At 69.9% G+C, this 55,622-nt stretch carries 53 protein-coding genes and 1 pseudogene (2 of these 54 cut by a window edge); 28 read left to right on the top strand and 26 right to left on the bottom strand.

What is annotated here, in order from left to right; all coding sequences use genetic code 11:
* Both ACTWQO_RS23030 and ACTWQO_RS23025 read right to left on the bottom strand, forming a co-directional pair.
* Positions 1-779, bottom strand: partial view of a carbohydrate ABC transporter permease gene (locus ACTWQO_RS23030; protein WP_443239229.1) — the 5' portion only. The gene continues 109 nt to the left of window position 1, outside the view; the window shows 779 of its 888 coding nt (coding positions 1-779); its start codon is at positions 777-779; its stop codon lies beyond the left edge, outside the window.
* Positions 780-882: 103 nt separating this feature from the next.
* Positions 883-2,148, bottom strand: coding sequence for an ABC transporter substrate-binding protein (locus ACTWQO_RS23025; RefSeq protein WP_443239228.1), 1,266 nt, complete (start codon positions 2,146-2,148; stop codon positions 883-885).
* A 145-nt stretch (positions 2,149-2,293) separates the two neighbouring features.
* Here ACTWQO_RS23025 and ACTWQO_RS23020 point away from each other — a divergent pair, with 145 nt between their 5' ends.
* A complete protein-coding gene (locus ACTWQO_RS23020) occupies positions 2,294-3,064 on the top strand; it encodes a FadR/GntR family transcriptional regulator (RefSeq protein WP_443239227.1) in 771 nt (256 codons plus the stop codon).
* A gap of 28 nt (positions 3,065-3,092) precedes the next feature.
* Here the strand turns inward: ACTWQO_RS23020 and ACTWQO_RS23015 are convergent, their stop codons facing one another.
* Positions 3,093-3,515, bottom strand: coding sequence for a secondary thiamine-phosphate synthase enzyme YjbQ (locus ACTWQO_RS23015; protein ID WP_443239226.1), 423 nt, complete (start codon positions 3,513-3,515; stop codon positions 3,093-3,095).
* Between the two features lie 124 nt (positions 3,516-3,639).
* On the opposite strand from ACTWQO_RS23015, the gene ACTWQO_RS23010 reads away from it, so the two are divergent.
* The 5 genes from ACTWQO_RS23010 (at position 3,640) to ACTWQO_RS22990 (ending at position 7,664) form a co-directional block, all read left to right on the top strand.
* Entirely contained in the window at positions 3,640-3,723 is an 84-nt protein-coding gene (locus ACTWQO_RS23010) for a putative leader peptide (protein ID WP_349817350.1), read from the top strand.
* Positions 3,724-3,866: 143 nt separating this feature from the next.
* Positions 3,867-4,757 (top strand): ABC transporter permease, encoded by an 891-nt coding sequence (locus ACTWQO_RS23005; protein WP_443239225.1) that lies wholly within the window; start codon positions 3,867-3,869, stop codon positions 4,755-4,757.
* Positions 4,730-5,488: an ABC transporter ATP-binding protein gene (locus ACTWQO_RS23000; protein WP_443239224.1), complete on the top strand. Its 759-nt coding sequence runs from the start codon at positions 4,730-4,732 to the stop codon at positions 5,486-5,488. Before ACTWQO_RS23005 ends, ACTWQO_RS23000 begins: the two co-directional genes overlap by 28 nt.
* A 29-nt stretch (positions 5,489-5,517) precedes the next feature.
* Entirely contained in the window at positions 5,518-6,543 is a 1,026-nt protein-coding gene (locus tag ACTWQO_RS22995; protein ID WP_443239223.1) for an ABC transporter substrate-binding protein, read from the top strand.
* 53 nt (positions 6,544-6,596) lie between these two features.
* A complete protein-coding gene (locus ACTWQO_RS22990) occupies positions 6,597-7,664 on the top strand; it encodes an NAD(P)-binding domain-containing protein (protein WP_443239222.1) in 1,068 nt (355 codons plus the stop codon).
* Positions 7,665-7,676: 12 nt separating this feature from the next.
* On the opposite strand, the gene mltG is transcribed toward ACTWQO_RS22990, so the two are convergent.
* On the bottom strand, positions 7,677-8,516 hold the full coding sequence (gene mltG, locus ACTWQO_RS22985; RefSeq protein ID WP_443239221.1) for an endolytic transglycosylase MltG: 840 nt from the start codon (positions 8,514-8,516) through the stop codon (positions 7,677-7,679).
* Between the two features lie 43 nt (positions 8,517-8,559).
* A complete protein-coding gene (locus tag ACTWQO_RS22980) occupies positions 8,560-10,362 on the bottom strand; it encodes an ABC transporter ATP-binding protein (protein ID WP_443239220.1) in 1,803 nt (600 codons plus the stop codon).
* Positions 10,363-10,456: 94 nt separating this feature from the next.
* Between ACTWQO_RS22980 and ACTWQO_RS22975 the strand changes: the two genes are divergently transcribed.
* Positions 10,457-10,900, top strand: a complete 444-nt coding sequence (locus ACTWQO_RS22975) for a MarR family winged helix-turn-helix transcriptional regulator (RefSeq protein ID WP_443239219.1) — start codon at positions 10,457-10,459, stop codon at positions 10,898-10,900.
* A gap of 58 nt (positions 10,901-10,958) precedes the next feature.
* Here ACTWQO_RS22975 and ACTWQO_RS22970 read toward each other — a convergent pair whose 3' ends face one another.
* On the bottom strand, positions 10,959-12,368 hold the full coding sequence (locus ACTWQO_RS22970) for a cation:dicarboxylate symporter family transporter (RefSeq protein WP_443239218.1): 1,410 nt from the start codon (positions 12,366-12,368) through the stop codon (positions 10,959-10,961).
* A gap of 171 nt (positions 12,369-12,539) precedes the next feature.
* Positions 12,540-14,135 carry a peptide-N4-asparagine amidase gene (locus ACTWQO_RS22965; protein ID WP_443239217.1) on the bottom strand — a complete coding sequence of 532 codons (1,596 nt, stop codon included), beginning with the start codon at positions 14,133-14,135 and terminating at the stop codon, positions 12,540-12,542.
* A gap of 160 nt (positions 14,136-14,295) precedes the next feature.
* Here ACTWQO_RS22965 and ACTWQO_RS22960 point away from each other — a divergent pair, with 160 nt between their 5' ends.
* From ACTWQO_RS22960 to ACTWQO_RS22945, 4 genes are all read left to right on the top strand, one after another.
* Entirely contained in the window at positions 14,296-16,083 is a 1,788-nt protein-coding gene (locus ACTWQO_RS22960; protein ID WP_443239216.1) for an ABC transporter transmembrane domain-containing protein, read from the top strand.
* A complete protein-coding gene (locus ACTWQO_RS22955; protein WP_443239215.1) occupies positions 16,080-17,861 on the top strand; it encodes an ABC transporter ATP-binding protein in 1,782 nt (593 codons plus the stop codon). The genes ACTWQO_RS22960 and ACTWQO_RS22955 overlap by 4 nt, the downstream gene beginning before the upstream one ends.
* A gap of 446 nt (positions 17,862-18,307) precedes the next feature.
* Entirely contained in the window at positions 18,308-18,778 is a 471-nt protein-coding gene (locus ACTWQO_RS22950; protein ID WP_443239214.1) for a DUF5709 domain-containing protein, read from the top strand.
* A gap of 48 nt (positions 18,779-18,826) precedes the next feature.
* Positions 18,827-19,084, top strand: coding sequence for a type B 50S ribosomal protein L31 (locus ACTWQO_RS22945; protein ID WP_362952003.1), 258 nt, complete (start codon positions 18,827-18,829; stop codon positions 19,082-19,084).
* Positions 19,085-19,146: 62 nt separating this feature from the next.
* Here the strand turns inward: ACTWQO_RS22945 and ACTWQO_RS22940 are convergent, their stop codons facing one another.
* Positions 19,147-19,941: a metal-dependent hydrolase gene (locus tag ACTWQO_RS22940; RefSeq protein ID WP_301977942.1), complete on the bottom strand. Its 795-nt coding sequence runs from the start codon at positions 19,939-19,941 to the stop codon at positions 19,147-19,149.
* A gap of 145 nt (positions 19,942-20,086) precedes the next feature.
* Here ACTWQO_RS22940 and ACTWQO_RS22935 point away from each other — a divergent pair, with 145 nt between their 5' ends.
* Positions 20,087-22,600: a DUF3516 domain-containing protein gene (locus tag ACTWQO_RS22935; RefSeq protein ID WP_443239213.1), complete on the top strand. Its 2,514-nt coding sequence runs from the start codon at positions 20,087-20,089 to the stop codon at positions 22,598-22,600.
* A 19-nt stretch (positions 22,601-22,619) separates the two neighbouring features.
* A complete protein-coding gene (locus ACTWQO_RS22930) occupies positions 22,620-23,486 on the top strand; it encodes an acyl-CoA thioesterase (RefSeq protein ID WP_443239212.1) in 867 nt (288 codons plus the stop codon).
* A gap of 1 nt (position 23,487) precedes the next feature.
* Here ACTWQO_RS22930 and ACTWQO_RS22925 read toward each other — a convergent pair whose 3' ends face one another.
* The gene (locus ACTWQO_RS22925) at positions 23,488-24,381 is read right to left on the bottom strand and encodes a DUF6397 family protein (protein ID WP_443239211.1); all 894 of its coding nucleotides are present in this window, start codon (positions 24,379-24,381) and stop codon (positions 23,488-23,490) included.
* Between the two features lie 121 nt (positions 24,382-24,502).
* Entirely contained in the window at positions 24,503-24,916 is a 414-nt protein-coding gene (locus ACTWQO_RS22920; protein ID WP_443239210.1) for a roadblock/LC7 domain-containing protein, read from the bottom strand.
* Between the two features lie 94 nt (positions 24,917-25,010).
* Here ACTWQO_RS22920 and ACTWQO_RS22915 point away from each other — a divergent pair, with 94 nt between their 5' ends.
* A complete protein-coding gene (locus ACTWQO_RS22915) occupies positions 25,011-25,439 on the top strand; it encodes a PPOX class F420-dependent oxidoreductase (protein ID WP_443239209.1) in 429 nt (142 codons plus the stop codon).
* Positions 25,440-25,453: 14 nt separating this feature from the next.
* Here the strand turns inward: ACTWQO_RS22915 and ACTWQO_RS22910 are convergent, their stop codons facing one another.
* The 5 genes from ACTWQO_RS22910 to ACTWQO_RS22890 all read right to left on the bottom strand — a co-directional run bounded on the left by ACTWQO_RS22910 (position 25,454) and on the right by ACTWQO_RS22890 (position 30,492).
* On the bottom strand, positions 25,454-26,059 hold the full coding sequence (locus ACTWQO_RS22910) for a GTP-binding protein (RefSeq protein WP_443239208.1): 606 nt from the start codon (positions 26,057-26,059) through the stop codon (positions 25,454-25,456).
* Positions 26,060-26,173: 114 nt separating this feature from the next.
* Entirely contained in the window at positions 26,174-26,584 is a 411-nt protein-coding gene (locus tag ACTWQO_RS22905) for a DUF742 domain-containing protein (RefSeq protein ID WP_443239207.1), read from the bottom strand.
* Positions 26,585-26,606: 22 nt separating this feature from the next.
* The gene (locus ACTWQO_RS22900; protein ID WP_443239206.1) at positions 26,607-27,044 is read right to left on the bottom strand and encodes a roadblock/LC7 domain-containing protein; all 438 of its coding nucleotides are present in this window, start codon (positions 27,042-27,044) and stop codon (positions 26,607-26,609) included.
* Positions 27,041-29,554 (bottom strand): sensor histidine kinase, encoded by a 2,514-nt coding sequence (locus ACTWQO_RS22895; RefSeq protein WP_443239205.1) that lies wholly within the window; start codon positions 29,552-29,554, stop codon positions 27,041-27,043. The genes ACTWQO_RS22900 and ACTWQO_RS22895 overlap by 4 nt, the downstream gene beginning before the upstream one ends.
* 164 nt (positions 29,555-29,718) lie before the next feature.
* Positions 29,719-30,492 (bottom strand): MHYT domain-containing protein, encoded by a 774-nt coding sequence (locus ACTWQO_RS22890; protein WP_443239204.1) that lies wholly within the window; start codon positions 30,490-30,492, stop codon positions 29,719-29,721.
* A gap of 151 nt (positions 30,493-30,643) precedes the next feature.
* Here ACTWQO_RS22890 and ACTWQO_RS22885 point away from each other — a divergent pair, with 151 nt between their 5' ends.
* Positions 30,644-31,243 carry a class I SAM-dependent methyltransferase gene (locus tag ACTWQO_RS22885; protein ID WP_443239203.1) on the top strand — a complete coding sequence of 200 codons (600 nt, stop codon included), beginning with the start codon at positions 30,644-30,646 and terminating at the stop codon, positions 31,241-31,243.
* A gap of 140 nt (positions 31,244-31,383) precedes the next feature.
* On the opposite strand, the gene ACTWQO_RS22880 is transcribed toward ACTWQO_RS22885, so the two are convergent.
* Positions 31,384-32,286, bottom strand: a complete 903-nt coding sequence (locus ACTWQO_RS22880; RefSeq protein WP_443239202.1) for an oxygenase MpaB family protein — start codon at positions 32,284-32,286, stop codon at positions 31,384-31,386.
* Between the two features lie 99 nt (positions 32,287-32,385).
* Here ACTWQO_RS22880 and ACTWQO_RS22875 point away from each other — a divergent pair, with 99 nt between their 5' ends.
* Complete coding sequence (locus ACTWQO_RS22875) at positions 32,386-32,682, top strand: hypothetical protein (protein ID WP_443239201.1); 297 nt, start codon at positions 32,386-32,388, stop codon at positions 32,680-32,682.
* A gap of 134 nt (positions 32,683-32,816) precedes the next feature.
* A complete protein-coding gene (locus ACTWQO_RS22870; protein WP_443239200.1) occupies positions 32,817-33,707 on the top strand; it encodes a hypothetical protein in 891 nt (296 codons plus the stop codon).
* Positions 33,708-33,852: 145 nt separating this feature from the next.
* On the opposite strand, the gene ACTWQO_RS22865 is transcribed toward ACTWQO_RS22870, so the two are convergent.
* Positions 33,853-34,035, bottom strand: coding sequence for a hypothetical protein (locus tag ACTWQO_RS22865; protein WP_443239199.1), 183 nt, complete (start codon positions 34,033-34,035; stop codon positions 33,853-33,855).
* Positions 34,036-34,401: 366 nt separating this feature from the next.
* On the opposite strand from ACTWQO_RS22865, the gene ACTWQO_RS22860 reads away from it, so the two are divergent.
* On the top strand, positions 34,402-36,435 hold the full coding sequence (locus tag ACTWQO_RS22860) for an AAA family ATPase (protein ID WP_443239198.1): 2,034 nt from the start codon (positions 34,402-34,404) through the stop codon (positions 36,433-36,435).
* 425 nt (positions 36,436-36,860) lie between these two features.
* A complete protein-coding gene (locus ACTWQO_RS22855; RefSeq protein ID WP_443239197.1) occupies positions 36,861-38,204 on the top strand; it encodes an esterase-like activity of phytase family protein in 1,344 nt (447 codons plus the stop codon).
* 53 nt (positions 38,205-38,257) lie between these two features.
* On the opposite strand, the gene ACTWQO_RS22850 is transcribed toward ACTWQO_RS22855, so the two are convergent.
* Together ACTWQO_RS22850 and xylA are read right to left on the bottom strand one after the other, a co-directional pair.
* Positions 38,258-38,680: a hypothetical protein gene (locus tag ACTWQO_RS22850; RefSeq protein ID WP_443239196.1), complete on the bottom strand. Its 423-nt coding sequence runs from the start codon at positions 38,678-38,680 to the stop codon at positions 38,258-38,260.
* A 143-nt stretch (positions 38,681-38,823) separates the two neighbouring features.
* Positions 38,824-39,990, bottom strand: a complete 1,167-nt coding sequence (gene xylA / locus ACTWQO_RS22845; RefSeq protein WP_443239195.1) for a xylose isomerase — start codon at positions 39,988-39,990, stop codon at positions 38,824-38,826.
* Positions 39,991-40,141: 151 nt separating this feature from the next.
* Here xylA and xylB point away from each other — a divergent pair, with 151 nt between their 5' ends.
* The 4 genes from xylB to ACTWQO_RS22825 all read left to right on the top strand — a co-directional run bounded on the left by xylB (position 40,142) and on the right by ACTWQO_RS22825 (position 44,724).
* Positions 40,142-41,587: a xylulokinase gene (xylB, locus tag ACTWQO_RS22840; protein ID WP_443239194.1), complete on the top strand. Its 1,446-nt coding sequence runs from the start codon at positions 40,142-40,144 to the stop codon at positions 41,585-41,587.
* Between the two features lie 13 nt (positions 41,588-41,600).
* A complete protein-coding gene (locus ACTWQO_RS22835; RefSeq protein ID WP_443239193.1) occupies positions 41,601-42,809 on the top strand; it encodes an ROK family protein in 1,209 nt (402 codons plus the stop codon).
* A 266-nt stretch (positions 42,810-43,075) separates the two neighbouring features.
* Complete coding sequence (locus tag ACTWQO_RS22830; protein WP_443239192.1) at positions 43,076-44,089, top strand: acetamidase/formamidase family protein; 1,014 nt, start codon at positions 43,076-43,078, stop codon at positions 44,087-44,089.
* Between the two features lie 35 nt (positions 44,090-44,124).
* A complete protein-coding gene (locus tag ACTWQO_RS22825) occupies positions 44,125-44,724 on the top strand; it encodes an N-acetylmuramoyl-L-alanine amidase (protein WP_443239191.1) in 600 nt (199 codons plus the stop codon).
* A 35-nt stretch (positions 44,725-44,759) separates the two neighbouring features.
* Here the strand turns inward: ACTWQO_RS22825 and ACTWQO_RS22820 are convergent, their stop codons facing one another.
* On the bottom strand, positions 44,760-44,930 hold the full coding sequence (locus ACTWQO_RS22820; protein WP_443239256.1) for a hypothetical protein: 171 nt from the start codon (positions 44,928-44,930) through the stop codon (positions 44,760-44,762).
* On the opposite strand from ACTWQO_RS22820, the gene ACTWQO_RS22815 reads away from it, so the two are divergent.
* The gene (locus ACTWQO_RS22815) at positions 44,856-46,133 is read left to right on the top strand and encodes a GAF domain-containing protein (RefSeq protein WP_443239190.1); all 1,278 of its coding nucleotides are present in this window, start codon (positions 44,856-44,858) and stop codon (positions 46,131-46,133) included. The genes ACTWQO_RS22820 and ACTWQO_RS22815 overlap by 75 nt on opposite strands.
* A gap of 127 nt (positions 46,134-46,260) precedes the next feature.
* Positions 46,261-47,784, top strand: a complete 1,524-nt coding sequence (exaC, locus tag ACTWQO_RS22810; protein ID WP_443239189.1) for an acetaldehyde dehydrogenase ExaC — start codon at positions 46,261-46,263, stop codon at positions 47,782-47,784.
* A gap of 116 nt (positions 47,785-47,900) precedes the next feature.
* Here exaC and ACTWQO_RS22805 read toward each other — a convergent pair whose 3' ends face one another.
* Positions 47,901-48,653: an SDR family NAD(P)-dependent oxidoreductase gene (locus ACTWQO_RS22805; RefSeq protein ID WP_443239188.1), complete on the bottom strand. Its 753-nt coding sequence runs from the start codon at positions 48,651-48,653 to the stop codon at positions 47,901-47,903.
* Here ACTWQO_RS22805 and ACTWQO_RS22800 point away from each other — a divergent pair, their 5' ends adjacent.
* Positions 48,654-49,724, top strand: coding sequence for an AraC family transcriptional regulator (locus tag ACTWQO_RS22800; protein ID WP_443239187.1), 1,071 nt, complete (start codon positions 48,654-48,656; stop codon positions 49,722-49,724). It begins immediately after the preceding gene.
* Between the two features lie 143 nt (positions 49,725-49,867).
* Here the strand turns inward: ACTWQO_RS22800 and ACTWQO_RS22795 are convergent, their stop codons facing one another.
* From ACTWQO_RS22795 to ACTWQO_RS22780, 4 genes are all read right to left on the bottom strand, one after another.
* A complete protein-coding gene (locus ACTWQO_RS22795; protein ID WP_443239186.1) occupies positions 49,868-50,119 on the bottom strand; it encodes a hypothetical protein in 252 nt (83 codons plus the stop codon).
* A 296-nt stretch (positions 50,120-50,415) separates the two neighbouring features.
* Entirely contained in the window at positions 50,416-52,155 is a 1,740-nt protein-coding gene (locus tag ACTWQO_RS22790; RefSeq protein WP_443239185.1) for a pyruvate dehydrogenase, read from the bottom strand.
* A 115-nt stretch (positions 52,156-52,270) separates the two neighbouring features.
* The gene (locus ACTWQO_RS22785; protein WP_443239184.1) at positions 52,271-52,609 is read right to left on the bottom strand and encodes a GNAT family N-acetyltransferase; all 339 of its coding nucleotides are present in this window, start codon (positions 52,607-52,609) and stop codon (positions 52,271-52,273) included.
* 23 nt (positions 52,610-52,632) lie between these two features.
* Positions 52,633-53,622 (bottom strand): pirin family protein, encoded by a 990-nt coding sequence (locus tag ACTWQO_RS22780; RefSeq protein ID WP_443239183.1) that lies wholly within the window; start codon positions 53,620-53,622, stop codon positions 52,633-52,635.
* 118 nt (positions 53,623-53,740) lie between these two features.
* Here ACTWQO_RS22780 and ACTWQO_RS22775 point away from each other — a divergent pair, with 118 nt between their 5' ends.
* Positions 53,741-54,229: a carboxymuconolactone decarboxylase family protein gene (locus ACTWQO_RS22775; protein WP_443239182.1), complete on the top strand. Its 489-nt coding sequence runs from the start codon at positions 53,741-53,743 to the stop codon at positions 54,227-54,229.
* A gap of 383 nt (positions 54,230-54,612) precedes the next feature.
* Here the strand turns inward: ACTWQO_RS22775 and ACTWQO_RS22770 are convergent.
* Positions 54,613-55,414: pseudogene (locus ACTWQO_RS22770) on the bottom strand (IS701 family transposase); the annotation flags it as partial.
* Between the two features lie 109 nt (positions 55,415-55,523).
* Between ACTWQO_RS22770 and ACTWQO_RS22765 the strand changes: the two are divergent.
* Positions 55,524-55,622, top strand: the beginning of a protein-coding gene (locus tag ACTWQO_RS22765) for a type II toxin-antitoxin system PemK/MazF family toxin (RefSeq protein ID WP_443239181.1). 300 nt of this gene lie beyond the right edge of the window; only the first 99 of its 399 coding nucleotides appear in the window; the start codon lies at positions 55,524-55,526; its stop codon lies off the right edge, out of view.

Genomic DNA, 55,622 nt, shown 5'->3' with positions numbered 1-55,622 from the left:
ATCTCCCCCTGCTGGACCCAGATGTAGTACTCGGGCAGATAGGTGGACCCCTCCGGACCGCCGCTGGTCATCACGTAGAGCAGGCCGAACATGGACGTCAGCATCCCGATCATGGTGGTGACGAAGACGAACTGAAGGGTGCGGGACAGGCCCGGGACGATCACGTGCCAGATGACCTGGGGCAGCGACGCGCCGTCCACCCGGGCGGCGTCGAGGAGTGTGGCGTCCAGGGTGGAGAACCCGGCGAGGAAGACCACCAGGGCCATCCCGAACGTCGCCCAGACGTGAACGCCGACAACCGTGAACATGGCGATGTCCGGATCGCCGAGCCAGTCGACGGGGTCGATACCGATGTTCCCGAGAGCCGCGTTGAGCGGGCCGTCGAAGGCCAGCAGCAGGTTGAAGATCGCGCCGACGAGCACCGGAGAGAGCACGGCCGGAAAGAAGTAGACGCTGCGGTGGATCCGGTGCCCGGGCACGCGCAGATAGATGAACGTCGCGAGCAGGCCGGGAATCGCCACCGCCACCGGAAGCAGCAGCACGAGCAGGCCGACGTTCTGTAGGGCTGTGCGAAAGAGCGGGTCCCGGAACAGTTCCGCGTAGTTGTCCAGGCCGACCGCGGTCCCGTCGCGCTCGCCGTCGCCGGTGAAGGAGAAGTTGACGCCCATGAGCAGCGGGACCAGGCGGAACGCCACGATGACCACAATGGCCGGGAGCACCAGGACGTAGGGCGCGAGGCGTTCGGCACGCCGCCCACTGACGCGCCGCGGGGCATGCACCCCGGAATCCGTACGGCGCGTGCGCTGCCCGGCCTGTGTCTCGTCGGTCCGCCCGGTATCAGCCGGGCGGACCGACGAGGGCGAACCCCGGAGCGGCACGGGCTCAGCCCTTCTGGTCGGAGTCGGCCAGTTTCTGCAAGGCGTCGTCGACGCTGGTCGATCCGCTCAGGATCTGCTGGGACAGCCTCCCCATCAGATCCAGCGTCTTCGAGGACAGCGCGACGTGCAGTGCGGGCTTGCCGGTTTCGATCTCCGACACGATCGTGGTGAGGGCCTGGCCGCCGCCCGACACATCAAGGGTCGAGTCGGATGCGACCGCGCCGGCGTCGGCGTAGAACGCCTTGAGAGCGTCCTTCGACGTCAGGGAGCGCACCAGGTCTGCGGCCAGTTTCGGCTTCTTCGTCCACTCGGCGACCCCGTAGCCGATACCGCCGTCGTACGGAAGGCCGGGGTCGGCTTCGGAGTTGACGAGCGGAGCCCGCATCACGCCGATGTCGTCCGGGTCCAGGAACTCGCTGAAGTCCTTCCAGTGGCCCACGTCCGACATCAGCCCCACGATGTGGGCGGCCTCACCGGACTGGAAGCGGGCGAAGGCGTCGTTGAACAGCGCGGTCGAGTTGGCCCCGTCGTTGTTCAGGCCGGCGTCCTCGGCCTCCTTCCAGAGCTCGAAGATCTGTCGCACATGGGGTGAGTTCCAGTCCCGGTTCCCGGCGATCCAGTCGTCGTACTCCTGCGGTGTGAGGACGCCTGGCCCCAGTCCCGAGAGGAAGAACTGGATGCCGATGCCCTCCTTGTTTCCGAGGGAGAGACAACTGGCCTTGGTCTTCTCGGCGATGGCCTTGCAGTCGTCGCGGAACTCCTGCCACGTCGTCGCCGGGCGTTCGGGGTCGAGACCGGCGTCGTCGTAGAGCGCCTTGTTGTAGTAGACCGGATGCCCCTGCAACGTCACCGGCGCGGCATAGACCTTGCCCTGCGCGGTGAAGGCCTCCCAACCCGCCAGCCGTTTCCTGTCCTCGGCCACGTAGTCGTCCAGGGGCAGGAGGGCGTCCGTACGGTCGCGTATCTCACCGCCGCCGTTGAAGAGCATGACGTCGGGGCCCTTGCCGGACTGAATGGCCGTGCCCAGCAACGTGTAGTACTGGTCGAACGGCTGGGCGACGAACTCCACCTTCACGTCGGGGTGCTTCTCGGCGAAGTCGGCTTTCGCCTGCTTGATGTAGGAGGCGGCCGACTCCTCGCCGGACTTCCAGTCCCAGACCACGAGCTTGTCGTCCGCGTTGTCGGAAGAGGAGCCGGATCCCGCGCTGCCGCAGCCGGGCAGCGTCATCGCCGCGACCAGGACGGCCGCCCACAGTGCTCGCCGCTTCATGCCGATCACTCTCCGTTACCTTGCGGGGACCCTCCGCCCGCCGATGACCCGGAAACGTAACTCGTATGACGTATGACGTCAATGGCTGTCGCGTATGATGGCGCCTCGAGTCGCCCGCGTGGTCGCGGGACCACCGGAGGAAGCCATGACGGCAACGCAGCCAGCAGCCGAGAGCAGTTCGGCGCCTCCCGCCTGGGCACGACGGCCGACCAACCTCGCGAAGGCGGTCACGGCCGAGTTGGTGGGGCGCATCGTTCGCGGGGAGCACCAGCCGGGGACGCCGCTCCCGCCCGAGCCCGCTCTGTGCGAGGCCTTCGCGGTGAGCCGGACCGTCATCCGGGAAGCCGTGAAGATCCTGCAGGAGAAGGGACTGGTGCAGGTCCGCCAGGGTGCCGGCACCATGGTGACCGAGCCGGCGAAGTGGAACATGCTCGACGAGCACGTCCTGGCGGCGAGCATCGACCAGGACGAGAGTCTGCAGCTCCTCGACGACCTCGTGGTCACACGGCGGCTGCTGGAGTCCGACATGGCGCACGTCGCCGCCCGGTTGGCCACTCAGGACGTCGTTGATCGACTGCGCACACTGGTGGACCGGATGGACGAACTCGTGGACGACCACGTCACGTACGCGGAGCACGACCGCGCCTTCCACGACGTCATCATGCAGGCGTCGGGAAACCGCATCGCCCGTGGGGTGGTACGCGCCCTGGAGAGCCAGGTCGTCAACACCGCGCGGTACATGGGCCGGCCCGAGCGCGCCATGTGCATCGCGTCCAACCGCGGCCATCGCCGGGTGTACGAGCGCATCGCCGCCCACGACCCGAGCGGTGCGGCCGAGGCGATGTTCACCCACATCACCGAAGCCTGGCTCGTCCGCCGCAGCGCACCGGGCGACCCGGTGCGGCTGGACCGTTAGCGGGCGCCACCGCCGGTGGCGCCAGGCCTCAGCCGAGGAACGACAACCGAACCCGCCTGTTCGAGTTGTCCCGATTCGTGTCCACCAGGCACACCGACTGCCACGTCCCCAACTCCAGCCGCCCACCCAGCACCGGCAGCGTCGCGTGCGGTGGCACGAGGGCCGGGAGGACGTGGTCGCGGCCATGGCCGGGGCTGCCGTGGCGGTGCTGCCAGCGGTCGTCGGCCGGGAGGAGGGTGTGCAGGGCGGCGAGGAGGTCGTCGTCGCTGCCCGCGCCTGTCTCGATGATCGCGATGCCGGCGGTGGCGTGGGGGACGAAGACGTTGAGCAGGCCGTCGCGGTCGGCGGCCGTCTCCCGCAGGAAGGCCTCGCAGTCGTGGGTGAGGTCGACGACCCGCTCCGTGGAACCGGAGCTCACGTTCAGCACGCGGGTGGTGAAGGCATCTGACATGCGTCCCATCCTCGCGCACACGACCCGCTGCGCATGTCATCGGACCGGCCGGGTCCGGCACGAGGGGTCCACACCGCGAGACGGGCGTTGACCGCGAGCATGTCATCTGGCTACTTTCGGCCGCATGTTGCGTTCAGCCCTGCTCACCACGCGCGGTCACATCGACCTGCTGCGGGTGGCCTCCGCCGCGTGTCGCCGCGGCTGCTGACGCCCTTCTCTCGCCTTCATCGCGCCTGCGCGCCCTCCTGCCCGCACGCCTGATGCGCTGATTCGCTGATCCGCATCGGGCACTGCGGTGCTCGGGCGCGCTTCATCACCGGTCGCTCCCCCTCATGAACCCATGGAGCATCCATGAGCATCAGCCATGCCCCGCCCGGCCCGCACGAACCCGATATTTCGCCTATAGGAGAGAAAGGCAGTCCCGCTCCAGCCCCCACGCCCGACCTCGTCCCCCTCGTCCCCGCCTCCTCCCGCCGCACCCGCGTCCCCCGCTGGCTGCGCCGCACCACCGGCCCGCTCCTGCTGCTGGCGCTCTGGCAACTGCTCAGTGCCACTGGCCTGTTGACCGCCGATGTGCTCGCCTCGCCCGGCCGTATCGCGCAGGTCGGGAGTGATCTGATCGCCGACGGTTCGCTGCCGTCCGCCATGGGGACCTCGCTGCAGCGGGTCGCGTTCGGGCTGCTGCTGGGCACGGTCGTCGGCACCGGACTGGCCCTGGTGTCCGGGCTGTTCCGGATCGGGGAGGATCTCGTCGACGCTCCGGTGCAGATGCTCCGGACCGTGCCCTTCGTGGGGCTCATCCCGCTGTTCATCATCTGGTTCGGTATCGGTGAGGCTCCCAAGGTCGCCATCATCACGCTCGGCGTCACCTTCCCGCTGTACCTCAACGTCTACGCCGGGATCCGGGGCGTGGACGCCCAGTTGATCGAGGCCGGGGAGTCCCTGGGGCTGTCGCGGTGGGGGCTGGTGCGGCATGTCGTGCTGCCGGGTGCGCTGCCCGGCGCGATGACCGGGCTGCGCTACTCGCTCGGCATCGCCTGGCTCGCGCTCGTCTTCGCCGAGCAGGTCAACGCGGATTCCGGCATCGGGTTCCTCATGGTGCAGGCGCGGGACTTCCTGCGGACCGACGTGATCGTGGTCTGCCTGGTCGTCTATGCCTTCCTCGGCCTGCTGGCCGACTTCGTCGTCCGCTCCCTCGAAAGGCTGCTGCTGCAATGGCGACCGACGTTCACCGGCCGGTGAACCCCAACGTGAACCCCCAGTCCACTCAGGCCGTGCACGTCGAGGGGCTGACCCGCTCCTTCGACGGGCGGCCCGTCATCGACCGGCTCCGACTCGACGTCCGCCCGGGCGAATTCGTCGCCCTCCTCGGCCGCAGCGGCTGCGGCAAGTCCACCCTGCTGCGCATCCTCGCCGGGCTCGACCGGGACATCGAGGGCACCGTCCTGGTGCCGCGCCGCAAGGCCGTCGCCTTCCAGGCGCCGCGGCTCATGCCATGGAAGAAGGTGTGGCGCAACGTGCTGCTCGGCCTTCCGGGCAAGCCCGGCCGAGCCGTCGCCGAGCAGGCGCTCAAGGAGGTCGGCCTGGACCACCGTACGGACGCCTGGCCCAAGACGCTCTCCGGCGGCGAGGCCCAACGCGCCTCCCTCGCACGAGCGTTGGTGCGCGAGCCCGATCTGCTGCTGCTCGACGAGCCGTTCGGGGCGCTGGACGCGCTCACCCGCATCAAGGCCCAGCGTCTGGTGGGTGAGTTGTGGCAGCGCCGCGGGTGCGCGGTGCTGCTCGTCACGCACGACGTCGAGGAGGCGGTCCTGCTCGCCGACCGCGTTCTCGTGATGGACGACGGTGTCATCGCGCACGAGCAGGAGATCGACCTCGACCGGCCCCGTGACATCACCGACCCCCGGTTCGCGGAGCTGCGCGCCGGACTGCTGGAACGGCTCGGCGTCGACACGGCCGCCGAAGCCGCCTGAACTCCCTCACCCCGAAGAACGGATCCATCATGCGACGACGCCTCGTCCCCGCCGCGCTGCTCCTCCCCCTCGCCCTGCTGCTCACGGCCTGCGGCGGGAGTTCGTCCGCCAGTACGGGGTCCGACACCGACGGCAAGGGCTCGCTCACCCTCAACGTCGGTGACCAGAAAGGCGGTTCCGAAGCCATCCTGCGCGCCGCCGGAGAGCTCAAGGACCTCAACTACAAGATCAAGTGGTCCACGTTCACCTCCGGCCCGCCACTCCTCGAAGCCGTCAACGCCAAAGCCGTCGACATCGGCGGCGTCGGCAACACCCCGCCGGTCTTCGCGGCCGGGGCCGGCTCCAAGATCAAGGTGGTGGCCGCCTGGCACGGCACGTCCCGGGGCGACGCCATCCTCGTGCCCAACGGGTCGAAGCTGAGGAGCACCGGGGACCTGAAGGGCAGGTCCGTCGCCGTCGCGCAGGGGTCCTCCGCGCACTACCAACTCGTCGCCTCCCTCAAGGCGGCCGGGCTGACCCTCGGCGATGTGCACGTCAAGTACCTCCAGCCGGCCGACGCTCTCGCCGCGTTCACGTCCGGCAAGGTCGACGCATGGGCGGTCTGGGACCCGTACACCTCGCAGGTGCTCCAGGCCAAGCAGGGGACGGTTCTCACGACCGGCGAAGGCGTGACCAACGGTCTCCTGTTCCAGGTGGCGGCGCCCTCCGCGCTTCAGGACAGCAAGAAGACGGCGGCCATCGAGGACTACCTCGGCCGGCTCCGCCGTGCCTACGACTGGGTGTACGACCACCCGGAGGCGTGGGCGAAGGTGTGGGCCAAGGAGACCGGGCTGCCGTACGAGGTGGCGCTGGCCTCGGTGAAGCGGACCAACGCCTCCCGGGTCGCGGTCGCCGTCGACAAGCCGCTCATCGCCTCCGAGCAGGAGATCGCCGACGCGTTCGCCGAACTGAAGTTGATCCCGCAGCGGGTCGACTTCGCCAAGTTCACCGACGCCCGCTTCAACGGCGCCCTGCCGCCGTCCACAGCGAAGCCCCGTGTCTACAAGGACTCCTGATGAGGGCGTGATCCCGCGGGAAGATCCCCGCACCCCACGCGGTTAGTAGAAGCGTGAACAACACCGAGGTAGTCGTCATAGGCGCCGGCCAGGCGGGTCTGGCCGGCGCCTATCACCTGCGGCGCACCGGATTCGAGCCGGAGCGGGACTTCGTGGTGCTCGACCACTCCCCCGGGCCGGGCGGCGCCTGGCAGTTCCGGTGGGCTTCGCTGACATACGGCAGGGTGCACGGGATGCATGCGCTGCCCGGCATGGAGCTCACGAGCGCCGACCCGGCGCGGCCGTCCTCCGAGGTCATTACCGAGTACTTCGACCGGTACGAGCGCACCTTCGATCTGCGGGTACGGCGCCCCGTCGATGTCCATGCCGTGCGCGAGGGCGAGGCGGGGCGGCTGCTCGTGGAGACCTCGGACGGTGTGTGGTCGACCCGGGCGCTGATCAACGCGACCGGGACCTGGGACCGGCCGTTCTGGCCGCGCTATCGCGGTCAGGAGACCTTCCGGGGGCGGCAGTTGCACACCGCGCAGTATCCGGGGCCTGAGGAGTTCGCCAGGCTGCGGGTCGTCGTGGTGGGCGGGGGTGCGTCCGGTACGCAGCATCTGCTGGAGATCGCCCCGTACGCGGCGGCCACGACCTGGGTCACCCGCCGGCCGCCGGTCTTCCGCGAGGGGCCCTTCGACGAGGACGCCGGTCGTGCCGCGGTCGCGCTGGTGGAGGAGCGGGTGCGGCAGGGGCTGCCGCCGCGGAGTGTGGTCTCCGTCACCGGGCTGCCGTTGAACGACGCGATTCGGCAGGGGCTCGCGGACGGGGTCCTGGACCGGCAGCCGATGTTCGACCGGATCACCCCGGACGGGGTGGCGTGGAACGACGGGCGGCACGTGCCCGCCGACGTCATTCTGTGGGCGACCGGATTCCGGCCCGCCATCGACCATCTGACACCGCTGAGGCTGCGTGAGCCGGGCGGCGGGATCCGGCTCGACGGGACCCGCGCGGCCGCCGATCCGCGGGTCCATCTGGTCGGCTACGGTCCGTCGGCGAGCACGATCGGCGCCAACCGGGCGGGCCGTGCGGCCGTGCGGGACATCAGGCGGCTGCTCGCCGAGGAGCCCGTCGCCGCGTGATCTCCCTGCCGGTCACGTCTTCGCCTGCGGGCTCTTCTGGAGGGAGTTGAACTCCGCCACGTTGCGCTGGTGCTCGGCGTAGTCGGCCGTGAAGCGGGTGTCGCCCTGCTTGACCGTGACGAAGTACAGCCAGTCGCCCGGCGTCGGAGTGACCGCCGCACGCAGTGCCTCCTCGCCGGGGTTGGCGATGGGCGTGGGCGGCAGCCCCATGCGCTGGTACGAGTTGTAGGGGCTCTCGATCCGCAGGTCGTCGAGGGTCGTCTGCACGGTGGAACGGTTCAGGGCGTAGTTGATGGTGGAGTCCATCTGGAGCGGCATACCGCGTTCGAGCCGGTTGTAGATGACCCGGGCCACCTTGCCCATCTCCGCCTTGGTGGAGGCCTCGGCCTGCACGATGCTCGCGATGGTGACCGCCTGATAGACGTTCATCGCGTTGCGCTGCGCGCCGGCGGCGATCGGGACGCCGTTGAACCTCTGGTTGGCGGTGTCGACCATCGACGACAGCAGCGCCTCCGGCGTCGCCTTCTCGTCGATCGGATACGTCGCCGGGAAGAGATAGCCCTCCGGGTTGCCCTCGGCGTGGACCGGCAGCTTCAGGTTGGCCTTGCCCAGGGACTTCTTGGTGGTGCCCGGCGGCAGCTCGAGGGCCTTGTCGACGGCGTCGTAGACCTGGCCCGCGCGCCAGCCCTCCGGGATCACCAGGGACACCGGCTTGGCTTCTTCCTCGCCGCCCAGGGTGAGCAGCGGCACCGCCACGGCGGTGCCGGCCAGGACGGCCCCGGTCGCGATGAGGGCGATACGGCCCCGGCGCGTCAGTCGCATGGTGCTTCGTGGCGGAGTGTTGAAGTGCATGCGCAAACCGTAACCCGCATATCGTCACAAACTCCGCATATCTTCAGCTTGTCGGCTCCAGTTGGGCGTCCCTGCGGACCAGCGCCGCGTACCGGCCCTCGCGACCCAACAGCTCCTCGTGCGTGCCGCGTTCGACCGCGCGCCCGGCGTCCAGGACCACGATCTGGTCGGCACCCCGAATGGTGGACAGGCGGTGCGCGATGGTGAGCGTGGTGCGGTTGGCCGACAGCGCGTCGATCGCTTCCTGGACGGCGTGTTCGGTGCGGGTGTCCAGGGCGCTGGTCGCCTCGTCGAGGATGAGCACGGGTGGGTCGCGCAGGATGGTGCGCGCGATGGCCAGGCGCTGCTTCTCGCCGCCGGAGAAGCGGTGCCCGCGCTCGCCGACGACGGTGTCGTATCCGTCGGGAAGCGCGGCGATGTGGTCGTGGATCTGGGCCGCCTTCGCCGCCTGCTCGAGTTCCTCGTCGGTGGCGTCCGGCTTCGCGAAGCGCAGGTTCTCGGCGATCGAGGCGTGGAAGAGGTACGTCTCCTGGGAGACGACGCCGACCGCGCGGGCGAGGGTGTCGAAATCGAGGTCGCGGACATCGACGCCGTCGAGGGTGACCCGGCCGCCCGTGACGTCGTACAGCCGCGGCACCAGATAGCCGAGCGTGGACTTGCCCGCGCCGGTCGGGCCGACGATGGCGAGGCTGCCGCCGGCCGGGACGGTGACGTCGATGCTGTCGAGGATCGGCCCGCTCTTGTCGTCGTACCGGAACTCGACGTTCTCGAAGCGGACCTCGCCCTTCACGCGGTCCAAGTGGACGGGGTCCTCGCGCTCGGTGATGTCTATGGGCAGGTCGAGGTACTCGAAGATGCGCTGGAACAGCGCGAGTGAGGCCTGGATCTGGACGCCGGTGCCGAGGAGGCTCACGGCCGGGCGGAACAGGCCCTGCTGGAGCGAGACGAAGGCGACGATCGTGCCGATCGAGACCGCGGGGCCGCCGAGTTGGAGGGCCATGCCCGCGGCCCAGTAGATGACGGCGGGCATCGCGGCCATGACGATCGTGATGACGGCCATCCGCCAGCGCCCGGCCATGCTCGACCGCACTTCGAGGTCGACCAGTTCCTCGGACTCCTCCCCGAACGACTTCGTCAGCGAGTCGGAGCGGCCCATCGTGCGGCCGAGCAGGATGCCGCTGACCGAGAGCGACTCGGTGACCGTGGCGGCCATCGCGGCCATCTGCTTCTGGCGCTGGGTGGTGATCTTTCTGCGTTCGTCGCCGACGCGGCGGCTGATCCACACGAACACCGGCAGCAGGAGCAGCGAGACGACGGTCAGTCGCCAGTCGAGGGCGATCATCGCGACGATCGTGGCGACCACGCTGGTGAAGTTGGCGACCAGTGAGGTGGCGGTGGAGGTGACGGTGGCCTGCATGCCGCCGATGTCGTTGGCGATGCGGGACTGGACCTCGCCGGTGCGGGTGCGGGTGAAGAAGGCGAGCGACATGCGTTGCAGCCGGCCGTAGACGGCGGTGCGCAGGTCGTGCATGACGCGCTGGCCGACCGTCGTGGAGATCAGGGTCTGCAGGACGCCGAAGACGCTGGTGAGGACGGCGCTGAGGATCATGCCGAGCGCGAGCAGGCTGAGCAGCCCTGTGCGGCCCTGCGGGATCGCGGTGTCGAGGATCGCCTTCAGGAAGAAGGGGGTGGCGACGGAGACGAGGGACGCGGCGCCGACCAGGAGGCCGACTACGGCGAGGCGTCCGCGGTACGGACGGAAAAGTGTCAGGATGCGCCGCACCTGCCGGGGCTTCTCCTCAACATCGGCGGACGGGGTCAACACGGGTTCGTGGTCGGGTTTCATGGGCTCCTACGGGTGGTGAGTCGACGGTGACTGACGGAGAGTAGCTCATTGTTACCTATACTCACAATGAACGGCGTCCTGATATTGTTCCCGCATGACCACCCCCGATTCCGACGGTCAGCTGGCCGAGCAACTGCTGCGGTTCACCCGGCGTGTGCACCGGATCCAGAAGCGGCACATCGAGCAGTCCGGCCTGGGCGTCACCCCGGCCCAGTCCCGGCTGCTGCGCACCCTCGCGCACTATGACGCGCCGCCCCGCATGGCCGACCTCGCCGAGCGGCTGGAGGTGGTCCCGCGGGCCGTCACATCGCTGGTCGACGGGCTGGAGGCGAGCGGGAAGGTGCGGCGGGTGCCCGATCCCAGCAACCGGCGGGTGATCCGCATCGAGTTGACGGACGACGGGCGCAAGGCACTGGGCGAGTTGCATGGGGCGCGGAGAGCGGCGGCCGACGAGATTCTGGCGCCCTTGACGCATGTGGAGCGCGCGGTGCTCGGCACGCTGCTGGACACGCTGGTGGACAAGGCGCACCACGGTTGAGACATGCCACGGCCACCGCCCCCGGAGAGGAGCGGTGGCCGCGTGAAGGCGCGAGGCGTCAACTGACCTCGGGTGCGGGCTCCTTGGCCGACTGGGTGGGTACGGCGGCGGGGGCGGGAGCATCCGTTTCCGGAGCCTCGTGGGAAGCGGGGGACTCGTCGGCCTCGGTCCTGGGCTCGACCTCTCCGCTCAGCACCTTCTTCGCCCGCTCCGTGTCCAGCGCGCCCTCCCACCGGGAGACGGCGAACACGGCGACGCAGTTGCCGAGCAGATTCGTGACGACGCGCATCGAGTCCATGATGCGGTCCACGCCGAGGAGCAGGGCGACGGCACCGGCGGGGATGGCACCCAGCGAGGAAGCGGTCGCGGACAGGGCGAGGAAGGCGGAGCCGGGGATGCCGGCCATGCCCTTGCTGGTGAGCATCAGCACCAGGATCACGGTGATCTGCTGGCTCAGGCTGAGGTCCACGCCCACGGCCTGGGCGATGAACAGCGTGCCGATGGACAGGTAGAGCGAGGCTCCGTCGAGGTTGAAGGAGTAGCCGGTGGGCAGCACCAGGCCCACGGCGTCGTCGCGGGCACCGGCCTTGCGCAGCTTCTGCATCACGCGCGGCATGACGGACTCGGTGGAGGCGGTGCCCAGCGCGAGGAGCATTTCCTCACGGATGTAGCGCAGGAACTTCCAGAGACTGAGCCCGGTGACCATCTTGAGCGCGACGGCGAGGAGCGCGATGAAGAACGCCGCAGCCGCGTAGCACAGGACGATCAGCTTGGCGTAGGTCTCGATGACGCCGAGCCCGTACTGGCCGATCAGGACGGCCATCGCGCCGAACACCGCGATCGGGGCGAGCCGCATGATGAAGCCGACGACAGCGAAGATGATCTCCTGAGCCTGCTCGATGGCGGGCAGGACCTTCGGCACCTTGGTGTGGCCGAGGTGGAGCAGCGCGGCGCCCACCAGGCAGGCCAGGATGAGCACCTGGAGGAGCTCGTTCTCGGCGAAGGCGCCGATGAAACTGGTGGGAATCGCGTTGACGATGAACTCGGTCGTCGACGGCAGCGAACCCCCGCCCGTCTTCGCGTCGACCGCCGAGGTGTCGAGCGTGGACGGGTCGACGTTCATCCCCGAGCCGGGCTGCACGACGTTGGCGGCGAGAAGCCCGATGAGCAGGGCGAGTGTGCTCGCGACCTCGAACCAGATCAGGGCCTTCAGCCCGATCCGGCCGAACGCCTTCAGGTCACCGGCCTTGGCGATGCCGACGACGACCACGCAGAACACCAGCGGCGAGATGATCGTCTTGATGAGCCGGGTGAAACCGTCGCCGAGCGGCTGGAGATCCGCGGCGAAGTCGGGCCACAGCTTGCCGACGACGATGCCGAGCACGAGCGCGCAGGCGACCTGCGCGAAGAGGGAGGTACGCAGTATGCGTGCGACGCGTCGCGGCAGGGACGGTACGGGCGGCGGCACGGGGACTCCTAGAGGGGGACGGCGGTACGGCAGAAGCCCCGGAGGACTTCTGCCATACGGAAAACGGCTTCCGTGCCGATCACTCTCGGGGTGTCATTGATCCTTCCGGAAACCTTTGTGTATCGGTCATGTAAATCCGCCCGCCCTGTGGCATGTCACATACCGCGGCCCTCAACAGCCGTTGCGGTCCTTCGTCAGCACGCCCTGAACAGTCATCAGCGCCCGGTCGTAGCACCCGTCCGACCCGTACAGCCGGTACCGCTCGCTCGTCGTGCCGACCGCGTGCCGCTGATCGCGCGGCACGTTGATCGTGTACGTGGCGTCGCCCGCATAGGTGTCGTCGAGCCGCGACCACGCGAGGCGTCGACCACCCTGGGAGGTGACGACCGAGGCACGGTCACCGAGCGACAGCACCGTCCGCAGCCGGTCGCCCGCGCCGATCGTGGTCGTGCCGTCCATCGTGTACGTCCGCTCTGTGCGCGTCGTCCGGGCCGGACCGCGTCCATCGACGGTGACCGACTCGTCGTCCGTCCAGCGGGCGTCGAGACCGTCGACCGTTTCGCCCTCCGTCCAGCGGTGCACGGAGCTGTTCGCCAGCGACCGGCTGACGGTGGTTGTCACCCGGCCGTGCGAAGTGTCGACGTAGCCGGCGACGGTGAGCCGATGTGCGCCCTCGGTGTCCACTCGGTGTTCCGAACCGGGCGTATGTGTCGAGGAGTTGGTGAGTTCGCCTTCCCTGTGGACCGTGAGCTTCCCGCTGACGTGTGCGCTCTTCGCGTCCTGCCAGACGAGGACGTTCACGGGAGTGCTCCAGCCGGTCTGCCCCTCGGGGACACCGACGACGGAGACCTCGACGCGGTGCGGGCGGCCGTCGTTGAGAAGGCCCGCGAAGGGTGTCAGGTCGTATTCGATCGGCTTGATGTCGAAGGCGCGCGGGCCCGGAACGACGTACCAGAGGAAGGGGTTCGACCAGCCGCCGGTCCACACCGTCGGGAACGGCGCGGCGATTCCGGCCAGTTGGCCGTCGACCTTCACCTGCACCTCGCGGTAGGGGCCGCCGTCGGCCTGGCAGGAGTACGGCGCCGAGTCGGGCACCGTCAGATACCAGTACTCCTCGCAGCCGCCGCCGGAGCCGGTGGCGTACACCTCGGCGACGACGCGTTCGCTGTTGCGCGGGGTGGTGAGGGTGGAGTCGGCGGCGAGGGTGAGGACTTGATCCGGCGTCACAGCGGGCTTGCCCACGTAGAACGTGAGCGTGACCCTGACATCGATGATCCCGGTGTACGTGTCGTCCACCACGTTCCCGATGAGCATCTCGACGTCCTGAGCGCTGCGGAAGGTGTCGCTGTAGCGCGTGACGTCCTTCTCGACGGACCACTCGATGCCGTCGGGCGACGGCTGCGGCGTCGACGTACGGAAGATCTCGACACCGCCGAGGTGCAGATACCCGAGCCGGTCGAACTGTCGCCCCTTGACCTTGCCGTCCATACGCAGGACCACCTTGCTCCAGCGGTCGCCGCAGCCGTCCGGCGGTGTGTAGGAGCCGGTGTACGGCGTGAAGTCGCGGAACTGTGCCTCGGCGAGGGTGACTTGGCAGGATGCACCGGAGGGCTTGGGGACGGGTGGGGCGGCGGTTATGGGGTCGTGCCAGTCGGTGGTGCTGAACTCGGGCGGGGCGTCGGCGGATTGAGCGGGGGCAGCCGTGAGGAAGGTGCTCGCGAGGAGGGTGGCTCCTGCGAGCATGGACATGATGATCCGTCTCTTCATGGCCGGTGTTCTACGGGGAGTCGGGCGCCCTGCGCAATAAAAAACCGTTTGCCTTCGGACACTCTGCGACGCGAACCTGTCACGGCTTGTCGCCACCTCCCACCCTGTTCTCCTCCCCCGCCGTCCACCCTTCCGACCTGACACGAGCCACTGGGACGTCATGCAGATTCAAGACCTTCCGTATCCCGACCCCGGTGTGCCGGACGCACGCTCGGGTCCACGATTCCTGCGGTGGCTCTTCCGGAATCAGCTGGGTGGGCAGTTGAAGTCGCTGGCCTGGGGCCTGCTGCACTTCGTGTCCGTCTCCGCGCTGCCGTTCTGTGTCGGACTCGCCATCCAGGCAGTCGTCGACCGCTCCGGCACCCGGCTGGCCCTCGCGGGCGGCCTGCTGGCGCTGGCCTGTGCCGGAAACGCGATCGGCGACACTTTCCTGCACCGCACCGCGGTGACCAACTGGATCACCGCCGCCGCCCGTGTCCAGCAGCTGCTGGCCCGCAAGGCCTCGGTGCTGGGCTCGGCGCTGACCCGGCGCGTCGCGGCCGGTGAGGTCGTGGCCGTCTCCACGGGTGACGTCGAGAAGATCGGCTGGTTCGTGGAGGCCGTGTCCCGGTTCACTGCGGCCGCGGTCACCGTCGTGCTGGTCTGCGTCGCCCTGGTCGTCTACCAGCCCGCGCTCGGGGTGGTCGTCGCCGTGGGCCTGCCCGTCCTGGCGATCGCCGTGCTGCCGCTGCTGCCCCGCGCGACCAGGCGGGCGGACATCCAGCGCGAGAAGGCGGGCCGCGCCACCGAACTGGCCTCGGACACCGTCGCCGGACTGCGCGTCCTGCGCGGCATCGGCGGCGAGGAGCTGTTCCTCGACCGCTACCGCAGCGCCTCCCAGGAGGTACGCCACGCCGCCGTGCGCAGCGCCCGCATGTGGTCCCTGATCTCCGCGATCCAAGTGCTGCTGCCGGGACTGCTGCTGATCGCGGTGGTCTGGTACGGAGTGCATCTGGCCCGCCAGGGCCGGATCACCGTAGGCGAACTGGTCACCGTCTACAGCTCGGTCATGGTCCTGACCTACCCCCTGCGGCACTTCGAGGAGATCGCGATGGCGTACTCCTTCTCGCGTCCGTCGGCCCGGCGGGCCGCGCGCGTGCTGTCGCTGGAGCGTGCCACGGACACGGGCGGATCGCGCGCCGCCGAGGTGCCGTCCGGGGACCTGTACGACCCGGCGACCGGTCTGCTCGCCCCCGTCGGCCGGTTCACCGCGGTGGTGTGCGGCGACCCCGACGCGGCGGGACGGCTGGCGGAACGGCTGGGCGGACACCCCGCGGAGGAGAGCACCTCGGTGCTGCTGGGCGGGGTACCGCTGGACGAGCTGCCGCTCGACTCGGCGCGGACGGCCGTCCTCGTCCAGGACAAGGACCCGGTGCTGCTGTCGGGTTCGCTGCGCGAACTGCTCGACGTGCCCGCGTCCGGTGACGTGGCCGCCGAGCGGGCACTGGCGGCGGCGCAGTGCGAGGACGTCCTCACCGCGCTCCTCCAGGGTTCGCTCGACGCCCAGGACCCGCTGGACGCCCGGATCACCGAGCGGGGGCGGTCGCTGTCCGGCGGTCAGCGGCAGCGGCTCGCGCTGGCCCGGTCGCTGCTGACGGACCCGGAAGTACTCGTCCTCGACGAACCGACCTCCGCCGTCGACTCGCACACCGAGGCACGGATCGCGACAGGCGTGAAGGAGTTGCGGGAGGGGCGCACGACCGTCGTGTTCACCTCCTCGCCACTGCTCCTGGACCGCGCGGACCGGGTCGTGCTGGTGCACGAGGACGAGGTCACTGCGGTCGGCCTGCACCGCGAACTCCTGGTCAAGGAGCCCCGCTACCGGGCCGTCGTCACCCGCGAGACCGACGACGAGGCCGCCCTGAGCGACGTATGGGAAGAACTGGAAGAGATCGAGGAGACAGCATGATCGGCGTGGCGCCACCGGCCTACGACCCGGCAGCACCGACGACGGCGAACACCCTGCCCGTCGGCGCCACCACGACCGTACGCGCCTATGTGGCCGAACTCTTCCGCCGGCACCGCGGAGCCTTCCTGCTCCTGATCGGCGTCAACACGGTTGCCGTGCTCGCGTCGATGGCGGGCCCGTATCTGCTGGGCGGGCTTGTGGAGCGGGTGTCGGAGGGGGCGCGCGAGCTTCATCTGGAGCTGACCGTCTCGCTGTTCCTGGTCGCGCTGGTCCTCCACGCCGTGTTCGTACGAGAGGTGCGGCTGCGCGGCGCGATGCTCGGCGAGCGGATGCTGGCCGACCTGCGCGAGGACTTCCTCGTGCGGTCGGTCGGGCTGCCGCCGGGGGTCCTGGAACGTGCGGGGACCGGAGACCTGCTCTCCCGGATCACGACGGACATCGACCGACTGGCCAACGCGATGCGTGAGGCCGTACCGCAGTTGGCGATCAGCGTGGTGTGGGCGGCGCTGCTGCTGGGCGGGCTCGTCGTCACGGCGCCGCCGCTCGCCGCCGCGGTGCTGGTCGCCGTGCCGTTGCTGGTGGTCGGCTGCCGCTGGTACTTCAAACGCGCCCCGTCCGCCTACCGGTCGGAGGCCGCGGGGTACGCGTCCGTGGCCGCCGTGCTCGCCGAGACGGTGGACGCCGGGCACACCGTCGAGGCCCACCGCCTCGGTGACCGCCGGATCGAACTGTCGGACCGGCGTATCAAGGAGTGGACGGCCTGGGAGCGCTACACGATGTGGCTGCGGTCGGTGCTCTTCCCGGTCATCAACGTCACGCATGTCACCGTGCTCTCATCGGTCCTGATGCTCGGCGGCGTCTTCGTCCTGCAGGGCTGGATCGACGTCGGCCAGCTGACCACGGGTGCGCTGATCGCGCAGATGCTCGTCGACCCGGTCGGGCTCATGCTGCGCTGGTACGACGAGCTTCAAGTCGCCGAGGTGTCACTGGCCCGGCTGGTCGGGGTCCGGGAGATCGAGCCCGACGACGGTGACGCCGAGGTGTCACCCGACGGACGCGACGTGCGGGCGGACCGGGTCCACTTCGGCTACCTCGAAGGCGTGGACGTGCTGCGCAAGGTGTCCCTCCAGGTCGCCCCCGGCACCCGACTGGCGCTGGTCGGCCCGTCGGGCGCGGGCAAGTCCACGCTGGGCAGGCTGCTCGCCGGCATCTACGGGCCCCGGGCCGGCCACATCACCCTCGGAGGTGCCGAACTGTCCCGGATGCCGGCCGAGGCGGTCCGCTCCCATGTGGCGCTGGTCAACCAGGAGCACCATGTGTTCGTCGGCTCCCTGCGGGACAACCTCCTGCTGGCCCGCACGGACGCCACCGACGCCGAGCTGTGGGCAGCGCTGGGCGCGGTCGACGCGGACGAGTGGGCGCGGGCGCTCGATGACGGCCTCGACACCGAGGTGGGCTCGGGTGGGGCGGTGCTCACGCCGGCGCAGGCCCAGCAGATCGCGCTGGCCCGCCTGGTGCTGGCCGACCCGCACACACTCGTCCTGGACGAGGCCACCTCCCTGCTCGACCCACGCGCGGCACGCCACCTGGAGCGGTCCCTGGGCCGGGTCCTCGACGGCCGCACCGTCGTCGCCATCGCCCACCGGCTGCACACCGCCCACGACGCCGACGTCATCGCCGTCGTCGAGAACGGCCAGATCAGCGAGCTGGGCAGCCACGACGAGCTGGTCGCAGCGGACGGGGCGTACGCCGCGCTGTGGCGGTCCTGGCACGGGTGAGCCGCTGAGCTGTTCGTTCTCAGCCGTAGCCGCCGGTGCCGTGCTCGTCCGTCGACGGGACGGCACGGCCCGCCTCCGGCTTGCCGTCCATGGGCTGGCCACAGCTCCAAGCAGCCCGCGTCGCACTCCATGGAGTCGGTGTTCTCGCCGACCTCGGCAGGCGGCGGCGTGACGCGCGGGCCGATCGCAGGGCCGGGTGCGGGTGCGTGCGGGCCGATCGGCGCCGGGCGGGGTGTCACACGGGTCCCTCCCGCCGAACCCTGCCCTCTCCGTCCGTGCCGTTGCGCGGTCCCGAAAGGGAGTGGAAGGCTGGATATCGGTACCGGCTCGCGGAGTGCGCCCGGGAACCGCTCGGTTCCGGTCGAGTGCGCCCCGCGCCCCGCGTCCCGGCCGCCCGTCGCCGACCGCGGTCGGAACGGGCCCGTCCCCATCACCTGGAGGTACCCGTGAACAGCGTCGACGGATGGGGAGACGACGTCTACCAGCCCGACGGATCCGAGGTCCAGGACGACGCGGGGCTGCTGGACGCGGAGGACACCCTGGTCGACGACGGTGTCGACGACCCCCTCGACCGGGGCTGGTCTCCTCCGGACAGACCATGGGCGGTGGAGCGCGCCGATGTGACGGCCGCCGAGCGCCTGCACGGCGAGACGCTGGACCAACGCCTCGCCGAGGAGCTGCCGGATCTCACGGAGCCGGACGGGGACGGTATCGGAGACAGCCAGGGCACCGATGGGGAACTCTGGGACAACGAGGTCGGCGCCGTCCGCTCCGGCCGTCTTGTGGCCCCCGACGAAGGAGCGCACGAGGACGAGGAGAGCGCAATGGTCGCCACGGACGTCGGTATCGACGGCGCCGCGGCCTCGGCCGAGGAGGCCGCGATGCACATCGTCGACGAGGACACCCTGTCCGGCTGACCCGTCGTCCACCGCGCCGACGATCCCGGTGCCGTACAAGGAGCCGCCATGCAGCAGGACAAGCACCCCGACTACCACCCGGTCGTCTTCCGCGACCGCGCCGCCGGCTACGCCTTCCTGACCAGGTCCACCGCCACGAGCGAGCAGACCATCGAGTGGGACGACGGCGAGACCTACCCGGTCGTGGACGTGGAGATCTCCTCCGAGAGCCACCCCTTCTACACCGGCAAGGCACGGACCGTGGACACCGAGGGCCGCGTCGCCAAGTTCGAGAAGCGGTACGGCAGCACCGGGCAGAGTGGCTGACAGCCCAGGGCAGGTGGCGTTGGGCCCACGGCAACCCGTGCCCCAGCGGGGTGGCGGCGGGCTCAGATGAAGTTGAGCGCCGCCGCGCAGCCCACGCCCCCGAGCAGCATGAAGGCCGGCATCAGCACCTTCAGCTCGACCCAGCTGCCCGCCCGGAACCGCATGGCCTTCGGCGGGCCGATGGGGTACCAGCGCTTGCGGCCCACCGGAATCGGCCAGAGTATCGGGCAGCCGGAGACCGTCAGTGCGTCCCCGATGTCGTGCACCAGCGCACCCAGCAGGATCGGCAGGCCCAGCCACAGGTACTCCTGGCCGGGCTCGGTGAACAGCCAGCTCGCGCCGTTGCCCGGCTCGTCCAGGACACCCGCGAGAATCCACGCGCTGGTGGCCGCCAGCAGCCACACCAGGACATCGGCGCTGGATCCCCGCGTCGCCCGCCACAGCAGGCCTTCGATGGCCAGCACTATGTGCGCGAACAGAATCGCCAGCACCGCCCAGCGTCCCCCGGTGATCGCCAGCACCGAGGCGCCCGCGCCGATCAGGACGGCCCACAGCCAGGTGTGCGTGAGCGTGCGGTGCCCGCCGGAGCGGCGCGGGTCGCCCTGCTTCTTCGTGGCCTTGTAGACGGCGTACGACAGCTTGTCGACGATCTCGCACAGCCCGCGCGACAGCGGTCCGAAGGCCCGCGAGATGGTGGCCGCCTTGTGGTCGAGGTCCGGGGCGAGCGCGGCGCCGGCACATATCAGGGCGCCCACCAGGAGCACCGGCCACGGCATCGTGTGCCCTGTCGCGGCCGCCGCCGCTCCGACGCCCAGCCAGGCCGCGGCCCCCGACAGTGAGTGTGCTGGTCCCATCATCGCCGTTGCCCGCCCCATTCCTCGTGTGCCACTGTCCAGTTGAATTGCCGCGCTGACGTTCCGTCGGCGACACAGCGTAGCGTTCGCGATCTTCGGGCCCGCATCCGATTCCCCCATCGGGCAGGAGGGCAGGCAAGATGGGGGCGTGACCCTCATCGATCAGCTGCCGCCGACCGCCGACCCCGACGCTCTCTATGAGGCCTTCGAGTCGTGGGCCCAGGAGCGCGGCCTCACCCTCTACCCCCACCAGGAGGAGGCGCTGATCGAGGTGGTCTCCGGTGCGAATGTGATCGTGTCGACCCCCACCGGCTCCGGCAAGAGCATGATCGCGGCGGGTGCGCACTTCGCCGCCCTGGCCCGTGACGAGGTCACCTTCTACACCGCCCCGATCAAGGCGCTCGTCTCGGAGAAGTTCTTCGAACTGTGCAAACTCTTCGGCACCGAGAACGTCGGCATGCTCACCGGCGACGCGTCCGTCAACGCCGACGCCCCCGTCATCTGCTGCACCGCCGAGGTGCTCGCGTCGATCGCCCTGCGCGACGGCAAGAACGCCGACGTCGGCCAGGTCGTGATGGACGAGTTCCACTTCTACACGGAGGGCGACCGGGGCTGGGCCTGGCAGATCCCGATCCTCGAACTGCCGCAGGCGCAGTTCGTCCTGATGTCGGCCACGCTCGGCGATGTCTCGATGTTCGAGAGGGACCTCACCCGGCGCACCGGCCGTCCGACCGCGGTGGTCCGCTCGGCGACTCGTCCCGTGCCGCTGTCCTACGAGTACAAACTCACACCGCTCACCGAGACGCTGACCGAGTTGCTGGAGACCAGGCAGGCGCCGGTCTACATCGTGCACTTCACGCAGGCGCAGGCCGTGGAGCGGGCGCAGGCGCTGATGAGTATCAACATGTGCTCGCGCGAGGAGAAGGACCAGATCGCCGAGCTGATCGGCAACTTCCGCTTCACCACCAAGTTCGGCCGCAACCTCTCCCGCTACGTCCGGCACGGCATCGGTGTCCATCACGCCGGCATGCTGCCCAAGTACCGGCGCCTGGTGGAGAAGCTCGCCCAGGCCGGTCTGTTGAAGGTCATCTGCGGCACGGACACGCTCGGCGTGGGCGTCAACGTCCCCATCCGCACCGTGCTGTTCACGGCTCTCACCAAGTACGACGGCAACCGTGTGCGCACGCTGCGTGCCCGTGAGTTCCACCAGATCGCGGGGCGGGCCGGGCGCGCGGGCTTCGACACGGCGGGCTTCGTCGTGGCGCAGGCGCCCGAGCACGTCGTCGAGAACGAGAAGGCGCTCGCCAAGGCGGGCGACGACCCGAAGAAGCGCCGCAAGGTGGTCCGCAAGAAGGCGCCCGAGGGTTTCGTCGGGTGGACGGAGAACACCTTCGAAAAGCTCATCGCCTCCGATCCGGAGCCGCTGACCTCGCGTTTCCGGGTGACGCACACGATGCTGCTGTCGGTGATCGCCCGGCCCGGCAACGCCTTCGAGGCGATGCGGCACCTCCTGGAGGACAACCACGAGCCGCGCAAGCAGCAGCTCAGGCACATCCGGCGGGCGATCGCCATCTACCGCTCGCTGCTGGACGGCGGCATCGTCGAGAAGCTCGACGAGCCGGACGCCTCGGGCCGCATCGTGCGCCTCACCGTCGATCTCCAGCAGGACTTCGCGCTCAACCAGCCGCTGTCCACGTTCGCCCTGGCCGCGTTCGAGCTGCTGGACCCCGAGTCGCCGTCGTACGCGCTGGACATGGTGTCCGTGGTCGAGTCGACGCTGGACGACCCCCGGCAGATCCTCGTCGCCCAGCTGAACAAGGCGAAGGGCGAGGCCGTGGCCGCGATGAAGGCGGACGGTGTCGAGTACGAGGAGCGCATGGAGCGGCTCCAGGACATCTCGTACCCGAAGCCCCTGGAAGAGCTGCTCTTCCACGCCTACGACACCTACCGCAAGAGCCACCCCTGGGTGGGCGACCACCCGCTGTCGCCGAAGTCCGTCATCCGCGACATGTACGAACGGGCCATGTCCTTCACGGAGTTGGTGTCCTTCTACGAGCTGGCCCGCACCGAGGGCATCGTCCTGCGCTACCTCGCCTCCGCCTACAAGACCCTCGACCACAACATCCCTGACGACCTCAAGTCCGAGGACTTGCAGGACCTCATCGAGTGGCTCGGCGAAATGGTGCGCCAGGTCGACTCCAGCCTGCTGGACGAGTGGGAGCAGCTCGCCAACCCGGAGGAGATGACCGCCGAGGAGGCCCAGGAGAAGGCCGACGAGGTCAAGCCGGTGACCGCGAACGCGCGCGCCTTCCGGGTCCTGGTCCGCAACGCCCTGTTCCGCCGCGTCGAGCTGGCCGCCCTCGACCAGGTCGAGGAGCTGGGTGAGATGGACGCCGAGTCCGGCTGGGACGCGGACGCCTGGGGCGAGGCGATGGACAAGTACTGGGACGAGTACGACGACCTCGGCACCGGCCCCGACGCCCGCGGCCCCAAGCTGCTCGTCATCCAGGAAGAACCGCAGAACGGCCTGTGGCGCGTGCGCCAGATCTTCGACGACCCGAACGACGATCATGACTGGGGCATCAGCGCGGAGATCGACCTCGCCGCCTCCGACGCGGAGAGCCGTGCGGTCGTCCGTGTCACCGACGTCGGCCAGCTGTGAGCACAGGAGAATCCCACCCATGACGAATCCGGCCGAGAGGCTCGTCGACCTGCTCGACCTGGAGCAGATCGAGGTCAACATCTTCCGGGGCCGCAGCCCGCAGGAGTCCCTGCAACGGGTCTTCGGCGGCCAGGTGGCCGGCCAGGCGCTGGTCGCCGCCGGGCGCACCACGGACGGCGAGCGCCCGGTGCACTCGCTGCACGCGTACTTCCTGCGCCCAGGCCGGCCGGGCGTGCCGATCGTGTACCAGGTAGAGCGGGTCCGGGACGGCCGGTCGTTCACCACCCGTCGGGTCACCGCCGTGCAGCAGGGCCGCACGATCTTCAATCTCACCGCCTCCTTTCACAAACCTGAGGAAGGCCCCTTCGAGCACCAGCTGCCGCCGGCCCGCAAGGTCCCGGACCCGGAGTCCCTGCCGACGGTGACGCAGGAGGTCCGGGAGCATCTGGGCACGCTGCCCGAGCAGTTCGAGCGCATGGCCCGACGTCAGCCCTTCGACATCCGCTATGTGGACCGGCTGCGCTGGACCGCCGACGAGGTCAAGGACGCCGAGCCGCGCAGCGCCGTGTGGATGCGTGCGGTCGGGCCGCTCGGTGACGACCCGCTCGTGCACACCTGCGCGCTGACCTACGCCAGCGACATGACCCTCCTGGACGCCGTCCGGATCCCGGTCGAACCCCTGTGGGGGCCGCGGAACTTCGACATGGCGTCGCTGGACCACGCCATGTGGTTCCATCGGCCGTTCCGCGCGGACGAGTGGTTCCTCTACGACCAGGAGTCGCCGATCGCGACGGGCGGACGGGGCCTTGCCCGCGGGCGCATCTACGACGTGGAGGGACGGCTGCTCGTCTCCGTCGTCCAGGAGGGGCTGTTCCGGGCGCTGTAGGTCACTCTCCTCTGCGGCGCAGCCAGCCCAGCAGTCCTGCTCGTGATCGCCTGGGCTCCTCGGTCGTGGCGGGAGTGCGGTGCGAGGCGGCTGGGGGTTCCGGCTGCTTCGCCTTCGGTCGTGGTGCGGGGCGGTACCTGCGCGCCTCGTCCAGCGCCTGGGTCAGGTCCGCCCTGAGCCAGCTGATCTCGTCCGCGTCGTCCGCCGTCATGATCCGCTCGGCGAGGTGCGCGGCGGGCGATCCGGGTGCGCCGTGAGCGGGCGGTGCGGGCCGGAACCTGTTCAGATGCGCCCGCTCATAAGGGTCTGTGACGATCTCCGCGATCTGAACGGGGTCGAGCAGGGCGGCCACGGCCCCGGCGTGCTGCCAGGGGTCGTCGGCCTGCCGCAGCAGGAATCCCAGGTGACGTCCGCGCCAGTTGCGGGGCCGGAGGTCCAGGCCTGCGTCCAGTTGGTCGCGAAGGCCCTCGGGTGTTCGGCCGTTCAACAGCTGCGCGTTCTTCTCGTCGGCCGCGAACTGACGTAGTTCTTCGGCCAGATAGAGCCAGACAATCGCCCGGTAGCGGTTGAGATAGAAAGAGACCGGCACCACCAGGCCGAGCCGGGCGAGGCGGGTGAACCTCCCCGCGGTCACCTCCATGATGCGGGCGCCTTCCGTGGCCCCCACCGCCTTGACGGCGCTGAGCAGCCTCTCCGGGAAACCTTCTTCGGCGCGCAGCCGCTCGATCTCCTGCTGGGCCACGCGACGTCCCCCACCTCCCTCGTCGGGTACGGTCCGGATGCGTCCGAGGTTTACGGCGAGGTCGAACTCGCGCCGCTTCAACCCGAGTTCGCGAGCGGCGCGGCTCGGCGCCCAGGAAAGTCGGTGCGGTTTCGTGATGGTGTCGCCAGACATGTCTCCCCCGTGGAGTCAGCGGCTCACGCCCTGTGCGATCGCCGTGAAAAAACCGTAGCCGGTCCGGCGGATCTCGTGGCGAGCCTGTGGATAACTCCACGGGGGATGGAATATGCGCAGGTCAGGCATCTGGTGACGGGGAGCGCTCGGGCTGCCGGGTGTCCACGCCGAGGTGCTCCCCCACACGATTGACGAGCAGGGTCATCTCGTAGGCGATCTGGCCGATGTCGGCCTCCGCGCCGCTGAGGACGCACAGACAGCTGCCACTGCCGGCCGCGGTGACGAACAGGACCGCGTCGTCGAACTCCACCATGGTCTGGCGCACTCGGCCCGCGCCGAAGTGGCGTCCGGAGCCCTTGGCCAGGCTGTGCAGCCCCGAGGAAACGGCGGCGAGATGCTCCGCGTCCTCGCGTCGTAAGCCCGTACTCGCTCCCGTGACCAGCCCGTCGTTGGACAGGACCAATGCGTGCCGCACCTGTTCGACGCGCTCGGTCAGATCGTCCAGCAGCCAGTCGAGTCCCTGGTTCTGCGCCATGATCCGCTCTCCCCGTGTGATGTCTCCCCCTGGCTGGAGGATCTGCCGGCCACCCTTCCGGACGACCCGTCGTCAGAGCAAGGAGGATGGGGGCATGGCACAGAAGATGACCGATGAGGAATGGCGGGCGTTCGTCTCAGACGGCACCCGCACCGGCAAGCTGTCGACCGTCCGGGCAGACGGGAGCCCACATGTGGCGCCGATCTGGTTCGTGCTCGATGGCGACGACGTGGTGTTCAACACCGGCAGCAGGACTGTGAAAGGGCGCAATCTGGCCCGTGACGGGCGTGTCGCGCTCTGCGTGGACGACGACCGGCCGCCCTTCGGCTACGTGATACTGACCGGTCGCGCCCACATTTCGGAAGATCCCGCGGAGCTGCGTCACTGGGCCGCGCGCATCGGCGCGCGGTACATGGGCGAGGAACGCGCCGAAGAGTTCGGCGAGCGCAACGGCGTCCCCGGCGAACTCCTCGTCCGCGTCACGATCGACAAGGTCCTGGCGGAGAAGGGCCTCGCGGACTGAGCCGAACTCCCGTCTCAGCCCACGGAGTCGAGCAGCCGGGCGGTGTGCATGCGCCCGGCGTACTCGACGAGTCGGATCAGCACCTCCTTTCCCGAATCACGGTCGCGGGCGTCGCAGAGCACCACAGGTGTTCCCTGGTCGAGGTCGAGGGCGCGGGAGACGTCATGGGCGCCGTATGCGCGTGCGCCGGCGAAGCAGTTCACGGCCACCACGAACGGGATGTGCCGGTGCTCGAAGTAGTCGACGGCGGGGAAGCAGTCCTCCAGGCGCCGGGTGTCCGCGAGGACCACGGCGCCCAGGGCTCCTTGCGACAACTCGTCCCACAGGAACCAGAAACGGTCCTGACCCGGCGTACCGAAGAGGTAGAGGGACAGGCCGGACCGGATGGTGATGCGTCCGAAGTCCATGGCGACGGTCGTGGTGACCTTCTGATCCACGCCGTCGGTGTCGTCCACCGACTGGCCGGCTTCGCTGAGCAGTTCCTCGGTGCGCAGCGGCCTGATCTCGCTGACCGCGCCCACCAGGGTGGTCTTGCCCACGCCGAATCCGCCGGCGACCAGTATCTTCAGCGCCAGAGGGGCGGACTCGTCGCCCTGGGCGTCGGAGTGCTCGGAGACCATCGATCACTTCTCTCGGGAGTGCCGGCAACGGTCGACGTGTGACGTCAGCATCATGACAACTGCGGCTTCCTCTTGAGGGATTGGACCGCTATTGGCTGGTTTCCGAACGTTCATCTACAGCGCCCGCAATCCCTCGATCACCTCGCGCAGAATCCGTTCGTCGGGCAGCTGCGCCGGGGGCACCGGGCGGCTGACGGTGACGCAGCCGAGTTCCAGCAGGTCCCCCAGGAGTACGCGCACCACGCCCACAGGCAGATCGGCGCCCGCGGCGAGTTCCGCGACCGACTGGGTCTCGGTGCGGCACAGCTCGACAAGCGCGCGGTGTTCCGGCCCGAGCGCGGTGTCGTCGAATCCGGGTGCGCCCGCGTCCAGGGTGACGAGGGCGATGAGGTCGAACCGCACTCCGGTGGGGCCGGGTTTGGTACGTCCGCCCGTCATCGCGTACGGGCGGACGAGGGGTCCGGCCTCGTTGTCGTACCACTGGCTGCCCTGCACCCGCGGGGCGCCCGTCAGGTGATCGGTCATGTGCGCGGACCGCCCTCTCGGTTCATCCGGCGGCGGGCGGCCGCGCGGCGACGCGGGGCGCCGTGTAGAGGTGCTCGCCGACGCGCTTGACCAGCCGCGCCATCTCGTAGGCCACCAGCCCGATGTCGGCGGTGACGGCGGTGAGGACGGCGAGGCAGGAGCCGTCGCCGGCCGCGGCCACGAACAGGAAGCCGTCGTCCATCTCCACCATGGTCTGGCGTACGCCGCCCGCGCCGAAGTGCCGGCCGGCACCCTTGGCCAGGCTGTGGAAGCCGGAGGCGACCGCGGCGAGGTGTTCGGCGTCCTCACGGCGGAGGTCGGTGGACGCGCCCACGGCCAGTCCGTCGTTGGACAGCACCACGGCGTGCCTGACTTCGCTCACGCGCAGCACCAAGTCGTCCAGCAGCCAGTCGAGTTCGCCCGACCTCTGGGCTGCCCTCATGCTCGGGTCCTGGATCATGCGGGGTCTCCTTCGCTGCTGTCGCTGCCCGCCGGGGTTTCTGGAGCGGCACCGCGTCCCGGCTGCCTGCCGCCGCCTCGCGTCCAGCCGTCGCGGTACGCCGCCATGCGGTCCCGCACGAGTTCGGGCGTGCGCTCGTCCTCGCCCGGCGTAGCGGCCGGTGGTTCCGGATCCCCGGGGCGCCCGTCGCGCAGTTGGGGGGCGAGGTTCGCTTGCCGTACGCGGCGGGGAAGGTCGTCGGAGGCTTCGGAGTCGTCCGGCGGGCGGTGCAGTCGCAAGGTGGTGACTCCGGGGGGTGATGTCCCTGCCGCGGTGTCCGCAGCGGCGGCTACGGGCGCCACCAGTGCGGGGCGATCCGCGGGCGCGGTCACGGACTCCTGGGGCAGGGCCGGACCGGGCACGCGCGCGTACTCGCGTTCCACGGGCCGTTCCGCCTCTGCACCCTTGCGAGGGGAACGTTCCTCCGCGCCGCTGTGCAGCAGGGCGGTGGGCAGCAGGACGACCACTGTCGTGCCGCCGTAGGGGGAGGTGCGCAGGTGCACCTTGACACCGTGCCGGGCCGCGAGCCTGCTGACCACGAAGAGGCCGAGCCGGTCGCTGTCGAACAGGTCGAGGGCCTCGGACTGCTCGATACGGCGGTTGGCCTCGGCGAGGGTCTCCTTGCCCATGCCCAGACCCCGGTCCTCGACCTCCAGGACGTAGCCGTTGCCGACGGGCTCGCCGGTGATCCGCACGCGCGTGTGCGGCGGTGAGAACTGGGCGGCGTTCTCGACGATCTCCGCGAGAAGGTGGGTGAGGTCGGCCACGGCCGTGCCGATGACGGCGGTCTCGGGGAGTTGCCGTACCTCCACGCGCGCGTAGTCCTCGACTTCGGAGACCGCCGCGCGGACTACGTTCGTCAGGGAGACCGGCATGCGCCACGCCCGGCCGGGTGCCGCCCCGGAGAGGATGATCAGGCTCTCGGCGTGGCGTCGCATACGGGTGGTGAGGTGGTCGAGCCGGAACAGGTCGCTGAGCTCATTGGGGTCCTCGGAGCGGCGTTCCATGCTGTCGAGGAGGCTGAGCTGGCGGTGCACGAGGACCTGACTGCGGCGGGCGAGGTTGACGAAGACACCGGAGATGCCGCTGGCCAGCTCCGCGCGTTCCACGGCGGCCCGCAGCGCCGCGCGGTGCACGGTGGCGAGGGCCTCGGCGACCTGGCCGGCCTCGTCCTCCGCTGCCGGACCTGGCGGAGCCTCGGCACCGACGTCGATCTCCTCGCCCGCGCGCAGTTTCCGCATGGCCTCCGGGAGCTTGCGCCGGGCGATCTCCAGGGCGCTGTTGCGCAGGCTCACCAGCTCGACCACGAGGGCGCGGCCGATGCGCACGGAGATGACGAGCGACGCGGCGACGGCGACGAGGCCGAGCAGGACCGCGGCACCGGCCGGGGTGAGCAGACCGCGGGTGAACGGGTCGGCCCGGTCGGCGACGCCTCGTCCGGCGTCCTCCTCGATCGTGCGCATCGCGTCCTGCACGCGCGCGTGCGCCTGGTCCCAGGTGGCTTCCGGTGCCGCGTCGATCGCCCGCGTACCCGAGCCGGTGGCGAGGACCTTGTCCTCGGTGGCTCCCAGGGCGGCGTAGGCGCTGCCGTCGGCGAGCTCCCGCCAGGCGGTGCGTTCGGGGCCGCGCAGATCCGCGACGGCTGACGCGGTGAGGGTGCGGCGGGTGTCGACGGCTCCGGTGAACAGCCGCATCCGCTCCCCGTCGAGGCGACCGGCGAGGCGTGCGCCGGCCAGCACGACGTCCTCTTGGGCCAACGCCTCGCCCGCGCGGGAGAATTCGAGCAGCACGCGCGCGTCCGAGCCGAGTTCGGCGTCCTGGATGCCGGTGAGCGCGCCGCCCACGGTGAAAGCCGTCGCGATGGTCTTCGTGTACTGGCCGTACGTCTCGTCCCAGCCCGCGCGCCGGTCCCGTACCGCGGCGCGCAGGGGGCGCAGTTCCTCGGCTGCGGTGACGAACGCTTCCAGACGTGCGGCCACTCCGGCGGGCAGTTCCTCGCTGTCGGCGACGGTGTTGTCCTTGCCGAGCCGGAGTTCCCGCATGGCCCGGTCCGTGCTTTCGGCGAGCCGCTCGATGTCATCGCTCTGCACGGAGGACGGATCGGTGGCGTGACGCACGGCGGCTTCGCGCTCGGCCTGGAGCGCGGCGACGGCGTCCGCGACGGGGGCCCGGATCGCGGAGTCCACCCGCTGCAACTGCCGCAGCCGGGAGACGTCCTGGGCGGTGCTCACGGTGGCGTACGCCCAGAGAGCGAGTAGCGAGACCACCGGCACCATCAGCAGGCAGACGATCTTGGCGCGTACGGTGCGCGGTCGTATGCTCCATCGCCCCACGCGCGCGGGTGCGTCGTCCACCACCGTGTCCACGGGTTCGTCCCGCCCTTCGTCCGCGGGCGGTCCGGCATGGGCGCGGCGCCCGCGCACGGGCGGCGGCGTGGCGCCGGTTTCAGGGGTCCTTCGGGGTGTACGCATGGCCTCCTCGCTCGGAAGTCGTTCGGGGCCTGCCTGCCGGACCACTCCGGGGTGGACCCGCCGCTCAGCGCTCCGCTGGATATGCAGTTCGTTCGCCGCGGGGCGGGTGGGGGCCCGCGCCTCTTGTGGGGCGCGCTTCCGCACCCGACTTCCCCCAAGACCGCTCAGCGGGCGACGCTCTCGACCGGACGCTGGGCCGAGGCGGATGCCTCGCGCTCGCCCGTCGTGGGAGACAGGGCGACGAAGGCCGAGGTCAGGAACAGATAGGACCCGAGGCCGACGGCGAGGGGGAAGATGAACTGCATCGCCGTGGCCCCGGGCAGGACCTCGCCGGACGGCGTGACGTGCACGCTCACCGCGAACATCCCGGTGTAGTGCATGCTGCTCACCGCCGCCCCCATGATGAGCGAGGCGATCGTGACGGCTACCGGGGACTTGATGTTGAGGGCCGCCCACAGGGCGGCCGTGGCTGCGACGACGGCGATCAGTACGGAGAGTCCGACGAGCACCGGGTCGTAGTCGACGTCTCCGTGGAGGCGCACCGCCGCCATTCCGAGGTAGTGCATGCTCGCCACGCCCAGGCCGGTGGTGAGCCCGCCGATCAGCAGCGCCCGACCGCGGTCACGGCTGTAGCCGACGGCGAAGACGCCGGCACAGACGACCGCCATGGCGACGAGCAGGCTCAGGATGGTGAGCGGCACGTCGTAGTGGATGTCGGTGCCGCTGACGCTGAAGCCGAGCATGGCCACGAAGTGCATGGTCCAGATGCCGGTTCCGATGGCCGAGGCGGCGGTGATGAGCCAGTTGCGGCGCGACCGGCCGGTGGCGCCGAGCGCTCGGACGGTGCAGCGCAGTCCGAGCGCGGCGCCTATACAGGCCATGACGTACGACAGTGCGGGTGTCAGCCAGCCCAGGGCGGCGTGGTCCAGGTGTCCCATGGCCAAGGGACGCTAGGGGGGCAGGGGCGCACAGAGGGAGCGCATTTCGAAAGGTGCTGGAATATGACGCAGAGAGGTGTCTGAACGATCGCGCCGCGCTCGAACGTGTGCGCCGCGACGTCCTCCCGGCCGGTGAGGGATCATGCGGACCATGAGCGACGACCACACACATGTCCAGGAGTTCTTCACCGCCCGCGCCGCGGACTGGGACAGCCGCTTTCCGGACGACGCCCCGGCCTACGCGGCCGCGGTCGCCGAACTCGCTCTGCCCGAGGGCGCCCGAGTGCTCGACGCGGGCTGTGGCACGGGCCGGGCCCTGACGCCGCTGCGTGCGGCCGTGGGGCCCTCCGGAGTGGTCCTGGGAGCCGATCTGACCCCGGCCATGCTGGAGGCCGCCGTTCGGGCCGGACGGGACCGGGACGGGCAGGTGCTGCTCGCCGACGTCGCCGCGCTGCCGCTGCGCTCGGAATCGCTCGACGCGGTGTTCGCGGCGGGACTCATCGCCCATCTCCCCCAACCGGCAGAGAACCTGAGGGAGTTGGCGCGCGTGGTGCGCGGGGGCGGCACCCTGGCGCTGTTCCACCCGACCGGCCGGGCGGCGCTCGCGGCACGCCAGGGACGGCAGATCACCCCGGACGACCTGCGCGCGGAACCCAACCTGCGGCCCCTGCTGGCGCGTTCGGGGTGGCGTATGACGTCGTACGTCGACGAGGACGCCCGCTTCCTTGCGCTGGCCGTGCGCGAAGGCTGAGCCAGTCGCATCGTCGCCGCCCACAGAGGCCCGACCTCCTCCGGCACGCGCGCGTGGCCGCCGTCGACGAGCGCGTTCTCCTCGTAAGAGGCGGTGCCACCTCCCGCGCCGAGCCGGCCTGGCTGCGGGAGACGATCGACTCACTCGCCGGCGGTGGCTGACTGATCCGTGGGGCGCACCGGGCAGCCGCGCAGTCCGGACACCGGGCGGGTGCCCAGTTCGTCGAGCCGGTAGCCGTTCGGATAGCCCTTGATCTCCCAGTTCTGGCGCGCGTGGTGTGGTGCCCGGCGTGGTGGCAGGAGACGGACGAGCCGTCCGCGGGTCCGGACGGCGCGGCGTGCCAGGGCGCGGGTGGTGGCGTTCGGCGGAGGGTAGTGGAAGGCCCGCAGCAGCGGGTCGTCGAGCAGGGCGAGGGTCGCCGTGCGCAGGAGGGGGCGCAGGGGGCGCGGGTACCAGGAGGCCATCAGGGCGAGAGTGGCGTCCGAGACACGGCGCGCGTCCTCGTCCCAGTCGAAGTGGGCCTCCTCGTAGGCGTCGAGGCAGGTCTCGAACTCCTCGTAGGACTCGGGGATGTCCTGGATGCCCATGCGCCGGCCCAGCGTGCGGTAGTGGACCGTGGAGGCGACCGTCTCGTGGCGTGACAGCCTGCGCCATCCGTAGGAGTCGATCCACCGCTTGGGCATGACGACGAACGTGCACAGGACGTAGCGCATGTCGTCGTTGCTGATGTCGTAGCTGCGGTGCATCTGGTTGATTCGACGTATCGCGGTGCGGCCCTCTTCGCTGTCGAAGCCGTACTCGACGACGGCGTCCAGGAGCAGGCTGGTGTCGTCGTAGCGTTTCTGCGTGCGGTCCGTGAGCTCGGCCGTCGCGGCCAGGAGCCGGCCGATGCTGGGCACGGCGTATGTGCGGTAGAGGGCCAGTTCCAGGGATCGGGTGAAGTCCCAGGGGAACTCGTACGCCGCGCAGAGACGGTAGATCTCGGACGCGTCCTCGTACGGGTCCATCCGCCGGATTCGTTCGAGTCGCTCGAAACGCTTCACCGCGCCGTCCCCCTTCTGCCGCCGGAGCTCCAACTCTACGTTGAGGAGCAGGAGATGAAGGATCAGCCGTGGCAACCACGCAGGGGGAAGGTGGTCAGCATGTTCGGGAGGGTCCGCAAGTCCGGTGTCAGATTCCTCAATTCCTTGCGCGCTGAGCGGGACACCGGCCGGGACAGGCGCACGCACAATCTGTTCGAGGCCGCCGCCGCGTATGTGTCGGCGTGCGCCGAGGACGACCAGGAGCAGATCGACGAGGCCGCCGGCTGGGTGTCGCCGGAGGCACTGTCGTTCGGGGTGAGCGAGCTGGCGTGCCGGGCCGTCATCGCACTCGCGCGGGAACGCGACGAGTCGCCGCAAACCGTGGCCCGGGCGCTCCTCGGGCTGCCGGCGGCCTGACGCCGGGGAGCAGCCGTGGTCGATTCGCCCCGTCGAGCCGGAAAACTGCAGCTCCGAGTGGGCCTGGGAGTCGTGACAACGGCCTTCCGGTCGCACTAGGGTGCGCCGTTGTACGGACCGATGGGGAGGCTGGGATGGCCGGGACGGACGAGGACGCCGTCGCCGCCGAGGACGACGCGCTCTATGTGCTCACGGCGGTGCTGCTGACGCCGGCGAAGTTCCCGAGCGTGCTGGGCGACGACTATCCGGAGGCCTGCGCGGCGCTCGGTCTCGCGCCGCTGGCCGACGGGTACGGCTTGGTGCTCGGCCAGGACGGCGACGGCGCCCGCTGGACGGTCGCCATCGACGACGTGTCGCTGGTCGCCGTGGCCATCGCGTCCTGGGACTGCGGCATGGAGTACGACCTGTCCCCCGACGAGCGGACGGTCGTGGCCGCGCTGCCCGGCTGGCCGCTCGAGGTCGCCGTCGCGGCGCCGGGCGTCCCCGCACCGCACGATCCCGGTCCCGATGTCGCGGACCGCCCTCCACTGGTGCCGCCGGACACCAGCATCTGGGGACCGGCCCAGCGCCGCCTGGGCGCGGACGAGATCGCGCTGCAGTGGGCGACGTGGCGCGAGCAGATCGACGACGCTGACTTTCCGAGCCCCAACGGCTCATCCGCGACACCTGCGCACACGGAACCTGCGGACACGGACGAGGCCGAGCAGGACGTGCAGGCCCAGAAGCAGGACGGGACCGAGGCAACCGGCAAGCCGGGCCACGGCGGCATCCGGCGTGTTCTCGCGGAGGCCCGCGCCTACGTCGAGACGCCACCGCCGCTCGGTCGCGTACGGTCCTCCTTCGCGCCGGGCGACGCACGGACCCTGCGAGCCGACGGTCCCGGCTGGTCCCTGGTGGCCAGGACGGACGACATCGCCTTCGTGCTGCTCGACGAGGAGCCCGGCGAGGTCATGCCGGTGGGCCGGGGACCTGAACTGCCGGGTCTGCTCGAGGCCCTCGACAAGATGGCCGTACGCCCCAGCTGAGCGGGCCACGACCACGGCGCTCAGCCTCGTGAGTCCCCGCAAGGCACCGAGCCGCCCGCGGACCGTACCGTCGGCAGGCCCGCGGGCGGCGATGTGGTCGGCTCCTGTGTGCCGGCCGACCGGGATACACCGGTGCGGTCATGCCTCAGCGGCCGAGCTCCTTGCGGGTGACGCGGCGCAGCTTGCGCCGCTGCGAGGGGTCCAGCGTGAGGTACGCGGCTGCCGGGACTCCCAGGACTATCAGGAGCGCCGCCCACCAGGGCAGCCATATCAGCAGGATGATCCCGGCTGCCACACCTCCTGCGGCGATCTTCGCGTTCTTCGACATGTGTCGCCTCCTTCGCGGCCACGGCCGCTCTCTGTCCTGAAAACGGGTGCGCGCTTCCCACGGTTCCGGACCACGACCCTGAGTCACCCCTGACGCCCGACCCCGAGGCACCCCTGAGATCAGACGTCCGTCGCTGCATGGATCCGTCTCTGCATGGAGTGGATACCCAGCGGGAGCGTGGAGTGACCCGGCTCACGTCGCGATCATGCCGGGCTGACCGCCTCCGTGCTGTACCCTCGGCCGCTCCGACCTCCGGTAGTCAAATTTGAGGAATAAGTCTTCACTGTGCACGTTGTCAAAAGGAGCCACCTGTTGTCGCAAGTCAACGACCCCGCTGCGAGCCAGGTCGAAGGGGAACAAGCCCACGTGTCCACTGTGTACGAGGTGCTCTCCGAGCGCCTCGCCGAGGCACGGACACGATTGGCAGATGTACTCAAGACCCGGGCCGAGAGTGCGAGCGAGACGCACGAGCGAGAGGTCGCCGCTGAGCGGCTGGCGAAGGAGATCGGCCGGCTGGAGGGAGCCGAGAACGGCCTGGTCTTCGGACGGATCGACTCGACGGACGGTACCGCCTTGCATATTGGGCGGCTTGGCCTGCAAACGGACGAAGACGACCTGCCTCTGCTGGTGGACTGGCGCGCGAACGCGGCGCGGCCCTTCTACGAAGCGACACCGGCCCACCCGATGAACCTGCGGCGCCGCCGGCACCTTCGCCTGGAGGAGCGCAAGGTGGTCGGAGTGAGCGACGAGTTGCTGGACGGCTCCACTGCGACTGCTGGAGATGTCGTGGGGGACGGCCCTCTGATGGAGGCCCTTTCGGCGCGGCGTACGGGTCGGATGCAGGCGGCGGTCGCGACGCTGCAGGCCGAGCAGGACGAGATCGTGCGCTCCGCGCACCGCGGGGTGTCGGTGGTCCAAGGCGGCCCCGGAACCGGCAAGACGGTGGTTGCCCTGCACCGGGCGGCCTACGTCCTGTACGCGTTCCCGCGCGCGGCCCAGCAGGGTGTGCTGATAGTCGGTCCGAACGCGCGGTTCCTCGACTACATCTCCCAGGTTCTGCCGTCACTCGGCGAGAACGACATCGTCCTGGCAACCTGCCAGGAACTGGCGGGAGTCTTCCCGGACACGGCGGAGACGCTCGACGTGGCGCGCCTCAAGGGCAGCGCGATGCTGGCCGACGCTTTGGCCGCATTGGTGCGCTGTCACCAGGCTCCGCACGGCGGCTTCACCGTGCGGATCGGACAGGAATGGGTTCGCCTTCATGGCGAGGTTGTCGCCACAGCGCGAGACACCGCCGTGGCAACCGGGTTGGGACACAACCCCGCGCGACGGGTGTTCAAGAGACTTCTGATCGACGCCATCACCGACGCGCTGGAGCGGAGCACGGGCGACATCCTGGAGCAGATCGATGCGGAGGTCGCCCTGCTGACCGGCACAGACCTCGACCAGGTGGCGGCGGCCGACCTGCGCCGGCTCGGATACGATGCCGCAGCTGCCACGGGGCCGGCCGATGAGTTCGACGCGGACGCCGTCCGGGCCCAACTCCTGGACGACGCTCACGTCGATCACGCGGTGGAAGAGCTGTGGCCGCGGCTGGTGCCCAGCGATCTCGTGGGAACTCTGCTGACGAACCCTCACACTCTCGCCGAGCACCTGCCCCAGTTGACCGACGACGAGCGGTCGAGTCTGCTGCGCCATGCGGACGACTCGTGGACCGATGCCGATGTGCCTCTGCTGGACGAAGCGGCGAGCCTGATCGACGGGCCACCGCAGCGGACATACGGGCACGTCGTCGTGGATGAAGCCCAGGAGCTGACCGCCATGCAGTGGCGGATGATCGTACGACGATGTCCGGGCAAGGCGATGACGCTGGTGGGCGACTTCGCCCAGGCGGGACCGGTCGCGACAGCACATGGCTGGACGGAGGCGCTGAGCCCTCATGTCGGCCAGCGGTTCAACCTCCACACCTTGACCATCAGTTACCGCACCACACAGGAGATCCTGGAGACCACCCGAGACCTTCTCGTACGGATTGCCCCGGACCAGACTCCGACACGGTCCCTACGCCGTGGTGAGCCTCCTCGCACCGTGCCGACGCAGCCGGACGAGCTTGTCGCCACCCTCGTCCGGGAGTTGCAGACTCAGGCCGAGGCGTACACCGGCGAACTCATCGGTGTGATCTGCGCGGACACGAGGCTGGATCAGCTGACAGCCGCGGGCATCGCAGAGCATGCGCGCATCGTGCCGGCGTCCGAAGCACGCGGGCTGGAGTTCGACGAGGTCGTCGTCGTGAGTCCCGAGGACATCATCAGGGCACGCCCCGGCGGGGAGAAGGACCTGTACGTAGCCCTGACTCGGGCCACCAAGAGACTCTGCACGATCACTGTCCAGCCCGTTTGACGGACGTCGGCTCCGCGCAGGGCCGTGTGCCGGACCAGCCCGGCCACCTGGCAGGCGTGAGCGCCCACGAGCAGTTGGTTCACCCGGTCCGCGCCGAGCCGTCGGGTCACCTTCGAGTAGGCGCGGGGTCGGCGCGGAACGGTGCCTGGGTGATCCACCCCGTGACGAAGCCGTCGACCTCTCACCCCCACCACGCCCGATTGCCGGGCCTGGTTGCTGACCTGGAATCAAGCACACGACGCCGTGGCGTTCTACCGCCGCGTCAGCTGGCAGGAGCTCGAACCGGTGCCGGGCGACGAGACGGACGTCGTGGTGTTCCTCTCGACGAGCGTCCGCCGCCCCACGTTCACCTGACGGTCGTACGGCGTTCGATGCGAGGCCCAACTCTGGCCGCTGTCATCGAACTTGCTCCTCAGGAGGCCCTGATGTCCCCGTACGCCACCGGCCGGCGCCGCGTCCACCGTTCCCTCGCAGTGGGCTTGCCGCTGGCGGTGGTGGCCTCCGCGCTGATGGCGGCGGGTCCGGCCTCGGGGTCGACGACCACGGCCCCGTACGTCACCCGTACGGCCACGCTCGGCGACATCCCGCTCGGCACGTTCAGCAACGCGCTGCTGCCGGGCACGGTGGCCGACGACCGGGGCGTGGATCTCGGTGGCATCGGCAGTGACATCTATCCGGCAGGCCGCAAGGGCGAGTTCTGGACGGTCACCGACCGCGGGCCGAACGGCCAGATCAAGGTGGACGGCACCAAGCGCCGTACCTTCCCCGTGCCCGGCTTCGACCCGGCGATCGTGAAGATCCGGGTGTCCGGCGACACCGTGAAGGTGCTGGACGCGATCCCGATCACCACCTCCTCCGGGAAGCCGGTCACCGGCCTGCCGAATCAGATGGGACGCGACGAGGCGCCGTACTCCTATGACGCGCAGACGCCTCTGTCGTACAACGCGAACGGGCTGGACACCGAGGGCCTCGTGCGGGCCGGGGACGGGAGTTTCTGGCTCGTCGACGAGTACGGGCCTTCCCTGGTGCATGTCTCCGCGCGCGGGAGGGTGCTGGCGCGCTATGTGCCCGAGGGGCTGAACCTCACGGGCGCGGACTACCCGGTCGTGGAAGCGCTGCCGTCCGTCCTGCTGCACCGGAAGATCAACCGGGGCTTCGAGGGACTCGCCCAACTGCCCGGCGGTGACCTGGTGCTGGCCGTGCAGAGTCCGCTGTCCCTTCCCGACGGGGATACGGGGGACGCCTCGCGCACCACCCGGCTGCTGCGGTTCTCGCCGAAGAAGAAGGCGGTCACCGCCGAGTACGCGTACCGCTTCGACCCGGTGAACGTGGTGGACCCGAGCGAGGACGACACCTCCGAGCTGAAGATCTCGTCGGTGGTCGCCGTGGGCCGGGACCGGCTGCTGGTCGAGGAGCGCACGGACAAGGCCGCGCGGCTGCAGATCGTGCACTTGGGACGCAAGGCGAACATTCTGGGCGGCCCCTGGGACGACGACACGACCTCCCCGTCGCTGGAGCAGCTCGACGACCCGGCGGCCTCGGGTGTGCCGGTCCTGGCCAAGCGCCTGGTCGTCGACCTGGGCACGGTCGACGGCGTGCCCGGGAAGATCGAGGGCGTCGCGCGCGTGGATCGCGACACCCTCGCCCTGATCAACGACAACGACTTCGGCATGACGGACGGCACCGGCGCGTTCGACGCGAACGGCCGGCTCGTGGACAGCGGCATCGAGACGACCGTGACGTACGTGCGGCTGCCGCGCGGGATCTGATCCCGGGCCCATGAGAGTGCGGCACGCGCGCGTGCCGCACGCAACACGTCGCCCTACGGCAGGTCGACCCCCAGCGACGGCAGCAGCGACTCGATGTCGCTCGGCAAGCCGCTCGGCAGCTCGCTCGGGAACCCCGAGGGCAGCGAAGGCACCTCGCTGGGCAGTCTGCTGGGCAGCTCGGTCGGGATGCTCAGGGACGGCCGCGGGGTGCCGCTCGTGCTGCTCTCGGCGGGCGCCTTCTCGTCCGGCGAGTCGTTGCCTCCCGAGGCGACCAGCACCACGGCGACGACGACGGCGACGCCCACGAGCGCGGCGATCAGGATGAACAGCGGATTGCGGCGCCGTCCGGGGCCGCCGTCCGGTGGCTGTTCCGGCGGCGGCCAGTCACCGTACGACGGCGGTCCGAAACCACCGCCCGGAGGCGGCGTCCCACCCGGAGGCCCGGGCGGCTGAGGCGGTGCGGGCGGCATGGCCATACCGTCAAGCGTCGCCGCGGACCGGGGCGGGGCGCGACCCCCGCACGGCGGTTGATACGGACTCATGGCATGGATCGCATGGTTCCGGAGCATTCCGCGCGGGGACCGTCCGACAGCCGGATCTCACCGGCACGCGCGCGTGGTCAGCCGCGCGCCCCCAGCAGATGGTCCATGGCCAGCTGGTCGAGCCGCTCGAACGCCATCCCGCGCGCGGCGGTCGCCTCCACGTCGAACTCCTCGAAGGCCGAGCGGTCGGCGAGCAGCGCCTGCAGACCGTCCGCAGCCGTGGGCTGCGCCAGCTCGTCCAGTCGCGAGGCGCGCAGGGCCTCCTGGACCTCCGGGTCGGCACGGAAGGCGGCGGCACGCTCCTTCAGGATGAGGTAGTTGCGCATGCAGCCCGCGGCCGACGCCCACACGCCGTCCAGGTCCTCGGTCCGCGGCGGCTTGAAGTCGAAGTGGCGGGGGCCCGCGTAACCGGCGCTCTCCAGGAGGTCGACCAGCCAGAAGGCGGCACGCAGGTCGCCGGCGCCGAAGCGCAGGTCCTGGTCGTACTTGATGCCGGACTGGCCGTTGAGGTCGATATGGAAGAGCTTGCCCGCCCACAGGGCCTGGGCGATGCCGTGCGGGAAGTTCAGCCCGGCCATCTGCTCGTGGCCGACCTCGGGGTTCACGCCGTACAGCTCGGGGCGCTCCAGGCGCTCGATGAACGCCAGAGCGTGGCCGACGGTGGGCAGCAGGATGTCGCCGCGCGGCTCGTTCGGCTTGGGCTCGATCGCGAACTTCAGGTCGTAGCCCTGGGAGGTGACGTACTCGCCGAGGAGGTCGAAGCCCTCCTTCATACGGTCCAGAGCGACGCGTACGTCCTTCGCGGCGCCGGACTCGGCACCCTCCCGGCCGCCCCAGGCGACGTAGGTCTTGGCCCCGAGCTCGACCGCCAGATCGATGTTCCGGATCGTCTTGCGCAGGGCGTAGCGCCGCACGTCACGGTCGTTCGCCGTGAAGGCGCCGTCCTTGAAGACGGGGTGCGTGAAGAGGTTCGTCGTGGCCATCGGCACGGTCATGCCGGTCGTGTCGAGCGCCTGACGGAAGCGCTTGATGTGGGACTCGCGCTCGGTGTCCGAGGACCCGAAGGGGATCAGGTCGTCGTCGTGGAAGGTCACTCCGTAGGCGCCGAGCTCGGCCAGGCGCTGCACCGACTCGACCGGGTCGAGGGCGCGCCGCGTGGCGTCGCCGAACGGGTCCCTTCCCTGCCAGCCGACGGTCCACAGGCCGAAGGTGAACCTGTCCTCGGGGGTGGGCTGGTAGTTCATGCCGCGGCTCCCTTGCTCGCTTGCGACTGTCGCTCACGACTATTTCGTCATGGCGCTTTACAAATTAGTATGCGGAGGCATCTCTGGGAAGAGACATGGTGTCTTTCGTCAGACATGAGCCACGCGTGAGCCGCAGAAAAGGGAGAGCCCGATGTCAGCAGCCGAGGGTCCGCTCGTCGTCGGCGTGGACACGTCCACCCAGTCCACCAAGGCACTGGTCGTCGACGCGTCCACCGGTGAGGTCGTCGCGAGCGGCCAGGCGCCGCACACCGTGTCCTCCGGGGCGGGCCGGGAGAGCGATCCACGCCAGTGGTGGGACGCCCTGTGCGAGGCCCTGCGCCAGTGCGGTGACGCGGCGCACGAGGCCGCGGCGGTGTCGATCGGCGGCCAGCAGCACGGGCTCGTCACGCTGGACGCCCAGGGCGATCCGGTACGCCCCGCCCTGCTGTGGAACGACGTGCGCTCGGCGCCACAGGCGCGCCGGCTGATCGAGGAGCTGGGCGGCGCGAAGTTCTGGGCCGAGCGCACCGGGCTCGTCCCCGCACCGTCCTTCACGGTCACGAAGTGGGCCTGGCTGGCCGAGCACGAGCCGGACGCGGTCCGCGCCACCAAGGCCGTACGCCTCCCCCACGACTACCTCACCGAACGCCTCACCGGGCAGGGCACAACCGACCGCGGCGACGCGTCCGGGACGGGCTGGTGGGCGTCCGGGTCCGAGGCGTACGACGCGGAGATCCTCGCGCACGTCGGGCTGGACCCCGCCCTCCTGCCGCGCGTGGTGCGGCCCGGCGAGGTCGCGGGCACCGTGCGCGACAGCCACGACCTGCCGTTCTCCAAGGGCACCCTGGTGGCGCCGGGTACCGGCGACAACGCCGCCGCCGCGCTGGGCCTCGGGCTGCGTCCCGGTACCCCGGTCCTGAGCCTGGGCACCTCGGGCACGGTGTACGCGGTGTCGAAGCGGCGGCCCACCGACCCGACCGGAACCGTGGCCGGCTTCGCCGACGCGCACGGTGACTGGCTGCCGCTGGCCTGCACCTTGAACTGCACGCTCGCCGTCGACCGCGTCGCCGCCCTGCTGGGCCTCGACCGCGAGGCCGTGGAGCCCGCTACCGGCATCACCCTGCTGCCCTACCTGGACGGCGAACGCACCCCCGCCCTCCCCCACGCCTCCGGCCTGCTGCACGGCCTGCGCCATGACACCACCGCGGGCCAACTCCTCCAGGCCGCCTACGACGGCGCCGTGCACGCGCTGCTGGGCGCGCTCGACCTGGTCCTCGACGAGGACGCGGACCGCTCGGCCCCGCTGCTGCTGATCGGCGGCGGCGCCCGGGGCACGGCCTGGCAGCAGACCGTACGACGGCTGTCGGGGCGCCCCGTGCAGGTGCCCGAGGCCAAGGAACTGGTCGCGCTCGGCGCCGCCGCGCAGGCGGCCGGCCTGCTGACCGGCGAGGATCCGGCCGCGGTGGCCCGGCGCTGGCGTACGGCCGAGGGTCCGGTGCTGGACGCGGTGGAGCGGGACGAGGCGACCCTGGCCAGGATCTCCGGGGTACTCTCCGACGCGGCCCCGCTGCTCGAGCGGAGCGCGGAAAACCACTGAGGACGACGGAGGCATGACCGCACCGCTGCACGAGGCCCGCCCGGCAGGGACCGGGCGCGCGCTGCCCGACACACAACAGGGCATGCGCCGGCGCAACCTCGCCCGGGTGATGCACACCGTCAGTGCCGAGGGGCCGCTCTCCCGTGCCGCCGTCGCCTCGCGCATCGGGCTGACCCGTGCCGCGGTGTCGACCCTCGTCGACGAGCTGATCCGCTCGGGACTGCTGGAGGAGCTGGGCCCCGAGCGGCCCGGCCGGGTGGGGCGGCCCGGCTCGGCGCTCGCCGTCAGCGGACACGGGCCGGCGGGGATCGGCGCGGAGATCGGCGTGGATCACCTCGCGGTGTGCGTGGTCGATCTGCGCGGCGAGGTGCGAGCGCGGGCCGTGCGGTACGGCACGAACCGTGGGCGCCCGCCCCGACCGGTGATCGAGGAGCTCACCGAGCTGGTGGACCGGATCGTCGCCGAGGCCGAGCGCGAGGGCCTGTGGCCGGCCGGGCTCGCCGTAGCCGTACCGGGCCTGGTGGCGCGCGACGCGCGAACGGTCGTACGCGCCCCGAACCTCGACTGGCACGACACGGACCTCGGCGCCCTGCTGCCCTCGGACCTCCCGCTGACCGTCGACAACGAGGCCAACTTCGGCGCGCTCGCCGAACTCCGGCTCGGCGAGAGCACCCCGAGCGACTTCCTGCATGTGTCCGCCGAGATCGGCATCGGCGCGGCGGTCGTCGTGGACGGGCAACTGCTGCGCGGGACACGGGGTTTCGCGGGCGAGCTGGGGCATGTGCCGGTCCGTCCGGACGGGCCCGCGTGTCCGTGCGGGGGCCGCGGGTGCCTGGAGCAGTACGCCGGTGAGGAGGCGGTGCTGCGAGCGGCCGGTCTGGAGCCGGGCGAGGACCGCGTCGGGCTGCTCGCGGGGCGCGCCGCGGACGGCGACACGGACGTACGACGTGCGCTGCGCGACGCGGGAGAAGCGCTCGGCATCGCGCTGACCGGGGCCGTCAATCTGCTGGACCCCGAAGGCGTGGTGCTGGGCGGCGCGCTGGCCGGACTCGCGCCGTGGCTGCTGCCCTCACTGGAAGCCGAGTTGGCACGCCGGACAGCGGGGCCCGCATGTCCCGTGGCCGTGTCGCGACTGGGTTCCGAGGGGCCCTTGCTGGGTGCCGCGCACTCGGTCGTACGGGCGGTGCTCGACGATCCGGCGGCCGTGGCCGAACGCTCCTGATCAACGGATGCCCCAGCAGCGACCGTCCGAACGCGCCTGATCACAGCGCGACTTCACTCGTCCGAGTGAGCGAGTTATCCACAATTCCGCAGCCGTCCACGGAAATACGGAGCGCACTTCTGCCCACCTCGCCCGGGCCGTAACGTGATCCACGCGGGGCGCAGCCGTCGTGTCGGGGCGGCGTCCGGAGCGCAGAGCCGTAACCGCGTGTCCACCGTGCCGAACCCTTCCCCACCGGCCTTCCAGCAGGACGGAGCTGTGCAGCGATGAGCGACCCCCGGATTCTGACCGTGCGCCCCGAACCGGGCGAGTACGCCTGGACGTTCGGCGGAGTGCCACCCGTGGCCCGGATCGCGCCGGGCACGGTCCTCGATCTCTACACGGAGGACTGCTTCGCCGGACGCGTGGCGTCCGAGAAGGACCTGGTGTCGGAAGTGTGCGAGTTCCCGTTCCTCAACCCGCAGACCGGCCCCTTCCACATCGAGGGCGCAGAGCCGGGCGACACCGTCGCCGTGCACTTCGTGTCGATCGAACCGGCCCGGGACTGGGCCGCGTCGACCACGGTCCCGCTGTTCGGCGCGCTCACCTCGACACACACCACGGCCACGTTGCAGCCGCCGCTTCCGGAGACGGTCTGGATCTGGCAGCTCGACCGGACCCGCCGCACGGCCCTGTTCCGGGCACACGACAGCGACATCGAGGCCGAGCTGCCCCTCGACCCGATGCACGGCACCGTGGGCGTGGCTCCCGCCAACCTGGAGGTCCGCTCGGCCCTGGTGCCCGACGCGCACGGCGGCAACATGGACACACCCGAGATGCGAGCCGGCGTCACCTGCTACCTCGGAGTGAACGTCGAGGGCGCGCTGCTCAGCCTCGGAGACGGCCACGCCCGGCAGGGCGAGGGCGAGACCTGTGGAGTCGCTGTCGAGTGCGCGATGAACACGGTGGTGATCGTCGAACTGCTCAAGGGACTCGCCACGCCCTGGCCGCGTATCGAGTCGGACACCCACATCATCTCGACGGGCTCGGCGCGCCCGCTGGAGGACGCGTTCCGGATATCCCAGCTCGACCTGGTGCGGTGGATGGTGCGCGACTACGGCTTCAGTGAGCTGGACGCGTATCAATTCGCAACCCAGTGCGTCGAGTCGCCGTTGGCCAATGTGTGCGACACCAACTACACCTGCGTGGCCAAGCTCCGCAAACAGTGGCTGCCCGCGCGCGAGACACATCGCGGCGTGCATGCTCGGCTGCGGGAGACGGCAGCAACCCTGCGGAACTGAGCAAGACTTCCTGACCACCGAAAGGCACCGCCCCCATGGAACGGGCAAGACCGCTCCCCACGCGACGCCGACTGCTGAAGGGCGCCGCCCTGGCCGCCGTACCGTACGCGCTGCTCCCCGACGCGCGGGCCGGAGCGCGGGTCCGGGGCGTCGACCACCCGTCGGCCGAGTGGCAGCCGGCGAACAGCTCCAACTACACGGCGGCAGAACCGGCTACGGACCGGGTGGTGGACCGCGTGATCATCCATGTCACGCAGGCGACCTTCACCACCACCCTGTCCATCTTCCAGAACCCGAAGAAGGAGGTGTCCGCGCACTACGTCGTCCGCTCGGCCGACGGTCATGTGGCGCAGTGCGTCCGGGAGTCCGACATCGCCTGGCACGCGGGGAACTGGGAGTACAACACGAACAGCATCGGCATCGAGCACGAGGGCTGGGTGGACCGGCCCGCCTACTTCACCGACGTGATGTACGAGGAGTCGGCCGCACTCACCGCGGCGATCTGCACCAGACACGGCATCCCGAGGGACCGCGCGCACATCATCGGGCACCACGAGGTGCCGGGCACGGATCACACCGATCCCGGACCGAACTGGGACTGGGCGCGTTATCTGAGACTGGTCGACCGAGCCTGACTTCAGGCTGAATCGAGCGAGCCCGACCGAGAACCTCACGCCTCGTTCGGGTGGTCCCGGTCGAAGTGGTTGTCCACGCGCGCACCCGGAGTGACGATGTCCCCAGCCGCATCGCCGTCCGGGAGGCCGAGTTGACCGATCCATGGGTGGCCCTGGAGCCGGGGGCCGACCCTGCCGAGCGTGTGCGGATGCTGCGTCGCGCGCATGAGACGTTCACCGAGGTGGGCACGGTGCCGCGGCCGGTGCGTGCGGTGGTGGCCGACTCATGGCGGCGTTCCGTGCGGGCGGGGGTCGGACCCGACGGCACGGCGAGGGTGGAGCTTGCGGACGGTGACCTCGGTGCCTATCGGGCCGAGCATCCGCTGGCCCGGGTGATGCCGCTGTTCCGGGAGCTCATGGGCACCTTCGCGGCCGACGGCGAGCATCTGCTCGCCGTGTGCGACGCCCGCGGCAGGCTGCTGTGGGTCGAGGGCCATCCGACGACCCGGCGACGGGCGGACGGGATGAACTTCGTGCCCGGCGCGCGCTGGGCGGAGACCGCGGTCGGCACGAACGCGCCGGGCACGGCTGTCGCCGTCGACCGTCCGGTGCAGGTCTTCGCCGCCGAACACTTCATCCGGCGGGTGCAGCCCTGGACCTGTGCGGCGGCGCCGGTGCACGATCCGCGCACCGGGCGGGTGCTGGGCGCGGTGGACATCACCGGCGGGGACGGGCTCGCGCATCCGCACAGCCTGGGCTTCGTCCAGGCGGTCGCTCGGGCCGCCGAGTCCCAGCTGGCCCTGCTCCCCGAGGGACAACCGGTCGCCGACACATCCGAGTTGACCGCGCTGGGCCGCGATGAGGCACTGCTCGTCTCGGGAGGTCGCCGGCTCCGGCTCAGCCGTCGGCACAGCGAGATCCTGGTGCTGCTGGCCCGCCATCCGGAGGGGCTGACCGGCGACGAGCTGCTGTGCGCGCTGTACGAGGACGAGTCGGTGACACCGGTGACCTTGCGCGCCGAACTGGCCCGGCTGCGCAGACTTCTCGGCCCCGGGCTGCTGGCCTCGCGGCCCTACCGGCTGACCGTGCCGGTCGAGTCGGACGTCGCCGCCGTCGAGCGGCGCCTGGAGACCGGTGCGGTCACGGCGGCGGTGACGGCGTATGCCGGCCCGCTGCTGCCCGCCTCGCAGGCACCGGCGGTGGTGCGGCTGAGGCACCGCCTGGCCGACGGCCTCCGGACGGCGCTGATCACCCGCGGCGACCCCGATCTGCTGGCCGACTGGGCCCACGCGGCGTGGGGCGAGGACGACCTGGACGTCTGGCGCGCGCTGGCCGTCGTACGCCCGACCGCCGCGGTCCGCTCGCGGCTGGCCGCGCTGGAGTCGGAGCTCTCGGCACCGGCCGACCGGCCACGCGGGGCGGCCCGCTGACCGGACGCCACGCGTGGCCGCCTCACCTCGGCACCGGCCACGCAACGTACTCGCAACGTCCCCGTCCCTAGCCTCGCGCCGAGAGCTGCCCAACGGCGGGCAGCGCAGCTCCGGGAGGCAGAGCACCATGACCCGTTACACGGCGCCCGGCACAGAGGGCGCGATCGTCTCCTACCAGGCTCGCTACGACCACTTCATCGGTGGCGAGTGGGTACCGCCGATCCGCGGGCAGTACTTCGAGAACCCCTCGCCGGTGAACGGGCAGCCGTTCACGGAGATCGCGCGCGGCACCGCGGAGGACGTGGAGCGGGCGCTCGACGCGGCGCACGCGGCCGCTCCTTCCTGGGGCCGCATGTCGGTGACCGAGCGGTCCGACATCCTGCTCAAGATCGCCGACCGTATGGCGGCGCATCTGGAGCCGCTGGCCGTCGCCGAGAGCTGGGAGAACGGCAAGCCGGTCCGCGAGACCCTCGCCGCCGACATCCCGCTCGCCATCGACCACTTCCGCTACTTCGCGGGCGCGATCCGCTCCCAGGAGGGCTCGCTGGGCGAGCTGGACGACGACACGGTGGCGTACCACTTCCATGAACCGCTGGGCGTCGTAGCGCAGATCATCCCCTGGAACTTCCCCATCCTCATGGCGACTTGGAAGCTCGCCCCAGCGCTCGCCGCGGGCAACGCGGTCGTCATCAAGCCCGCCGAGCAGACCCCGGCATCCATCCACTACTGGATGAGCCTGATCGCGGACCTGCTGCCGCCGGGTGTGGTGAACATCGTCAACGGCTTCGGCGTGGAGGCGGGCAAGCCGCTCGCGTCGAGCCCGCGGGTGGCCAAGGTGGCGTTCACGGGCGAGACGACGACGGGGCGGCTGATCATGCAGTACGCCTCCGAGAACATCAAGCCGGTCACACTGGAACTCGGTGGCAAGTCGCCGAACATCTTCTTCGACGACGTATGGGCGCACAACGACGATTTCCGCGACAAGGCCCTCGAAGGCTTCACGATGTTCGCGCTCAACCAGGGCGAGGTGTGCACCTGCCCGTCCCGGGCGCTCGTCCAGCGCGGTCACTACGCCGAGTTCCTGGAGGCGGCCGTCGCCCGCACCGAGCAGATCACGGCGGGCCATCCGCTGGACACCGACACGATGATCGGCGCGCAGGCCTCCAACGACCAGCTGGAGAAGATCCTCTCCTATCTGGACATCGGCCGCCAGGAGGGCGCGAGGATCCTCACGGGCGGCGAACGCGTCGAGTACGACGGCGAGTTGAAGGGCGGCTACTACGTCCAGCCGACCATCTTCGAGGGCGACAACCGGATGCGGATCTTCCAGGAAGAGATCTTCGGCCCGGTCGTGTCCGTGACGTCCTTCGACGACTTCGACGACGCGATCAAGATCGCCAACGACACCCTCTACGGGCTCGGTGCCGGCGTATGGACGCGGGACATCAACACGGCGTACCGCGCGGGCCGTTCGATCCAGGCGGGCCGGGTATGGACGAACTGCTATCACGCGTACCCGGCGCACGCGGCGTTCGGTGGGTACAAGCAGTCCGGGATCGGGCGTGAGACGCACAAGATGATGCTGGAGCACTACCAGCAGACGAAGAACCTGTTGGTGTCGTACTCGCCGAAGAAGCTGGGCTTCTTCTAGAGCGTGAAGTCGGTTGCCTGGAGGCGTCGTTGCACTCCAGGCAACCCGACACGCTAGGTACCCAATGCAATCAGTCGGGTTCTCATAGATACTCTCTGGCGCTGGCGTCCAATGCCTCAGGTCTGGTTCTCGCCACCGTCGACGTAGACGTTCGCGCCGACGACGTAGCTGCTCTGTTCCGAGGCCAGGAAGGCCACGACTGCGGCGGCCTCCTCGGGCCGGCCCATGCGGCCCTTGGGCACGGTCGCGGCGACCTGCTCCTTGATCGCCCGGGCGGTCTCCTCGTCGCCGAAGGCGGCGGTGCCCCCGGGCGTCTCGATCCATGCCGGCGAGACCACGTTGACCCGGATGCCACGGCCCTTGAGCTCGGTGGACCACGTCCGCGCGAAGGACCGGACGGCCGCCTTCGACGCCGCGTACGCGCCGAACGCCTCCATTCCGCGGTCAGCGGCCGTGGAACCGACCAGGACGATCGAGGCTCCGTCGTTGAGCAGCGGCAACGCCTTCTGCACCGTGAACAGCGTGCCTCGGGTGTTGACCGCGAAGGTCTGGTCGAAGTGCTCCTCGGTGGTCTGTTCCAGCGTCATGAACGAGCCGATCGCCGCGTTCGCCACGAGCACGTCCAGATTCTGGCCTCGCGCCCGGACCGCCTCGTAGAGCCGGTCCAGGTCCTCCGGCTTCCCGATGTCTCCGACGACCGCGGTGGCCCGGTCCGTTCCGATGGTCTTGACGGCGGCCTCCAGCTCGGCCTCGCGTCTCCCGGTGACGAACACGTACGCACCCTCGTCCGCCAGCCGTACGGCGGTGGCCAGACCGATACCGGTGCTGCCCCCGGTGACCACCGCCGTCTTGCCTTCCAGCTGTCCCATGTGGGTGTCTCCATCACTTTCTCGTTGCCGATCCATTCGACATCGATAATGCGGGAGCAGCGGAGTACGATCCATGATGCACAGTCCAGACTTCTTTACGCATCGTCCAGGAGGCGCTCGGTGCTCGGCTTTCGGGATCCAGTGGCTGACGCGATCGGCCTGCTCAGGCCCCGCACGGTGATCGGGCCCAGTCTCCGGGCCGTGGGTGAGTGGGCGTTGCGCTTCGACACGTTCTTGCACGTGCGGATCGGCGGCCTCGTGCGCGGCACGTGCTGGTTGATCCTCGAAGGGCACGAGCCGGTGCTCTTGCAGGAGGGTGACACCTTCATGCTGGGCAACCCGCCGCCTTATGTGCTGGCCAGCACGCTCGACGCAAGCCCGGGCCCTGCGGAGCAGGTGTGGGCGAGTGCCGAAGACGGGTTCGTGCGGATCGGCCCCAAGTCCGAGGAGGACCTCTACCTCTGCGTCGGGCACATCGCGTTCGACGACCAGAACGCGGCCCTCCTGACCGATCTCCTGCCGCCGCTCGTGATCGTCCGCGTGGGCGATCCTCATGGCGGGCGGCTCGCGCAGCTGATCGATCTCCTGGCCACCGAGGTCCAGGTCGCCGCCGCCGGCGGCCCGCTGGTGCAGAACCACCTCGCGCAGATCCTGCTCGTGCACATGCTGCGTGCTCACGCCGGCCAGACAGACCGGCCCACCGGCTGGCTGAGCGCCCTGAACGAGGACGGCATCGGTGCCGCCCTGCGCGCCGTGCACGCGAACGTGGCCCACTCCTGGAGCCTCAAGGAGCTCGCCGAGATCAGCCACATGTCGCGTTCCGCGTTCGCCCAGGCCTTCAAGTGCCACGTCGGGGTCCCGCCGTTGGAGTACCTGATCCAATGGCGCATGAGCCTCGCGCGCGACGCCCTCACCCGCGACTCTCTGTCGATCTCCGAGCTCGCACGGGCCACGGGTTACCAGTCCGAGAGCGCGTTCAGCACCGCGTTCCGCCGCGTGGTCGGCTCATCGCCCGCACAATTCCGGAACAAGGCACGGCAGCCGGCGCACTCGGCCGCGAACCGAAGCTGAAGGAGGCGTCCCGTGCTCGGCTGCGCCGCTCACGCCGGCGACGAAGACGCCGGCGCACCGCCCGCCGACACCACAACCCGAATTACGGGGCAGAGCCGCTCGTTTGACAGATCCTTGCTCGTCCGGTCCCCTGCGCCGCCTCCCTATCCGCGCCACTCCGGTGGCTGCTTGACGATCCCGAGATCACTTTCAGCGTCGAAACCGGCGCCCTCGTGCGGAAGAGCGACTGGGCGTGCGATGTCGGCCCCCAGGTCGAAAGCGGCACCGGCGATCGAATCGGCTATGTCTGCTTCCTGGTGCTGCTGCTTCGCCCGTTCATGATGTGCCCTCAGAAGATCAACGATTCTCCGGATCGGACCGTGCCGGAGGTCAGGAGTCGGCGTCTCCTCGCTCATGAACGGTGATTCCCTTCCGTAAACCCCGCGCAGGGGGTGATCGGTGGCATGCAGGCATCGGGCCGTCAATATGAGGTCCCGTCAGGTGTGACGACCGCTTCTGGGCGAGTCGCTCAGTGCTGATGCGTTCCGGCGTCATCGCCACGAGTGCAGGTGACCACCGGTCCCTCCCACCTGGGAGCACGTCTGAATCAGACGGCGAGAGCGGCCGGTGTGTCACCGACAAGTCGGTGCCGGGCGTGTCCCGATGCGGCGTTCGTGTCGTGAACCGGACCTCGCTGCGTGCGGCGACCGTCTCAGGGCCGGGGAATATTGCGCAGGTTGGCACGGGCCAGGTCGAGCATCTTGCCGACGCCGCCGTCGAGCACGGTCCGGCCCGCGGCAAAGGCGAATCCCTTGACCTGGGCGGCCGAGATGTGCGGCGGTATCGACAGCGCGTTGGCGTCGGTCACCAGGTCGACCACGAACGGTCCGTCGTGAGCGAGCGCCCGCTTGAGCCCTTCGACGACATCCCCCGGGCGCTCGATACGGATCGCCTCGATGCCCGCGCTGCGCGCGATCGCCGCATAGTCCACCGGCTCGTGGTCGGTCTCGTACTCGGGCAGCCCCTCGACCAGCATCTCCAACTTCACCATGCCCAGGGAGGAGTTGTTGAAGACGATCGTCTTCACCGGCAGATCGTGCAGCTTCACCGTGAGCAGCTCGCCCATCAGCATGCCCAGTCCACCGTCGCCCGACATCGAGATCACCTGGCGGCCGGGGTAGGCGTACTGCGCGCCGATGGCGTGCGGCAGCGCGTTGGCCATCGTGCCGTGCAGGAACGAACCGATCACCCGTCGCCGCCCGTTGGGGGTCAGATAACGCGCCGCCCACACGTTGCACATGCCGGTGTCCACGGTGAACACCGCGTCGTCCTCTGCGAGTTCGTCCAGAACCGATGCCGCGTACTCGGGATGGATCGGGGTGTGCCGCGCGACGTCGTGCGTGTAGGCGGAGACCACCGTCTCCAGCGACCTCGCATGCTTGTGCAGCATCCGGTCCAGATAGGCACGGTCCCGCTTCGCCTCGACCAACGGCAGCACAGCCCGCAGCGTCTCCCGGACATCGCCGTGGACCCCGAGTTCCAGCACAGTACGACGGCCGAGGCGACCCGCATCGTGGTCGATCTGCACCGTCCGTGCCTGCGGCAGGAAGTCGTTGTACGGGAAATCGGTGCCGAGCAGCACGACCAGGTCGGCCTCGTGCATCGCGTCGAAGCAGGCGCCGTAGCCCAGCAGACCGCTCATGCCCACGTCGTACGGGTTGTCGAACTGGATCCACTCCTTGCCCCGCAGGGTGTGCCCGATGGGGGCGGCGGCCTTCTCGGCGAGCGCCATGACCTCGGCGTGCGCGTCCCGCACTCCCGCACCGCAGAACAGCATCACCTTCCGTGCCGCGTTCAGCCTCTCGGCCAGCGCCCGGACCTGTGTGTCCGGCGCGACGACCCGGCCGCGCTCAGTGACCAGGTCACTGCTTCCCGTCGGGTGAGCAGCCTCGTGGTGCGCGACGTCGCCCGGTATCACCAGGACCGACACGGCGCTGTTGCCAAGAGCCCGCTGCATGGCGATCCGCAGCACCCGGGGCATCTGCTCGGGGGTGCCGATCATCTCGCAGTAGTCGCTGCACTCGGTGAACAGCCGTTCCGGGTGCGTCTCCTGGAAGAATCCGGTACCGATCTGGTGGGACGGGATGTGCGAGGCGAGTGCCAGCACGGGCGCACCGGAGCGGTGCGCGTCGTACAGTCCCTGGACCAGATGCGTGTTTCCGGGGCCACAGCTTCCGGCACACACCGCGAGCCTGCCGGTCAGCTGTGCCTCCGCTGCCGCAGCGAAGGCGGCGGCCTCCTCGTTGCGTACATGCACCCACTCGATGCCGTCGGTACGGCGCACCGCGTCGACCACCGAGTTCAGGCTGTCACCCACCACGCCGTAGATCCGCTCCACGCCCGCCTGCCGCAGAATGTCCACCATCTGCTGAGCCACGGTCAGATTCCGCATCGCCCGACTTCTCCCCTCAGGCTGCATGCCTGTCCCATATGACTCTCGACAGCCTCAATATAGTTGACGCATCCACTTCATACCCATGGGATCCGGGTGCTCACCCAGCAGAACTTCAGCCAAGCTGCGCCTTCAGCCACCGCAGGACATCAGGTGTGACCGGGTCGGTGATGTCCGCGAACTCGTCGTGCCGCTTGAGGAACTTGGCGACGTAGGGGCAGACCGGGACGATCCGCATTCCGGATGCGCGCACGTCGGCGAGTGCCTGCTGGACCAGCTGTGAGGCCAGCCCCTGGCCGGCGAATGCCTCGTCGATCTCCGTGTGGAAGAAGACACGCTGCACGCCCCGGTCACGGTAGGCGGTCAGACCGGCACGTCGGCCGTCGACCAGGATCTCGTACCGGTGATCGGCGTCTGCACGCTCGACGACCGTGGTGGTGGAGGACTCGCTCATGGTGTGCCTTTCGCAAGAGGGGGTCAGCGGGTCGGTGGGTTGCGGCGCGGTGTGATGACGGCGTTCGGCAGGGCCGGTGCGGGAAGGCGGCCGCTGGGAGAGTCCTCGATGACGCCGAAGCGTTCGGAGGAGGCTTCCCAGTCCTCGCGGGCCTTCACGATGTCCTCGTGGCTGCGACCGATGAAGTTCCACCACATGACGATCTCCTCCCCGAAGGGAGGTCCTCCCAGGAGGATGGCCCGCGCCGGGTCGTCGGTCTCGTTCACCATCGTCAGGGTGTCCGCGCCGCGAGGGACGTAGCCGAGTTCGGCAGGCCTCAGCACCGTGTCGATCAGGCGGATGGCCCCGCTGTCCACGAGGAGGCCGTGCTCGAAAGCCGTGTCCACGGCGAGAGAGAGCGCCGCGCGGGGTTCGATGACGATCTCGGCGCCGAGCAGCGGCGTGAACGCCCTGACCGGGGAGGTCCGGCCGGCGAGCGTGCCCAGGAAGACCCGGAGGCGGGCTCCGTCGGTCTGCGCGAGTTCGGGCACGTAGTGCTGGAAGTCCCGGGCGGCGTTGCGGTGTTCCTCGGGCAGCGCGACCCACAACTGGACGCCGTGGATGACCCTGGTGTTCGGCGTGGAGATTTCCGAGTGGGCGATGCCGTATCCGCCGGTCATGAGGTTCATCTCGCCGGGCCGGACCAGGGAGTGGGTGCCCAGGGTGTCGCGATGCTCGATCTCTCCGCTGAACAGCCAGGTCACCGTCTGCAGTCCGGTGTGCGGATGCGGGGGCATGTTCATGCCGCCCGACTCGGCGACCTGGTGCGGGCCGTAGTGGTCGGCGAAGCACCAGGCGCCGATGAGGGTGCGAGCCCGCTGGGGCAGCGTCCGCCGCACGCGCATCGCACGTGGACCGCCGAGGGGTACGTCACGCGCCGTCAGGACATCGACCCGGGGGGTTCCGGCCGACCGGTCGCCTTCGCCGAGCGCACCGCGGCGTAGAGCCTCGGCATTGCCTTCCGGGTTGCTCACCGGGAGCACCTCCTCAGTCTGGTTGTCACATCAACTATGATGCCACGAAGGCAGGCCGAAGGCGACAGCACCCGCACGGACGCGGGCCACTGCGAGCGTGGCCCGAAGGAGACCCGACGTGAGCAACCAGACCCACAGCGCCCCACCCCGCAGGATCTTCATCGACAAACAGAGCCCCAAGGCCTTCCATGCCCTGGTGCAGGTCTCGGAGGCGGTCCGGGCCACAGCCTCCGAGGCCGGGCTCGACCGCATCACCGTGGAACTGATCAACATCCGCGTATCGCAACTCAATGGCTGCGCCTACTGCCTCGACGTGCACACCAGGGCGGCCCTGCGCATCGGTGAATCACCGCAGAGACTCGGAACCCTGAGCGCATGGCGGGACACCGACCTGTTCACTCCCTCGGAGCGCGCCGCCCTGGCGCTGGCCGAGGCCACAACCGATCCGGCGAACGCCACGATCCAGGCATCCGCCTACGAGGACGCCCGACAGGCTCTCACCGCAGACCAGATCTCAGCCGCGATCTGGGTGGCGGTCACCATCAACGCGTTCAATCGCGTGTCGATCATGAGCAAGCACCCCGTACCGCCGCGTCACGAGAAGTAGCGGCGGTCGGCATGACCCGGCATCCGCTGAAGACAGCGCGTCAGGAGACGTCTCGTGCAGTGCAGTTCTCCGAGTACGGCACCACGGAACAACTACGCGTTGTCGACGCGACGCCCGCTGCCTTGAGGGAAATCCGTGATCAGAATCGGCATCATCCTCGGCAGTACCCGCCCCAAGCGCAACGGCGAGCAGGTCGCCAACCGGGTCTACGACAAGGCATCCCAGCGCGACGACGCCGAGCCACATCCGGCGTACTCAAGAACGCCATCGACTTCCTCTACACCGAGTGGCACAAAGAGGGCGTTTCCTCCCGATGTTTCATCCTGAGATGCGTCTTTGATGAACTATCAGAGCCCTCGCCATGTTGATGTGGATTCCTTGGTGAAGCGGTGGCCCTTGGCTCCGGCCCCTGCGGAGAGCTTCTGCCAGGCCCGCTTGGGCACCTTTTGGCCAGGGCGTCCGCGCGGAACTTCCCGGCGCCGGTGGTGACTTCGTGCGAGCAGGCCAGCGCGAGGACGTAGCCGGTATCGCGTTCCTCCAGCGCGGTTCGCCGCGTCGGGTTGCCGCCGTAAACCTCGTCACCGGCGACCCAGGCGGCCCGGTGCCCGGCGTCCAGGAACCGGGCGACCATGCGGCGGCCAGCGCCGGCTTGGTCGCGAACCCTGTCTCCTCGCCGAGCCCGGCGGCGCGGCAGCGGTCGGGGTCGGAGGTCCAGGAGCGCGGAATGTACAGTTCCCGGTCCACCGCGGCGTGCCCGCGCCGGCCTGCGTAGACCAGGTAGACGGCGACCTGGGCATTTTCGATCCTGCCCGCGGTGCCGGTGTACTGGCGCTGGACGCCGACCGTGCCGGTGCCCTTCTTCACGTCCCCGGTCTCGTCGACCACCAGAACCGCCTGGTCGGCGTGCAGGTGCTCCACCACGCAGCCGCGTACGTCGTCGCGGGCCTGGTCGGCGTCCGACTTGGCCCGCCCGAGCAGGTGCTGCATGCCGTCCGGGGTGGCCTCCCCGGCCCACTCGGCGATGGTCCAGCAGTTCTTACGCGGCAGGTCCGACAGCAACCCGAGCACCAACCGTCCGGCCGTGCGCCGGGGTTCGACTCGTGTGAACCGGCCTGCGATCCGGCTTATCAGGCCCTCGAACGCCTCCTGCCAGCGGGCAGGGGCTACGCTGTGACCTGCGGCCACCGAATGATCGTTTGCCTTCACACACCGATGATCAACGGCGGCCTCACCCGTCTCCACAGCGCGTCAGGGTCGTGCAGTGTTCGTCTGCCGTCCTGTGTCAGGAGGACATGTGCAATGTGGCGAAGTCTGGTGGGTCGAGTTCGACGAGCGGCGGCTGGTCGTACTGCTGTCGGCAGACGACGCGTCCGGGATCCGGGCGATGCAGGTC

The sequence above is a fragment of the Streptomyces sp. 4N124 genome, from assembly GCF_052245395.1.
Classification (GTDB): domain Bacteria; phylum Actinomycetota; class Actinomycetes; order Streptomycetales; family Streptomycetaceae; genus Streptomyces.
The sequence above is the reverse complement of the archived record's forward strand: the minus strand, read 5'-3'. Positions and strand labels throughout refer to the sequence as shown.

What these genes read in the sequence shown, in the direction of transcription:
- ACTWQO_RS23025 (WP_443239228.1), bottom strand. Translation starts at nt 2,148, where the DNA reads ATGAAGCGGCGAGCACTGTGGGCGGCCGTCCTGGTCGCGGCGATGACG.
- ACTWQO_RS23020 (WP_443239227.1), top strand. Translation starts at nt 2,294, where the DNA reads ATGACGGCAACGCAGCCAGCAGCCGAGAGCAGTTCGGCGCCTCCCGCC.
- ACTWQO_RS23015 (WP_443239226.1), bottom strand. Translation starts at nt 3,515, where the DNA reads ATGTCAGATGCCTTCACCACCCGCGTGCTGAACGTGAGCTCCGGTTCC.
- ACTWQO_RS23010 (WP_349817350.1), top strand. Translation starts at nt 3,640, where the DNA reads ATGTTGCGTTCAGCCCTGCTCACCACGCGCGGTCACATCGACCTGCTG.
- ACTWQO_RS23005 (WP_443239225.1), top strand. Translation starts at nt 3,867, where the DNA reads ATGAGCATCAGCCATGCCCCGCCCGGCCCGCACGAACCCGATATTTCG.
- ACTWQO_RS23000 (WP_443239224.1), top strand. Translation starts at nt 4,730, where the DNA reads ATGGCGACCGACGTTCACCGGCCGGTGAACCCCAACGTGAACCCCCAG.
- ACTWQO_RS22995 (WP_443239223.1), top strand. Translation starts at nt 5,518, where the DNA reads ATGCGACGACGCCTCGTCCCCGCCGCGCTGCTCCTCCCCCTCGCCCTG.
- mltG (WP_443239221.1), bottom strand. Translation starts at nt 8,516, where the DNA reads ATGCACTTCAACACTCCGCCACGAAGCACCATGCGACTGACGCGCCGG.
- ACTWQO_RS22980 (WP_443239220.1), bottom strand. Translation starts at nt 10,362, where the DNA reads ATGAAACCCGACCACGAACCCGTGTTGACCCCGTCCGCCGATGTTGAG.
- ACTWQO_RS22975 (WP_443239219.1), top strand. Translation starts at nt 10,457, where the DNA reads ATGACCACCCCCGATTCCGACGGTCAGCTGGCCGAGCAACTGCTGCGG.
- ACTWQO_RS22965 (WP_443239217.1), bottom strand. Translation starts at nt 14,135, where the DNA reads ATGAAGAGACGGATCATCATGTCCATGCTCGCAGGAGCCACCCTCCTC.
- ACTWQO_RS22960 (WP_443239216.1), top strand. Translation starts at nt 14,296, where the DNA reads ATGCAGATTCAAGACCTTCCGTATCCCGACCCCGGTGTGCCGGACGCA.
- ACTWQO_RS22955 (WP_443239215.1), top strand. Translation starts at nt 16,080, where the DNA reads ATGATCGGCGTGGCGCCACCGGCCTACGACCCGGCAGCACCGACGACG.
- ACTWQO_RS22945 (WP_362952003.1), top strand. Translation starts at nt 18,827, where the DNA reads ATGCAGCAGGACAAGCACCCCGACTACCACCCGGTCGTCTTCCGCGAC.
- ACTWQO_RS22940 (WP_301977942.1), bottom strand. Translation starts at nt 19,941, where the DNA reads ATGATGGGACCAGCACACTCACTGTCGGGGGCCGCGGCCTGGCTGGGC.
- ACTWQO_RS22930 (WP_443239212.1), top strand. Translation starts at nt 22,620, where the DNA reads ATGACGAATCCGGCCGAGAGGCTCGTCGACCTGCTCGACCTGGAGCAG.
- ACTWQO_RS22925 (WP_443239211.1), bottom strand. Translation starts at nt 24,381, where the DNA reads ATGTCTGGCGACACCATCACGAAACCGCACCGACTTTCCTGGGCGCCG.
- ACTWQO_RS22920 (WP_443239210.1), bottom strand. Translation starts at nt 24,916, where the DNA reads ATGGCGCAGAACCAGGGACTCGACTGGCTGCTGGACGATCTGACCGAG.
- ACTWQO_RS22915 (WP_443239209.1), top strand. Translation starts at nt 25,011, where the DNA reads ATGGCACAGAAGATGACCGATGAGGAATGGCGGGCGTTCGTCTCAGAC.
- ACTWQO_RS22910 (WP_443239208.1), bottom strand. Translation starts at nt 26,059, where the DNA reads ATGGTCTCCGAGCACTCCGACGCCCAGGGCGACGAGTCCGCCCCTCTG.
- ACTWQO_RS22905 (WP_443239207.1), bottom strand. Translation starts at nt 26,584, where the DNA reads ATGACCGATCACCTGACGGGCGCCCCGCGGGTGCAGGGCAGCCAGTGG.
- ACTWQO_RS22900 (WP_443239206.1), bottom strand. Translation starts at nt 27,044, where the DNA reads ATGATCCAGGACCCGAGCATGAGGGCAGCCCAGAGGTCGGGCGAACTC.
- ACTWQO_RS22895 (WP_443239205.1), bottom strand. Translation starts at nt 29,554, where the DNA reads ATGCGTACACCCCGAAGGACCCCTGAAACCGGCGCCACGCCGCCGCCC.
- ACTWQO_RS22890 (WP_443239204.1), bottom strand. Translation starts at nt 30,492, where the DNA reads ATGGGACACCTGGACCACGCCGCCCTGGGCTGGCTGACACCCGCACTG.
- ACTWQO_RS22885 (WP_443239203.1), top strand. Translation starts at nt 30,644, where the DNA reads ATGAGCGACGACCACACACATGTCCAGGAGTTCTTCACCGCCCGCGCC.
- ACTWQO_RS22875 (WP_443239201.1), top strand. Translation starts at nt 32,386, where the DNA reads ATGTTCGGGAGGGTCCGCAAGTCCGGTGTCAGATTCCTCAATTCCTTG.
- ACTWQO_RS22870 (WP_443239200.1), top strand. Translation starts at nt 32,817, where the DNA reads ATGGCCGGGACGGACGAGGACGCCGTCGCCGCCGAGGACGACGCGCTC.
- ACTWQO_RS22865 (WP_443239199.1), bottom strand. Translation starts at nt 34,035, where the DNA reads ATGTCGAAGAACGCGAAGATCGCCGCAGGAGGTGTGGCAGCCGGGATC.
- ACTWQO_RS22855 (WP_443239197.1), top strand. Translation starts at nt 36,861, where the DNA reads ATGTCCCCGTACGCCACCGGCCGGCGCCGCGTCCACCGTTCCCTCGCA.
- ACTWQO_RS22850 (WP_443239196.1), bottom strand. Translation starts at nt 38,680, where the DNA reads ATGGCCATGCCGCCCGCACCGCCTCAGCCGCCCGGGCCTCCGGGTGGG.
- xylA (WP_443239195.1), bottom strand. Translation starts at nt 39,990, where the DNA reads ATGAACTACCAGCCCACCCCCGAGGACAGGTTCACCTTCGGCCTGTGG.
- xylB (WP_443239194.1), top strand. Translation starts at nt 40,142, where the DNA reads ATGTCAGCAGCCGAGGGTCCGCTCGTCGTCGGCGTGGACACGTCCACC.
- ACTWQO_RS22835 (WP_443239193.1), top strand. Translation starts at nt 41,601, where the DNA reads ATGACCGCACCGCTGCACGAGGCCCGCCCGGCAGGGACCGGGCGCGCG.
- ACTWQO_RS22830 (WP_443239192.1), top strand. Translation starts at nt 43,076, where the DNA reads ATGAGCGACCCCCGGATTCTGACCGTGCGCCCCGAACCGGGCGAGTAC.
- ACTWQO_RS22825 (WP_443239191.1), top strand. Translation starts at nt 44,125, where the DNA reads ATGGAACGGGCAAGACCGCTCCCCACGCGACGCCGACTGCTGAAGGGC.
- ACTWQO_RS22820 (WP_443239256.1), bottom strand. Translation starts at nt 44,930, where the DNA reads ATGCGCGCGACGCAGCATCCGCACACGCTCGGCAGGGTCGGCCCCCGG.
- exaC (WP_443239189.1), top strand. Translation starts at nt 46,261, where the DNA reads ATGACCCGTTACACGGCGCCCGGCACAGAGGGCGCGATCGTCTCCTAC.
- ACTWQO_RS22805 (WP_443239188.1), bottom strand. Translation starts at nt 48,653, where the DNA reads ATGGGACAGCTGGAAGGCAAGACGGCGGTGGTCACCGGGGGCAGCACC.
- ACTWQO_RS22795 (WP_443239186.1), bottom strand. Translation starts at nt 50,119, where the DNA reads ATGAGCGAGGAGACGCCGACTCCTGACCTCCGGCACGGTCCGATCCGG.
- ACTWQO_RS22790 (WP_443239185.1), bottom strand. Translation starts at nt 52,155, where the DNA reads ATGCGGAATCTGACCGTGGCTCAGCAGATGGTGGACATTCTGCGGCAG.
- ACTWQO_RS22785 (WP_443239184.1), bottom strand. Translation starts at nt 52,609, where the DNA reads ATGAGCGAGTCCTCCACCACCACGGTCGTCGAGCGTGCAGACGCCGAT.